This window comes from Rhodospirillaceae bacterium (genome assembly GCA_018660465.1).
Lineage (GTDB): Bacteria > Pseudomonadota > Alphaproteobacteria > Rhodospirillales > JABJKH01 > JABJKH01.
On sequence record JABJKH010000013.1, the window covers coordinates 1 to 57,671 of the forward strand.

At 51.6% G+C, this 57,671-nt stretch carries 55 protein-coding genes (1 of these 55 running past the window's edge); 35 read left to right on the top strand and 20 right to left on the bottom strand.

What is annotated here, in order from left to right; genetic code table 11:
* Nucleotides 1-145 precede the first annotated feature (145 nt).
* The 5 genes from HOM51_02780 to rfaD form a co-directional block, all read right to left on the bottom strand.
* Entirely contained in the window at nucleotides 146-748 is a 603-nt protein-coding gene (locus HOM51_02780) for a hypothetical protein (protein MBT5033424.1), read from the bottom strand.
* Nucleotides 749-1,200: 452 nt separating this feature from the next.
* Nucleotides 1,201-1,968, bottom strand: a complete 768-nt coding sequence (gene pgeF, locus HOM51_02785; GenBank protein ID MBT5033425.1) for a peptidoglycan editing factor PgeF — start codon at nucleotides 1,966-1,968, stop codon at nucleotides 1,201-1,203.
* The gene (locus tag HOM51_02790) at nucleotides 1,962-2,987 is read right to left on the bottom strand and encodes a class I SAM-dependent methyltransferase (GenBank protein MBT5033426.1); all 1,026 of its coding nucleotides are present in this window, start codon (nucleotides 2,985-2,987) and stop codon (nucleotides 1,962-1,964) included. Before HOM51_02790 ends, pgeF begins: the two co-directional genes overlap by 7 nt.
* Nucleotides 2,988-2,993: 6 nt before the next feature.
* Nucleotides 2,994-3,788: a prolipoprotein diacylglyceryl transferase gene (locus HOM51_02795; protein MBT5033427.1), complete on the bottom strand. Its 795-nt coding sequence runs from the start codon at nucleotides 3,786-3,788 to the stop codon at nucleotides 2,994-2,996.
* 6 nt (nucleotides 3,789-3,794) lie between these two features.
* Nucleotides 3,795-4,781, bottom strand: a complete 987-nt coding sequence (gene rfaD / locus HOM51_02800) for an ADP-glyceromanno-heptose 6-epimerase (protein MBT5033428.1) — start codon at nucleotides 4,779-4,781, stop codon at nucleotides 3,795-3,797.
* Between the two features lie 129 nt (nucleotides 4,782-4,910).
* Here rfaD and HOM51_02805 point away from each other — a divergent pair, with 129 nt between their 5' ends.
* From HOM51_02805 to HOM51_02845, 9 genes are all read left to right on the top strand, one after another.
* Nucleotides 4,911-5,186 carry an accessory factor UbiK family protein gene (locus HOM51_02805; GenBank protein ID MBT5033429.1) on the top strand — a complete coding sequence of 92 codons (276 nt, stop codon included), beginning with the start codon at nucleotides 4,911-4,913 and terminating at the stop codon, nucleotides 5,184-5,186.
* Nucleotides 5,187-5,246: 60 nt separating this feature from the next.
* A complete protein-coding gene (locus HOM51_02810) occupies nucleotides 5,247-5,903 on the top strand; it encodes a paraquat-inducible protein A (GenBank protein MBT5033430.1) in 657 nt (218 codons plus the stop codon).
* Complete coding sequence (locus HOM51_02815; protein MBT5033431.1) at nucleotides 5,900-6,538, top strand: paraquat-inducible membrane protein A; 639 nt, start codon at nucleotides 5,900-5,902, stop codon at nucleotides 6,536-6,538. Before HOM51_02810 ends, HOM51_02815 begins: the two co-directional genes overlap by 4 nt.
* Nucleotides 6,531-8,243 carry an MCE family protein gene (locus HOM51_02820; protein MBT5033432.1) on the top strand — a complete coding sequence of 571 codons (1,713 nt, stop codon included), beginning with the start codon at nucleotides 6,531-6,533 and terminating at the stop codon, nucleotides 8,241-8,243. The genes HOM51_02815 and HOM51_02820 overlap by 8 nt, the downstream gene beginning before the upstream one ends.
* Complete coding sequence (locus HOM51_02825; protein MBT5033433.1) at nucleotides 8,240-8,857, top strand: membrane integrity-associated transporter subunit PqiC; 618 nt, start codon at nucleotides 8,240-8,242, stop codon at nucleotides 8,855-8,857. The genes HOM51_02820 and HOM51_02825 overlap by 4 nt, the downstream gene beginning before the upstream one ends.
* Before the next feature lie 35 nt (nucleotides 8,858-8,892).
* Nucleotides 8,893-9,330 carry a glyoxalase gene (locus HOM51_02830; protein MBT5033434.1) on the top strand — a complete coding sequence of 146 codons (438 nt, stop codon included), beginning with the start codon at nucleotides 8,893-8,895 and terminating at the stop codon, nucleotides 9,328-9,330.
* Between the two features lie 252 nt (nucleotides 9,331-9,582).
* A complete protein-coding gene (locus tag HOM51_02835) occupies nucleotides 9,583-11,319 on the top strand; it encodes an ATP-binding cassette domain-containing protein (GenBank protein MBT5033435.1) in 1,737 nt (578 codons plus the stop codon).
* 61 nt (nucleotides 11,320-11,380) lie between these two features.
* Complete coding sequence (locus HOM51_02840; GenBank protein ID MBT5033436.1) at nucleotides 11,381-11,581, top strand: hypothetical protein; 201 nt, start codon at nucleotides 11,381-11,383, stop codon at nucleotides 11,579-11,581.
* 48 nt (nucleotides 11,582-11,629) lie between these two features.
* Complete coding sequence (locus tag HOM51_02845) at nucleotides 11,630-12,661, top strand: hypothetical protein (GenBank protein ID MBT5033437.1); 1,032 nt, start codon at nucleotides 11,630-11,632, stop codon at nucleotides 12,659-12,661.
* Nucleotides 12,662-12,853: 192 nt separating this feature from the next.
* Here HOM51_02845 and HOM51_02850 read toward each other — a convergent pair whose 3' ends face one another.
* Both HOM51_02850 and HOM51_02855 read right to left on the bottom strand, forming a co-directional pair.
* The gene (locus HOM51_02850; protein ID MBT5033438.1) at nucleotides 12,854-13,342 is read right to left on the bottom strand and encodes a GFA family protein; all 489 of its coding nucleotides are present in this window, start codon (nucleotides 13,340-13,342) and stop codon (nucleotides 12,854-12,856) included.
* Nucleotides 13,343-13,425: 83 nt separating this feature from the next.
* Nucleotides 13,426-14,640, bottom strand: a complete 1,215-nt coding sequence (locus HOM51_02855; protein ID MBT5033439.1) for a hypothetical protein — start codon at nucleotides 14,638-14,640, stop codon at nucleotides 13,426-13,428.
* A 271-nt stretch (nucleotides 14,641-14,911) separates the two neighbouring features.
* Between HOM51_02855 and HOM51_02860 the strand changes: the two genes are divergently transcribed.
* The 5 genes from HOM51_02860 (at nucleotide 14,912) to HOM51_02880 (ending at nucleotide 19,478) form a co-directional block, all read left to right on the top strand.
* Nucleotides 14,912-15,415, top strand: coding sequence for a hypothetical protein (locus HOM51_02860; GenBank protein MBT5033440.1), 504 nt, complete (start codon nucleotides 14,912-14,914; stop codon nucleotides 15,413-15,415).
* Between the two features lie 6 nt (nucleotides 15,416-15,421).
* Complete coding sequence (locus tag HOM51_02865) at nucleotides 15,422-16,237, top strand: pyrroline-5-carboxylate reductase (GenBank protein MBT5033441.1); 816 nt, start codon at nucleotides 15,422-15,424, stop codon at nucleotides 16,235-16,237.
* 101 nt (nucleotides 16,238-16,338) lie between these two features.
* Entirely contained in the window at nucleotides 16,339-16,926 is a 588-nt protein-coding gene (locus tag HOM51_02870) for a TetR/AcrR family transcriptional regulator (protein MBT5033442.1), read from the top strand.
* 97 nt (nucleotides 16,927-17,023) lie between these two features.
* Complete coding sequence (locus HOM51_02875; protein MBT5033443.1) at nucleotides 17,024-18,268, top strand: hypothetical protein; 1,245 nt, start codon at nucleotides 17,024-17,026, stop codon at nucleotides 18,266-18,268.
* A gap of 1 nt (nucleotide 18,269) precedes the next feature.
* Entirely contained in the window at nucleotides 18,270-19,478 is a 1,209-nt protein-coding gene (locus HOM51_02880; protein MBT5033444.1) for a glycosyltransferase family 4 protein, read from the top strand.
* Here the strand turns inward: HOM51_02880 and HOM51_02885 are convergent.
* Nucleotides 19,475-20,668 carry a cyclic nucleotide-binding domain-containing protein gene (locus HOM51_02885; protein ID MBT5033445.1) on the bottom strand — a complete coding sequence of 398 codons (1,194 nt, stop codon included), beginning with the start codon at nucleotides 20,666-20,668 and terminating at the stop codon, nucleotides 19,475-19,477. The two genes, HOM51_02880 and HOM51_02885, sit on opposite strands and share 4 nt — an antisense overlap.
* 140 nt (nucleotides 20,669-20,808) lie before the next feature.
* On the opposite strand from HOM51_02885, the gene HOM51_02890 reads away from it, so the two are divergent.
* From HOM51_02890 to HOM51_02925, 8 genes are all read left to right on the top strand, one after another.
* Nucleotides 20,809-21,978, top strand: a complete 1,170-nt coding sequence (locus HOM51_02890) for a glycosyl transferase (GenBank protein ID MBT5033446.1) — start codon at nucleotides 20,809-20,811, stop codon at nucleotides 21,976-21,978.
* A 159-nt stretch (nucleotides 21,979-22,137) separates the two neighbouring features.
* A complete protein-coding gene (locus HOM51_02895) occupies nucleotides 22,138-25,752 on the top strand; it encodes a cyclic nucleotide-binding domain-containing protein (GenBank protein ID MBT5033447.1) in 3,615 nt (1,204 codons plus the stop codon).
* A gap of 62 nt (nucleotides 25,753-25,814) precedes the next feature.
* A complete protein-coding gene (locus HOM51_02900; protein ID MBT5033448.1) occupies nucleotides 25,815-26,336 on the top strand; it encodes a hypothetical protein in 522 nt (173 codons plus the stop codon).
* Nucleotides 26,333-28,276 (top strand): ABC transporter ATP-binding protein, encoded by a 1,944-nt coding sequence (locus HOM51_02905; GenBank protein ID MBT5033449.1) that lies wholly within the window; start codon nucleotides 26,333-26,335, stop codon nucleotides 28,274-28,276. Before HOM51_02900 ends, HOM51_02905 begins: the two co-directional genes overlap by 4 nt.
* Nucleotides 28,273-30,198, top strand: coding sequence for an ABC transporter substrate-binding protein (locus tag HOM51_02910; GenBank protein MBT5033450.1), 1,926 nt, complete (start codon nucleotides 28,273-28,275; stop codon nucleotides 30,196-30,198). Before HOM51_02905 ends, HOM51_02910 begins: the two co-directional genes overlap by 4 nt.
* A 7-nt stretch (nucleotides 30,199-30,205) precedes the next feature.
* Nucleotides 30,206-31,198, top strand: coding sequence for an ABC transporter permease (locus tag HOM51_02915; protein ID MBT5033451.1), 993 nt, complete (start codon nucleotides 30,206-30,208; stop codon nucleotides 31,196-31,198).
* A gap of 2 nt (nucleotides 31,199-31,200) precedes the next feature.
* A complete protein-coding gene (locus HOM51_02920) occupies nucleotides 31,201-32,355 on the top strand; it encodes an ABC transporter permease (protein ID MBT5033452.1) in 1,155 nt (384 codons plus the stop codon).
* 8 nt (nucleotides 32,356-32,363) lie between these two features.
* Nucleotides 32,364-32,882 carry a paraquat-inducible protein A gene (locus HOM51_02925; protein ID MBT5033453.1) on the top strand — a complete coding sequence of 173 codons (519 nt, stop codon included), beginning with the start codon at nucleotides 32,364-32,366 and terminating at the stop codon, nucleotides 32,880-32,882.
* Nucleotides 32,883-32,884: 2 nt separating this feature from the next.
* Here HOM51_02925 and HOM51_02930 read toward each other — a convergent pair whose 3' ends face one another.
* The 3 genes from HOM51_02930 to HOM51_02940 are packed head-to-tail and all read right to left on the bottom strand — an operon-like array spanning nucleotide 32,885 to nucleotide 37,755.
* Nucleotides 32,885-33,496, bottom strand: coding sequence for a pyridoxamine 5'-phosphate oxidase family protein (locus tag HOM51_02930; GenBank protein MBT5033454.1), 612 nt, complete (start codon nucleotides 33,494-33,496; stop codon nucleotides 32,885-32,887).
* Nucleotides 33,497-33,521: 25 nt separating this feature from the next.
* Nucleotides 33,522-34,661 carry a radical SAM protein gene (locus HOM51_02935; GenBank protein MBT5033455.1) on the bottom strand — a complete coding sequence of 380 codons (1,140 nt, stop codon included), beginning with the start codon at nucleotides 34,659-34,661 and terminating at the stop codon, nucleotides 33,522-33,524.
* Nucleotide 34,662: 1 nt separating this feature from the next.
* Nucleotides 34,663-37,755 carry a cyclic nucleotide-binding domain-containing protein gene (locus HOM51_02940; GenBank protein ID MBT5033456.1) on the bottom strand — a complete coding sequence of 1,031 codons (3,093 nt, stop codon included), beginning with the start codon at nucleotides 37,753-37,755 and terminating at the stop codon, nucleotides 34,663-34,665.
* A gap of 182 nt (nucleotides 37,756-37,937) precedes the next feature.
* On the opposite strand from HOM51_02940, the gene HOM51_02945 reads away from it, so the two are divergent.
* Both HOM51_02945 and HOM51_02950 read left to right on the top strand, forming a co-directional pair.
* Nucleotides 37,938-38,729, top strand: coding sequence for a hypothetical protein (locus HOM51_02945; GenBank protein MBT5033457.1), 792 nt, complete (start codon nucleotides 37,938-37,940; stop codon nucleotides 38,727-38,729).
* 86 nt (nucleotides 38,730-38,815) lie between these two features.
* Nucleotides 38,816-39,790: an aldo/keto reductase gene (locus tag HOM51_02950; GenBank protein MBT5033458.1), complete on the top strand. Its 975-nt coding sequence runs from the start codon at nucleotides 38,816-38,818 to the stop codon at nucleotides 39,788-39,790.
* A 50-nt stretch (nucleotides 39,791-39,840) separates the two neighbouring features.
* Here the strand turns inward: HOM51_02950 and HOM51_02955 are convergent, their stop codons facing one another.
* A complete protein-coding gene (locus tag HOM51_02955; GenBank protein MBT5033459.1) occupies nucleotides 39,841-40,521 on the bottom strand; it encodes a redoxin domain-containing protein in 681 nt (226 codons plus the stop codon).
* Between the two features lie 209 nt (nucleotides 40,522-40,730).
* On the opposite strand from HOM51_02955, the gene HOM51_02960 reads away from it, so the two are divergent.
* A complete protein-coding gene (locus HOM51_02960) occupies nucleotides 40,731-41,030 on the top strand; it encodes an antibiotic biosynthesis monooxygenase (protein MBT5033460.1) in 300 nt (99 codons plus the stop codon).
* Between the two features lie 11 nt (nucleotides 41,031-41,041).
* On the top strand, nucleotides 41,042-41,344 hold the full coding sequence (locus HOM51_02965) for an antibiotic biosynthesis monooxygenase (protein MBT5033461.1): 303 nt from the start codon (nucleotides 41,042-41,044) through the stop codon (nucleotides 41,342-41,344).
* Nucleotides 41,345-41,594: 250 nt separating this feature from the next.
* On the opposite strand, the gene HOM51_02970 is transcribed toward HOM51_02965, so the two are convergent.
* Genes HOM51_02970 through HOM51_02980 form a run of 3 tightly spaced genes read right to left on the bottom strand, consistent with a single transcriptional unit; the run spans nucleotide 41,595 to nucleotide 44,828 of the window.
* Nucleotides 41,595-42,203 (bottom strand): carboxymuconolactone decarboxylase family protein, encoded by a 609-nt coding sequence (locus tag HOM51_02970; protein MBT5033462.1) that lies wholly within the window; start codon nucleotides 42,201-42,203, stop codon nucleotides 41,595-41,597.
* Between the two features lie 8 nt (nucleotides 42,204-42,211).
* A complete protein-coding gene (locus tag HOM51_02975; GenBank protein ID MBT5033463.1) occupies nucleotides 42,212-44,359 on the bottom strand; it encodes a xanthine dehydrogenase family protein molybdopterin-binding subunit in 2,148 nt (715 codons plus the stop codon).
* Nucleotides 44,352-44,828 (bottom strand): (2Fe-2S)-binding protein, encoded by a 477-nt coding sequence (locus HOM51_02980; protein ID MBT5033464.1) that lies wholly within the window; start codon nucleotides 44,826-44,828, stop codon nucleotides 44,352-44,354. The genes HOM51_02975 and HOM51_02980 overlap by 8 nt, the downstream gene beginning before the upstream one ends.
* Before the next feature lie 97 nt (nucleotides 44,829-44,925).
* On the opposite strand from HOM51_02980, the gene HOM51_02985 reads away from it, so the two are divergent.
* Nucleotides 44,926-45,273 carry a RidA family protein gene (locus tag HOM51_02985; protein ID MBT5033465.1) on the top strand — a complete coding sequence of 116 codons (348 nt, stop codon included), beginning with the start codon at nucleotides 44,926-44,928 and terminating at the stop codon, nucleotides 45,271-45,273.
* A 114-nt stretch (nucleotides 45,274-45,387) separates the two neighbouring features.
* Here HOM51_02985 and HOM51_02990 read toward each other — a convergent pair whose 3' ends face one another.
* From HOM51_02990 to HOM51_03005, 4 genes are read right to left on the bottom strand one after another with little or no spacing between them, the layout of a single operon-like run.
* Nucleotides 45,388-46,284, bottom strand: a complete 897-nt coding sequence (locus HOM51_02990; GenBank protein ID MBT5033466.1) for an NAD(P)-dependent oxidoreductase — start codon at nucleotides 46,282-46,284, stop codon at nucleotides 45,388-45,390.
* A gap of 50 nt (nucleotides 46,285-46,334) precedes the next feature.
* On the bottom strand, nucleotides 46,335-47,255 hold the full coding sequence (locus HOM51_02995; GenBank protein MBT5033467.1) for a TRAP transporter substrate-binding protein: 921 nt from the start codon (nucleotides 47,253-47,255) through the stop codon (nucleotides 46,335-46,337).
* Nucleotides 47,256-47,260: 5 nt separating this feature from the next.
* On the bottom strand, nucleotides 47,261-47,896 hold the full coding sequence (locus HOM51_03000) for a glutathione S-transferase (GenBank protein MBT5033468.1): 636 nt from the start codon (nucleotides 47,894-47,896) through the stop codon (nucleotides 47,261-47,263).
* Nucleotides 47,897-47,935: 39 nt separating this feature from the next.
* Nucleotides 47,936-48,595 (bottom strand): GntR family transcriptional regulator, encoded by a 660-nt coding sequence (locus HOM51_03005; protein ID MBT5033469.1) that lies wholly within the window; start codon nucleotides 48,593-48,595, stop codon nucleotides 47,936-47,938.
* 207 nt (nucleotides 48,596-48,802) lie between these two features.
* On the opposite strand from HOM51_03005, the gene HOM51_03010 reads away from it, so the two are divergent.
* The 6 genes from HOM51_03010 to HOM51_03035 all read left to right on the top strand — a co-directional run bounded on the left by HOM51_03010 (nucleotide 48,803) and on the right by HOM51_03035 (nucleotide 54,140).
* Nucleotides 48,803-49,891 (top strand): hypothetical protein, encoded by a 1,089-nt coding sequence (locus HOM51_03010; protein MBT5033470.1) that lies wholly within the window; start codon nucleotides 48,803-48,805, stop codon nucleotides 49,889-49,891.
* Between the two features lie 164 nt (nucleotides 49,892-50,055).
* Nucleotides 50,056-50,568, top strand: coding sequence for a TRAP transporter small permease (locus HOM51_03015; protein ID MBT5033471.1), 513 nt, complete (start codon nucleotides 50,056-50,058; stop codon nucleotides 50,566-50,568).
* A 31-nt stretch (nucleotides 50,569-50,599) separates the two neighbouring features.
* Nucleotides 50,600-51,952, top strand: coding sequence for a TRAP transporter large permease (locus HOM51_03020; GenBank protein ID MBT5033472.1), 1,353 nt, complete (start codon nucleotides 50,600-50,602; stop codon nucleotides 51,950-51,952).
* A 4-nt stretch (nucleotides 51,953-51,956) separates the two neighbouring features.
* Nucleotides 51,957-52,934, top strand: a complete 978-nt coding sequence (locus HOM51_03025; GenBank protein ID MBT5033473.1) for an aldo/keto reductase — start codon at nucleotides 51,957-51,959, stop codon at nucleotides 52,932-52,934.
* A gap of 325 nt (nucleotides 52,935-53,259) precedes the next feature.
* On the top strand, nucleotides 53,260-53,433 hold the full coding sequence (locus HOM51_03030; protein MBT5033474.1) for a Flp family type IVb pilin: 174 nt from the start codon (nucleotides 53,260-53,262) through the stop codon (nucleotides 53,431-53,433).
* A 188-nt stretch (nucleotides 53,434-53,621) separates the two neighbouring features.
* Nucleotides 53,622-54,140 (top strand): hypothetical protein, encoded by a 519-nt coding sequence (locus HOM51_03035; protein MBT5033475.1) that lies wholly within the window; start codon nucleotides 53,622-53,624, stop codon nucleotides 54,138-54,140.
* Nucleotides 54,141-54,177: 37 nt separating this feature from the next.
* On the opposite strand, the gene HOM51_03040 is transcribed toward HOM51_03035, so the two are convergent.
* Nucleotides 54,178-54,381, bottom strand: a complete 204-nt coding sequence (locus HOM51_03040) for a hypothetical protein (protein MBT5033476.1) — start codon at nucleotides 54,379-54,381, stop codon at nucleotides 54,178-54,180.
* Nucleotides 54,382-54,475: 94 nt separating this feature from the next.
* Here HOM51_03040 and HOM51_03045 point away from each other — a divergent pair, with 94 nt between their 5' ends.
* Both HOM51_03045 and HOM51_03050 read left to right on the top strand, forming a co-directional pair.
* Nucleotides 54,476-56,674, top strand: coding sequence for a fused MFS/spermidine synthase (locus HOM51_03045; protein ID MBT5033477.1), 2,199 nt, complete (start codon nucleotides 54,476-54,478; stop codon nucleotides 56,672-56,674).
* A 61-nt stretch (nucleotides 56,675-56,735) separates the two neighbouring features.
* Nucleotides 56,736-57,671 carry the 5' portion of a glycosyltransferase family 2 protein gene (locus HOM51_03050; GenBank protein MBT5033478.1) on the top strand. Its footprint extends 327 nt past the window's final position, so 936 of the gene's 1,263 nt are visible here — the first part of the coding sequence; the start codon lies at nucleotides 56,736-56,738; its stop codon lies off the right edge, out of view.

Below are 57,671 nucleotides of genomic sequence, written 5' to 3' on the forward strand. Positions count from 1 at the left end.
TGGGACGATTACTATTACAAGTTAAAATCTTCATTTTTGAAGGTCTCTTTATCGTCCCAAATTTAATGACAACACCGCGACGCGGCGGAACTTACCAATAGGGGCTCGGACTGTAAACGTGATTCTCTAATATTACGATTTGGTGTTATTGCGGCGGCAAAGCTCTGCCTGGAATTTGCGGTAAATCGGCCGGTGGCGGTGGTGGCGTATAAATCTCCTGTGACGTCACCCGCCCACCTCTAGAACCATCCAGAACTTGCTCAATGCCATCGACAGCGGCGGCGGCAACAAGATTAGCAACATGACCCCAAGCCGCGTTCAAACTTCGACTCGGTACAAAATTTTCCTGGGTTGCACGGCCCAATAGTGCGCCAGACGCGGTTGAGACAGTCCAAATGATTTTCACCGGTTCCTTGCCCTGCACCGGCAAGCCGACATCAACATGACCCTGCAACGCATAGGCCGCCTGACGTGGGTCCTTGGTAATAAAGATGTCGACCGCCCGCAACGCGGCTTCAATGGCGTTGGTGAGTGCGACGTTGCCGTCACCCGGCGCGCCAATGACGGGTTTGACCACCATTGCCGTGGTGATAGGTGCCCTTGCCGGCGTTGGTTTCTTCTTAGGCGCATTCGGCAGCATCGCTAAGATCGGTCCGAGCGCGCCGTTGCCGACAGAGCGAATGATGCGAGGATCGCCAAATTCCCACTGAGTCCGGGTCGCCTTGACGCCTTGAGTGTGGCTGCCCAACGTTATCCTGTAATTCCCACTTTATGTAGATATAGTCCTCATCACTCTTGCCCAACAAATTGAGTTCGGTGCGGCCCTTAAGGATGTAACGGCTCGGTCGGGTTGGGTCGATGGTTGCCGGGACACGAGATTTTTCCAATCGGTCCGAAACTTCTTCCGCCAGAAGCCTGGCCATCGGCACCGCCGGCCCTTCCAAAAGCTCAACCCGCACGCCTAAGTTCTGGTTTACTTCGGCCTTGGATTTAGGCCAGATTTCGAAGCCTGCGATTGACGTCGGCTCACCCGCTTCGCACGCCGACAGAACGAAGACCACAATCAGGAATTTCCAGCACCCCTTCATAAGCCAGCACTTCTTCACAAAATCGCGCAAGACGCCATAAGCCCTAAGACCAGCGCCACCGCCATAAACATCATGTAGGGCATATTTCCCCCTTTCTACCAAGGAGCATTAATCATCCGGTCAATAAGATCGCCGACAACCCACGACCATAATCTGATTCTCCTCGGTGGGTGGCACGACGGTAACTGAAAAATCGGTCTTCGTCTGTATAGGTATCAACATCCACCACGTCCACCTGTTCCAGACTCAAGGCGAGCAATTGACGTTCGACGTATCCTGCCAGATCAAACATGAAATGCTCGGCTTGAGTTGACGCCACGAAGAACTCGGCGGATTTACTATCTTCGTCAACAAAACCACGATGGAATTCAGGCCCAACTTCATAAGACCGTTGCTGAATGCAGGGACCGATAGCGGCCTGAATTCGATTTACGTCGGCACCCAGATCGACCATGGCACCGACTGTTGCGCCTAAGACGCCTTCCTTGGCCCCACGCCACCCCGCGTGGGCGGCACCAATTACACGAGCATTAGCATCGGCGAACAGGACCGGCGCGCAATCAGCTGTTAATATGCCGAGGGCAATTCCTTCATGGCGACTGACCATACCATCGGCTTTTGGTGCCTGATCCGCTTCCCATGGTTCTTTAACTTCAACGACATTCGGCGAATGGATTTGATGGACCGTGTTTAGAACAACACCCTCCATGCCCAGTTTTTCCACCGCGCGCGTTCGATTTTGACGCACCGCGTCGGTTTCGTCATCGGAACCGTAACCACAGTTGAGGCCGCGGTAGATGCCTTGGCTGCAACCGCCTTTACGGGTGAAGAAGCCGTGGCGAATGCCTGTTACGTCGTTCAGGGTTTCAGTTGTCAGCATGTCGTTTCATTATTAATAATCAGTACCTTGAACAGGGTGCCCATTTCGTCCTCGCCAATCAAGCGGTTGAGGGCAGAATTGATTTCTGCCGCCTGTTCCGATGTTGCTTCAGCACTCAGTATCTCGGCCCGCTTATCAATTCCCAGAGTAAGCAAAAAATTTCGTTGCGTCAGAAAGATATCAACATTTGCGCCGGCTTCGGTTATTGCTTGGGACAGGCGTTCAAAATTTACGTGTGCGGTTAGGTCCACCTCGCCAGGATCATCTAAGACGGAATGGTATTGGTGGTTTTTAACAGCCTGCAATGTGTCGGCAGGTTCCGCCTTGGCATACCCATAATCTATCATCACAGCGCCACCGCCGTGATTGGCGATTCGTTTGCCAAGAGCTTCGGCAATCTCAATTCCGGCAGGGCAGTCTTCCAAGATCGCGCCGACTTCTGCATTAGGAAAGTCGCCGCTTTCGGTTTTATCCGAAACGATAAAGCAAAAGTTGTCGCCATCTAGACCAACCAATCGTTCACACCACCCTTCAGAAGTCCGTTCTAATTGCCGGATCGGCAGGGCATCGAAGAATTCATTGGCGACGAATAACATCGGCCCCTCTGGCACATCGTCAAGGCGGTCACACCACACGGGCTCAACATGCAAGGTCTCTTTTTGCATGCTTCGAAGCACTGGACTGGTTTCGATCAAATGAAGACGGAGGGCTTGGATGAAGGCTGGGTCCTGCCCGGCCGCTCGCAAAAAATCCGCCATCAGTGTGCCGCGACCAGGGCCAGCCTCAACCACATAAATTGGATCAAGCGCGCCCATTTGTCGCCACTGCACCAGACACCAAAGCCCCAACAACTCGCCAAACATCTGGCTGATCTCTGGTGCGGTGATGAAATCCCCGGCAACGCCTAACGGGTCCCGCGTCGCATAATAGTGCGCGTTGCAAATTTCGATATACTGGGCAACGGAGATCGGGCCGTGTTTGGAAATCAACCGGCGCAGATCATCGGCGACCTCCGGCATCGTAGTCTAGGACCCTGGCTTGGCGCGAACGATCAGCCAAATGCCGAACAGAATCAAAGGTGCCGATAACCACTGCCCCATGGTCGTCCCACCTACGAGAAATCCGATATGGTAGTCAGGCTGGCGGAACAGTTCAGCCACACTTCGGGCTAAGCCATAACCGATAAAGAACACCCCCGTGAGTAAACCCGTCCGGCGGCGAATCGCCTCGTTCTGTCGCAAAAAATACAAAATCAAAAATAGGAAAAGACCTTCCAGCAGAGCCTCATAAAGCTGGCTCGGGTGGCGCGGTTGTGGGCCGCCATGAGGGAACACCATCGCCCACGGGACATCACTCACCCGACCAATCAATTCGCCATTTACAAAGTTGGCGACCCGCCCGAGGAAAAGTCCGATGGGTGCAGCGCAGGCGATCATGTCGGCGAACCCCCAGACCGGAATGCCGCGTTTGCGCGAAAACAACCACGTCGTAAAAATTACGCCCAGGAACCCGCCGTGAAACGACATTCCGCCTTGCCAGACCTGAAAGATCGCCAACGGATGATCGATAAAGTACCCAAACTTATAAAATAAAACGTAGCCTAGCCTACCGCCCAAAATTACGCCAAGAATCGCCCAGATCAAAAAATCATCAACGTCTATGGCGCGAACAATTTCCGGTGGCCGCCGGGTCATGGACTTCATGTACCAAATCGCACCGAGCAGCCCAAAAATATAAGCCAGCGCATACCAACGAACAGCAAGCGGTCCGACGGAAAAAATGATCGGGTCGATCATGGGGTACGGTAAAGCGAACAACATACGCGCTTAACGGTAGCTATCTTCGGCGATGAGGTAGTCCTTCACATACGCAGAAATGCCGTCTTCAAGCGACGTAAAAGGATGGACATACCCGGCATCGCGCAGCCGCGTCATATTGGCTTGGGTAAAGTATTGGTATTTGTCGCGGATGTTTTCAGGTGTCGGCACGTAGTCAATCTTTGGGTCCTGACCAACCGAGGCATAGACAGCATTGGCGAGATCAAGGAACGACCGTGCTTGGCCCGTGCCGCAGTTAAACAGACCATTGACGTTTTTATTTTCGAGCAACCACAGAACGATATTCACGCAATCATCCACCCAGACAAAGTCACGTAGCTGGCCACCATCTTCGTAGTCAGCGTGATGTGACTCGAACAAATTCATGGTGCCGCCATCGCGTGCAATCGGAAATACCTGATGGGCAACACTACGTTGGCCTTCTTTGTGATATTCGTTGGGGCCGTAGACGTTAAAGAACTTTAGGCCCGCCCAGTGGGGTGGACGGGGATCGTTATGCTGGATGGACCGCGCTATGCGTCGGTCGAACAGATGCTTGCTCCAGCCGTAGGCGTTCAGCGGCTTTAGTCCTGCCAAGCCCTCGACCGAGCCATCATCATCAAAGCCTTCGGCACCATCGCCGTAGGTTGCGGCGGAAGACGCATAAATAAAGCTCGCGTGATTTTCCGTACACCACTGCCAAAGTGCCATCGACATGTGGAAATTATTCTGGATGATTAAATCGGCATCGGTCTCTGTCGTCGCGGAAATGGCTCCCATGTGGATGATAGCGTCAATATTGGTCTCATGCGCTGCCAAGAAATCGAACAACCCCTCGGGCGGAACGATGTCATACAGTTCGCGCTTGGCAACGTTGCGCCATTTATCATCACTGCCCAACACGTCGCAGATGACGAGGTTTTCATACCCCTTTTCTTCCATGACAGCCGCGATATTGGAGCCAATAAATCCGGCCCCCCCGGTGATCACATACATGACCAAATCCAATCCAATTAAAGTCCGAAACTTATAGGGTGTGCCACGGCTACCCGCAAGCGGTTGCACCCAAAGCTGCTCCTGTTCATAATATACCCCTTAAATCTTAACGAATTAGAGAACGGCACAATGCAAAGCAATAATCGGGTCCTCGACGATCTCGCAAAAGTCGCCAATGGCGCGGTATCCACCCTCGTCGGTATGAAAGGCGAAGCCGAAGCCCTGGTCCGCCAACAGCTTGAACGGCTGCTGTCCGAAATGGATGTTGCCCAGCGCGACGAATTCGAAGCCGTCAAAGCGATGGCGCAAAAAGCCCGGACGGAACAAGAAAAGCTGGAAAAGCGCGTCGCGGAGTTAGAAGCACAGCTGGCTAAGGCGAGCCCGAAGAAGAAGACAAAGAAGTAACTGAACCAGGGCGCTCCGTCCTTGTCTGAATTGTCAGGGTCTGAATTGTCGGGGGAGTAATTGGCGAAGCGTTCTCCAATCAAGAAACTGGATGTGACCGGCGGCGATGGCGATCTAACGACCTTAATCGCATGTCACGAATGTGACCTTCTGCACCGGGTGAAGCCTGTTGACGATGAGCATACGGCGAAGTGTGTTCGCTGTGGTGCGACATTGTATCAGGAACGAAAAAACAGTGTGGACCGGACTCTAGCATTGGCATTCACAGGTCTTATTTTATTTATCATTTCAAATGTTTTTCCGTTTATGTCTTTCGAACTTGAAGGACGGTCACAAGATAACACCCTGATTTCTGGCGTTATTGAGATGTACCGCGCGGACCTTTGGGGGCTTGCGATGGTTGTCTTGCTGATGAGCATCGTCTTCCCTTTGGTTAATCTTATGGGAATTCTCTATGTCCTCATTCCTCTCAAAATGAACAAGCGACCCTGGATGTTGGCGAAGTCCTTTCGGGTGTTGGACCTACTTCATCCCTGGGGGATGACAGAAGTTTATATGCTGGGGGTCTTTGTCGCGTACGTAAAACTTTCCGATCTGGCGACCATTACACCGGGAATTGCATTGTACTCCTTCGCCGTGTTGCTGATTGTTTCTGCAGCCGCCACCGCATCTTTCGACCCCAGGATCGTATGGGAAAAAGTGGAGCAGCCCCAATGAGTGCAGGCACTCTCACTGCTGCCAAAGCGGGGCTCGTGAGCTGTCATGCGTGCGACCTTCTTGTTAATCGAAAATCGCTAGCACGTGATCCCCACCCTGCCTGCCCCCGATGTGGCACATCCATGCATCAACGTAAACCTGACAGCCTCAACCGCACATGGGCTTTACTTATTGCCGCAGCAGTTCTGTATATTCCGGCGAACGTGTATCCGATAATGACGGTGATATCTTTCGGCAAGGGCGCGCCGGATACAATCTACAGCGGTGTTGTTCACCTCATCGAAGCGGATCAGTTGCCGATCGCGGCCTTGGTCTTTTTTGCCAGCATTGCTGTCCCCGTCTTAAAGCTGGTCGGGCTTTCATACCTTTTGTTATCGATCCAATTCAAATCAATATGGCGTCCCCGCGACAGAACGGTGCTTTATCGGGTGATCGAAGCCGTGGGCAGGTGGTCGATGATTGATATCTTTATGATTTCAATCCTTGTAGCCTTGGTTAAGCTTGGAACCATTGCGACCATTGAGCCGGGTGCGGGTGCAACATCATTTGCTGCCGTTGTCATTCTAACTATGTTTTCATCGATGAGTTTTGACCCTCGTCTCATGTGGGATGCAGTGGAGGATACAGATGGCTAAAAAATCCCAAACGCCCCCAGAAGATGACATCCCTGAGGTTACTGTTACCACCAGGTCTAGAATCTCAACGGTATGGATTATTCCGATTGTTGCTGTTTTGATCGGGGCGTGGCTCACCTATACAACGGTCAGCGAACAGGGACCGACAATTTCGATTACCTTTGAGACAGCCGAAGGGCTTGAGGCTGGCAAGACCAAGCTCAAATACAAGGACGTTGAGGTGGGTGTTGTAGAGACAGTTGGGCTGACGGATGACCTTTCAGGCGTCGTTGTCACGGCATCGCTCATACATGGTGCCGAAGAATACCTGACGGACACTACCCGATTTTGGGTCGTGCGCCCTCGGTTTGGGGCATCTGGTGTGTCAGGTTTAGGAACGCTTGTTTCGGGCGCCTTCATCGAAATCGACCCTGGAAAGGGAGGTGCCGAGAGGGAGACGTTTAAGGGCCTGGAAACACCCCCCGTGATCAAGGCCGATGCGCCAGGTCGCCAGTACGTGTTAAAGACCGCCAAGATGGGGTCATATTCCAATGGCTCCCCCGTAAATTATAGGGGCATAAAGGTTGGCGAGGTTCTCGGCCATGAGTTGGCAAAAGACAACCGCACTATTCTGATCCATATATTTATCCATGCGCCGCACGATAAACTCGTGCGCCTGAGCAGCCGTTTCTGGAACGTAAGCGGTGTGAATGTGTCAATTGATGCCGACGGGATGAAGATTGGCACCGAGTCCCTACAAGCGCTTGTTGTTGGCGGCATCGCATTTGAAACACCAACAAATTTAGACGCCGGCGACCCGGCGGAAAAAGGACACACGTTTCCTCTTCATGGCAGCCGAGAAGAAATTAAGGAAGCGAGTTATGTGGAAAAAAGACCGATCATAATGTACTTTGATGGCTCGGTTCGCGGGCTTGCGCTGGGTGCCCCTGTCGAATTCCGGGGTATAAAAGTTGGCGAAGTCACCGACGTCAAACTCGAATTCAATGCGAAAAAAAATATTTTTCAAATACCAGTCATTGCCGAGATCGAACCAGAACGCTTCACCATTCTTGGCGAACGGAACAGGAGCGCCTATGAAAATCAATTGGAGACCTTTGTCCAAAAAGGCATGCGGGCGCAGCTCAAGACCGGGAGTTTCCTGACAGGCCAACTGTTCGTGGATTTAGATTTTCACCCGAAGGCGGCGGCGCGGTTGATTGGGGGGGATAACTTGTTCCCCGAAATCCCCACGATCCCGACAACATTGGACGAATTTACCAATTCGATTACGGAGCTTATTACCAAGTTGCAAAAGCTTCCCTTGGTGGAGTTGACGAAGAGCCTGACAGCCACAGCGAAAGGCGCGGAACAGCTTGTTACCGCCCCTGAACTTCTTCAGGCCGTCCGAAGCTTTGATACGATTTTGCGTGAAACCAGCGCTTTGGTTAAAAACACCAACGGTCTGGTTAAGAATGTAGATGGCGTTGTCAGCAATGTGAACCAAGACGTAAGAGGCGAAGTTAAAAAGACGCTCAATCAAGTACATGAAATTCTTACATCTATCGACGATGCGGTTTCAGACAAATCTGCTCTTCGATATGACCTCGCGACAACATTGCAAGAACTGGCGGCGGCAGCGCGATCAATTCGATTGCTCACATCTTATCTCGAGCGCAATCCGAACGCTTTGATCTACGGCAAAGGCGGACAGGGAGAACGACGATGACTTCACTAAGATCATTTAAGCTAGGGGTCGTTTTCGCGATTGTTGCCTTTTCCGTATCAGCGTGCGGCGGCAGCGTGACACCCCCGCCAAACTTTTTTGTATTATCGACGCCTGACGGATTAGTGGCTGAAAAACCAACGAAAAAAAGAAGCACCGACATCTCCTTAGGTGTCGGCCCAATTGTTTTGCCACCCCATCTAGACCGACCCCAAATTGTCACAAAATCGACACGCCACAAAATCGACCTTGATGAATTTAATCAGTGGGCAGAACCGCTGAAAGATAACTTCACGCGGGTTCTGGCCGAAAATTTGTCGATCCTTTTGGGAACCGATCGGGTTGCCATTTATCCTTGGCGAAGCTCCATCCCCATCGGCTATCAAGTTTCAGCAGAGGTTGTTCGGTTCGACGGACAGCTTGGCGGTAACAGCACATTAATTGTTCGTTGGAATGTTTTTGGCAAAGGCGGCCGAGAAATTCTTTTCACCCGAAGATCGGTCTACACGGTGCGCTCGAATGGTAGATCGTTTGAGGCCATGGTGTCGGCGATGAGTGACACAATCGCCAAGTTCAGTCGAGAAATAGCGACGGCAACAGGCGCGTTGGCACCGTAGAACGCCCGTTCATCAATGACGGGGTGGAGAAAACAATGAAAGTAATTGATCTGAACCATCGGGGAATTCGAACCACCAAATTGGAAGCCACACGGCATTTCTATGAGGATTTGCTTGGGCTGGAACAAGGACACCGTCCCAGCGCATTGCCATCAAAAGGATATTGGCTCTATGCGGGAGAGAAGCCAATTATCCATCTGGTCGAAGATTCGGATGGATCAATCGATGGAACCAACACCCCCAGGGAAGATTTAACCGATGCCGGAGGCCAAACCCATATGGCCTTAACTGTTGAGAAGGCCCGCGATGCCGTTGACCGTTTGATCGAAGCCGGCGTTCCTTACTGGGATCGATTGTTTAAAAATCCGGTCATGTATCAAATTTTTGTTGAAGACCCCAACGGATTTTTGGTCGAATTGATCGACCGCAATCCGGGTGAGATCAACGGACCAATCTGCAAGATCGTTGAGTAAAATTTTCTCGTAAATAATATTCGACCAAGAACACACCGCGTTCCGCCTTTAAAACCACCGAACCCTGACAGCCCCCCATTGCATACTGCCCCTTAGCAGTCATCGTCGGACGGTATTGACGGAGTCCGGGTGTAGCTATGAGCATTCATTTATTTTTGGTGATTCAATGCGTTCGTCCCGTTCTTCTTTCTTTGTTAATTTCTGCTAAAGTTGGCCGCACAATACATCGGGGCAACATTAGGCTACTTTACTATGACAACACTGAAACGCCTTTGGCCATTTGTGTCGCCTTATACGGGCCGCATTGTGGTTGCCCTGGTTTCACTGCTGGTTGCGTCCGCTTCGCTGCTTGCCATTCCGAAGGCCGTTAGTTTTTTGATTGATCAGGCGTTTTCCCGGGGTGACGCAGCAGTGCTACATGGTGCTTTTCAGGTCACCTTGGTCCTCGTCTTGGTCTTCGCGGCTGCCTTGGCCACCCGCATTTACCTGATGAACTGGACCGGAGAGCGGGTGGTCGCCGACATACGAGCCGCTATTTATGGCAATCTGGTCAACCTGTCGCAGGCCTTTTTCGAGACCCGCCCGCTGGGTGATCTTTTTTCCAGGTTCACCACTGATTCCACCATATTGCTGGCGGCTCTGAGTACACTGGTGGTGATCGTGCTGCGCTCGGGCGTCCAGTTGACCGGGGCGATTGCCCTAATGTTCACTACCGACGCCAAATTAGCGGTCTGGGTTGTCTTGGTGGTTCCAGTGGTGGTAGCGATTACCGTTATGCTCGGCAAGCGGGTGCGTAGGCTGTCGCGGGAGGCGCAAGACCACCAAGCCAATATCGGTGGCTTGTTCCAGGAATCGCTCGGCGCTTTGCAGACTGTGCAAGCCTTCACTCGCGAAGACGAAGAAGCGAGCCGTCTGGATGTTCTGATTGAGCAGGGCTTTGGCGCAGTTCGCAAGCAGCTCAAGACCCGCGCCCAATTGACCTTTATCTCGGTCAGTCTGGTGCTGACGGCGGTCATGTTGGTGCTGTACGTTGGCGGCCTGCATGTGCTGAAGGGCGAAACCACCAGTGCTCAGTTGATCGAATTCGTTCTTTACGCGGTGTTCGCGGGAACATCGATGGCGGCATTGTCCGACGTGTACAGCGAGTACGTCAAGACAGTTGGAGCGACGGAAAGGATGTTCGAACTGCTCGATGAGCAGCCCGGCGTCTCCGCCCCAAAAAATCCCGTGCCGCTGCCTGACGGTGGCGGAGAAGTCACATTCGACGGCGTTACCTTCGCCTATCCGTCCAGGCCGGAAAGCACTGTTTTGAACGGCCTCACCCTACGTATCGAGCCCGGCGAAACCATCGCCTTGGTAGGACCTTCGGGGGCGGGCAAGACCACGCTGTTTCAGCTGTTGCTACGATTTTATGACCCGGATGGCGGCACGGTTTCGCTGGATGGAGCCGATGTGCGCAGCTTAGACCCCAGGGACCTGCGAGGCGCGGCAGCGTGGGTGTCCCAAGAGCAGGTGCTTTTCTCGGCCTCAATTGCCGACAACATCCGCTATGGGCACCCGGCAGCCTCCGATGATGAGGTTATCACCGCCGCCACGGCGGCTCAAATCAGTGACTTCATTGAGAGTCTTCCCGAAAAATACGAAACGCCTCTGGGCGAAAAGGGTATGCAAATGTCAGGCGGCCAACGTCAACGCCTGGCGATCGCGCGAGCGATTCTAAGAGACCCAAGAGTGCTTTTGCTCGACGAAGCAACGTCGTTTCTTGATGCTGAAAACGAAGCCGCCATCGCCCAGGCTCTCGGCCCCCTGATGGAAAATCGGACAACGCTGATTATCGCTCACAGACTATCTACCGTCCTTTCAGCCGGGCGCATCGCGGTTGTCGAGAACGGGCGCATCGTTGCAGAAGGCAGGCATGAAATGCTGCTCAAGGACTGTCCCCTTTATGCCCGCCTCGCCGCTGGGCGGTTCGAAAAGGATAATAGTTGACTCAGGCCACCAGTTTGTTCCAGAATCCTGTTGTCCAAAACTACCTTCGGGGAGTCTAGAGATGATCACCATAGCAGATTTAGCAAGACCGAAACGCGCCGTGACCAGGACGCAAGTGGCGTCTCATGCCGGGGCCTATGACCATGCAGACCTGAAACGTTGGGCTGGTAATGATACCGAGCTTATCAGGCTTAGCATGAAGAGTTCGACCGCTTTCGATGGGGAAGCAAAAAGTCGCGAGGGCGATCCCAGCCCGATGTAAAAGACACACTCTCCCCGGCGTCTATTCCGCCATGGCGGCTAAGGCGCGGTGAAGGGCAGTTTTTACGTTTCGCAACATGCGGTGGTGCCGACGCGCGCCGGATTTATGATGCTGTTTGTTCTAACCACGTCGTTCGACACGACCGTTGATCTCATTATACGGGACATGGGGACCGATGGCGTCTTTCGCTATAACTTCGACCTGTGGCGGGACTACAAACTAAGCCTAACCCCAGGCGGCTTTCGCATCGAAGACCCCACTGGCCGCGTGATTGAGTCCCGGACTACGACCAAGTTCCTTTTGGGAAAGCCCTGGCGCTCCAAGGATATGTTTCCCGGCGAAGACGTCGGAGACGAAGATCGCTACTACGAGGAAGAAATGTGGTATGCGCTTCGGGAAATCGCAAACCTACTATGGGCGGACGGAAAAATTGTTCTCGTCGAACCACTTGTCGATGCGCGGGTTGGAAAGTTTGTGCAGTTGGACGCGGCCAGGGACATTTTTGATGTCCCTACCTTTCAATTCTCCGTCGGGGCACCGTTCGAAAAAGCCAAAGGGCGGGATTATGTCGCCAAAAGCCTGACATTTGAGACAATCGGTCCGGAGAGCGAGGGCGCCACCCTGTTTACAACTAAGGTGGACACAGACCAGCTATCGCCCGGAGTGCCGTGGTTCGTTCAGGAATGCATCACGGCGGAGACCGATGTTACGGTACAAGTGGTTCGTGACGAGGCGTTTGCGTTCGAACTGGACCGAAGGCCCTTCATGGACAAAACCGTCGATTGGCGTGAGTTGGCGGCTGACGAGACCAGCGGAGAATGGCAGCCCCATATTCTGCCCGAAGACACAGAGAAAAAAATCTTTGCTTTCATGGACAGGCTAGGACTGCACTTTGGCCGGCTGGATTTTCTTCTTGGCAAAGGGGTTTACTACTTTCTTGAGGTCAACCCCAGCGGTCAGTGGGGGTGGCTGGACGTTGAGGGGAAACACGGTTTGTTAAATAAAGTAATCAAGGAAATCTCACCTGCCACACCGTGTACACCCATCCCCGCTTCTCCGGGACCTCGAGCAAAATTTTAAGAACTTCAATCAGCTTTTACAGACTGCGCGTTTGCTTGATTACCATGGGGTCAAAATAATTTCTGCTCAGAGTCAACATCGGAAATTTTACGCTGCCTCAAATATGCTCCGCTCTGCCCCCTGAAATTGGATGTTTCAAAGATTAATATCCGCTATCGACAGAAAAGCGATCAATTTTAGGATGCAGTAGCCCTATTGAGTTAAACCCAATCGTTTATGCCAATCCGCTATGCTTTCATTTGGATACTCTTCAAAGGTCTGATCATTTTCAGCCAGCATCATCGGAACCCATGATGCCTTAGAACCCAACATCATATACCTATGTTCAGGTGGTTCTGGCAGTTCAGTATCAATAGCACCAGCTTGTGGATGCAGTAGATCGGGCCATGTTGAGTTCCAAGACCAAAGGTGAGAACCACAAATCTTACAAAAATGACGTTGGGAGAGGCTTTCCGTTACTTCGTTGGTGGTAGGATCCGTTTTCTTTGCACGATAAATAGACACGTGCTCTTTGCCTTGAACTTCCAATGTATCGGCATCGCCGGACAGATTTATAGCGTACCCACCACTCCCGGCAGTTTTGCGACAGATGGAGCAGTAGCAGATGTTGAAGGGATATGGATGTCTAGAGTTCACAGAAAATTTTACGGACTGACAATGACAAGAACCTTCAAGTTTCATTTTATGTTCCTCAAATTACTGCCGGAGTAAGGAAGAACCCTGATTAGGGTACCCCTAAATTTCTAGCTACTTAGAAACCGCCGCTAGTTCCCACCAATGAGCAACGGGTTCAGCTTCCTTTTATATCCGGCTAAGGTTTCGGCAATCCGGAACCCAAGTTGAAATTGGAACGAGATGTGCTTTTGTATGAGCGCATCGCGGACGTATTTCTCGATGGGCATGCCTGAAACAACGCCCATGCCGCCAAATAGTTCCATGCCTTGTTCTGTCAGCCGCTGCACGGCCTTGCCGGTGAATGTTGTCGCCATTATCTCGTAAGGCTGAGATTCGGCACTTCCGTCTTCGAAGGCTTCGGGATGATCCTTTGCCCACGCCGCCGTCCAGATCAGCCGACGTGCAGCTTCTAAGTTCGTCGCCATATCAGAAAGATACAGGCCGACGGCTTGGTGTTGGATGATCGGTTTGCCGCCAGAGACCCGTTCTTTTGTGTATTTAATTGTTTCCTCTAGGGCCGCGCGGCCAAGCCCCAAGGTAATTGCTGCAATCGTGATGAGGGTGCCCATGTCGGTGCGTCCTGGCGGCGGCGGCCCTAGAATGCGGCCCTTTGGCACCTTCACATCGCTAAAGAAAATTTCCGCATTGTCGCCGATGCGCCGACCAATCTTCGAAATGGGATGGCGCACCAACCCCGGCGAATCGCCCTCGACTAGGAACGCACGGGTCCCCTCATCGGTGTCCGCCATGACGACGAGCAACTTGGAGAGATAGCCCATGGTCTGGAAGTTCTTAGCTCCATTGATGACCCAAGAACCATCCGGCTGTTCGACCGCCTTTGTCCGAAAGCGGACATCTGGTGGCGTCTCTGTATGGTAATCAAAGCCCAAGTCCGTGTCAGGTTCGTGAATGGCGACGGTGGTAAAATAGGTATCGTCCTCAAGAAATCTTGGCACAAAATAGTCCCGTTGTTCTTGCGTCATGCGGTATTCAAACCAGTCCCGCGCGCGCCGGGCGGTCAGCATATAGTAATACGCCGTGCCGGTGTCGGCGGCAGCCAATTCCTCGGCCACAAGGCAGGACGTCAGGTGGTCTGAGACTCCCGTGCCACCATTTTCTTCCGACAGTACAAAGGTCCGAAAGCCAAGCTGGGAGCCCTTTTTCAGGACATCCCACGGGATACGGTCTTCCCAGTTCGGTCGGCTTTCAAATTCCAGTGCGATGGGCTTAATCTCATTTTCAGCGAAATCCCGCGCCAATTGCTGAAACGCCCGCTGCTCATCGTTAAGTCGGATATCGAACATAATCGCCTCACTTTTTGAATTAAGGGCCGAACGCACCCTGTGCCGCGTAAGACCCTTATCCTAGGCTGCCGCCTCTTTATCCACAACTTCATTACAAATCCCATGAAATCGGTTCTTGCGCCTGACTCCGGGTTTTATTAGTCTATACTTGGTATCCGTTGAGGGGGAAATCACCAGATATTGCGCGGCACACATTATGTGGTACGTGTAAAGCTTGGTAGGTCGAGCCTTCAGGGCCCAAATAGGGCGCCAATTAAAGGGAATTAGGCACATGGCAAACGTCGCTGTCTCACACGAATCCTTCGCCACCAATCCAATCGATGTGGTCGAACGCATGGTCGACGAGAACGAATGGTTTTCAGAACGCCGCAGCGATGGGGAGATGTCTGTTCAAGCCCCCGGGCAATGGTGCGATTACAGCCTTTATTTCGCCTGGAACCAAACCGCGAGCGCGATGCATTTCACCTGCGCGTTTGAGGCCCGGGTTCCACCCGAAAAGCGCGCCACAATTTATGAGCTTCTGGCGCGCATTAACGAACGCATCTGGCTCGGCCACTTTGCGCTGTGTGATGATGAGGGCATGCCGATGTACAGGCACACCATGTTGTTGCGCGGGGTGGGCGGCTCAACCAGCGAACAAGTGCAAGACCTCTTGGAAGTCGCGTTGGAAGAATGCGAGCGCTTCTATCCCGCATTTCAACATGTGATCTGGGCTGGAAAGAACGCTGAAGACGCAATCGCTGCAGCCATACTGGACCCGGTCGGCGAGGCCTGATCAATTATGTCGGCGTCGTTGTTGTTGGCCGGATGCGGCAAGATGGGCGGTGCCCTGCTGGCGGGCTGGCTCGAAGGTGAGTATGCCGCCAGCAACGTAACTGTCGTCGAACCCTTTGCTGAAACCGCCAGTGCTCTACGTAAACAACACGGTGTTTTTACTGTCGCCAAGCCTGATGCCCTGCCATCCAGCGCATCACCCGATGTCATCGTCTTCGCCGTCAAGCCACAGATGATGGACGATGTCGCGCCTGGGTATGCGCGATTTGCCGAAAGCGATTGCGTTTATTTGTCCATCGCGGCAGGCAAGACCATCGATTATTTCGAATCGAAGCTTGGGACGAATGCCGCCATCGTTCGCAGCATGCCCAATACGCCGGCTGCGGTTGGTCGTGGCATGACGGTCGCATGTGGCAATGCAAATGTTTCGGACGCTCAAAGCACCCTGTGCCGAAAACTTCTGTCTGCCGTTGGCGAGGTGGCTTGGGTTGAGGATGAAGGTCTATTGGACCCTGTTACGGCGGTCTCTGGCAGCGGGCCTGCCTACATCTTTTTGCTCGCCGAATGCATGACGGAAGCCGGGATTGAAGCCGGCCTGCCGAAAGAGCTTGCTGAACAACTCGCTCGAACAACTGTCGCGGGGGCTGGCGAACTCCTCCGCCAATCACCTGAAGCCGCCGGAATTCTGCGTCAAAATGTCACCAGTCCCGGCGGCACGACGGCGGCTGCCTTGGATGTCTTGATGGCTGAAGATGGCATGCAGCAACTTTTTATCCGGGCTATTGACGCCGCAACCAAACGGTCTCGCGAATTAGCCGGTTAATAAAACTGTTTGTCAGCGCTTCCTTTTAGCGCCATCCAGGACTATCTTTAAGCACACGCATCTCACCTCGTGTGGTCTTGTCAGTTGATCTGGGGGATAGCATGGCTAAAAAGAAATCCAATCGCGAGAAAATTATTACGGCAGCATTGTCGCTGGCTGAAAGTGACGGCTGGGCTAAGCTGTCTATGGCTGACATCGCGACCAAAGCTCGATTAAAGCCGACTGAGGTCCTTACCGAATTTCACTCAAAGACGGGACTGTTGTGGGGGATACTAGAAAGTATTGATCAGGCCGTCCTGGCAGAAAAACGAAATGCTGACGAGCCTGCGCGTGACCGTTTGTTTGATGTTTTGATGAGCCGTTTCGATGCCCTGAATGCCCACAAGGATGCGATCAAGGCAATCGCACGTGAGTTACCGCGTGATCCATTGACGGGCCTGTTGTCAGCACCGCGGTTCATGATGTCGATGGCATGGATGCTCGAAGCCGCAGGGATCTCGTCAGGGGGACTAAAAGGCCTGCTTCGAACCAAAGGTCTGGCGCTGGTTTATTTGAACGCCGCCCGGGTCTGGCTGCGGGATGATAGCCCCGATATGTCGAAAACGATGGCAGCCCTGGATAAGGGTCTGCGCCGCGCCGAACGGGTTGCCGGAATGTGCAAATCTTCTCGTACGACGACCGCCGACTAAATAAAATTTGCACCACCATTAAAACTCCGGTTAAGGTACGGCAAAACCACAGGGATTCGCCAGGGGGCGTCTGGTTTATTCGGGGGAACGTCAGGATATGCCACGTAGAAAAGGCCGCGCACGGCTGCTAATCTACAGCCACGACTGCTATGGACTTGGCCATTTGCGCCGATGCATGGCGATCGCCCATTCGCTGGTTGACCATCGCGGTGATCTGTCAGTTCTTATTATTTCTGGCTCACCCGTCGCGGGCAGTTTTGAATTTCATGACCGCGTTGATTTTACTCGCATTCCAGGCGTCATCAAAGAACGTAAAGGTGGTCGCCTGCGGTCGCTTAAGCTGGATATGACGACCGAAGAAATTCTCAAGGTTCGATCCAAGCTGATCTACCAAACCGCGGAAATTTTTGAGCCTGATATTTTCCTGGTTGATCACCAACCCCTAGGCCTTCGCAACGAAGCCGAAGACGCGCTGCGCATGCTGAAGGCCAAAGGAACGAGATTGGTTTTAGGTTATCGTGACATTCCCAACGTGGACGGTACGGCTGAAACCTGGGAATTCCGTAATGAGGAAATTCCGGTCAAAGAACTTTACGACAATGTGTGGGTCTTCGGCCTCCCCGATATCTATAATCCGATTGCTGAGAAAGGCATGTCGGTGGACGTCTCTCAAAAAACTCGATTTACAGGTTACCTGCGGCGGTCGTTGTCGCCATCGGAAATCTCCCTCTCGCGGACCAACCCAGTTCCCATGATCAGTAACGATCCGTATCTTCTGGCCATTACCGGCGGTGGTGGTGATGGCGAGGGGTTGGTGGATTGGGTGCTTCGAGCCTATGAATATGATTCAGGAATTCCGTATTCCACCTATATCCTGATGGGGCCATTTATGAACACCAACCTTCAGGAAGAATTTATTGAGCGTATCCAACGTATCAATGCGAACCAAGAAAAGATCCACGCCATTTCCTTCCACCCAAATGTGGAAAGCCTATACATGGGGGCGGCTGGGGTTGTCGCCATGGGGGGCTATAACATTTTCTGTGAAATTCTGTCGTTCGATAAGCCGAGTGTTATCATTCCGAGAACGGTCCCTGGTAAGGAACAGTATACTCGAGCAAAACGGGCAGATGATTTGGGACTCGCACGCATGTTACTTGATGACGGCACCCGCGACCCTAAGTTAATGGCGACCCATCTTCGGGGCTTAGCCGCGCAACCGAGGCCTTCGGACGTGAGGCTGCCGGGCTTGTTGGACGGTCTGTCTAATATCAACGCAATGGTCGATACATGGCTCAGCACCCCGGGCTCACCCAAGGCGAAGCTCGCTGTCGTCAAATAATATGCCCCCGCCGGTAGTCTTCGTCCTCAAGGGGTATCCACGCTATACAGAAACCTTCGTTGCTCAGGAAATTCTGGCGCTGGAACGACGCGGCCTGGATATCCGAATTTACTCGCAACGATCAACCGGTCTTGGTCGCCATCCAGTCCACGATGAAATCAAGGCGCCGATAACCTATTTGCCGGAATATATGCATCAAGCCCCAGCGCGAGTCTGGCGCGCTTGGCGATCCGTGCGAACCAAGCCTGGCTATAAATTTGCCCGCCGAGCCCTCCTTAAAGACCTCTTGAAGGACCCCACCCCTGGGCGGTTTAGGAAGTTCGGCCATGCCTTGGTTCTAGCCAGCGAACTTCCCAGCGACGTCAAACATCTGCACGCGCATTTCCTGCATGCACCGGCAACGATTGTTCGGTACGCCGCCATGATGACTGGCCTGCCCTGGAGTTGCTCAGCCCACGCCATCGACATATGGACCTCACCTGAATGGGACAAACGCAACAAATTGGCTGATATGGAGTGGCTCGTAACCTGCACTAAAACAAATGCGGAGCACCTATCAGCACTGGCACCAAAACCCGAAAATGTTGAATTGGTTTATCATGGACTGGACTTTTCTCGGTTCCCTCAACAGGGAAACACCCGCAATAATTCGCCATCTGTGCAGCTTTTTTCCGTTGGTCGAGCCGTTGAAAAAAAGGGTTATGATTGTCTACTCCAGGCGCTTGCGCTCTTACCCAAAGATTTGGATTGGCGACTGGTGCATATCGGGACGGGGCCATTGTTGGAACCTCTCAAGCGCCAAGCTGAAAAGGCCGGCATTGGAGATCGAATTACCTGGTTAGGCGAACAGCCCCAAACAACGGTTCTAGATCACTACCGAACCTGTGACGCATTTGTTCTGGCCTGCCGTGTTGCCGCCAATGGCGACCGGGACGGCCTTCCCAACGTCCTGATGGAAGCACAAAGTCAGGCGGTTCCATGCCTGACAACAACGGCGTCGGATGCATCGGAACTGATCATTGATGGTGAGACCGGACTGTTGGTTCCCCCTGACGATGCAAGTATCTTTGCCGCAAAACTAGAAACATTGATAAGAGACCCGGCACTCCGTGAACGCTTGGGAAAAGCCGGTATGGATCGTGTCCGAAGCGCTTTTTCCCTAGAAGTCGGCATTGACCGATTGGCAATTAAATTTGGAATTAACGCCTAGGAGTGCGCATGCTCCAATTGTTCCAAGCGTTCCTTCATTGCCTTGGAGAGGACGTCTTTCAAATCGGGATCGGCTGACAATAGATGCTCGAAATCCTCCACCAGCAAATACAGCAAGTCACATTCCGTCAGCGATACCACTGTCGCAGTTCGGGTTGAGGCGGTTAGAATCGCAATCTCGCCAAAGAAATCCCCCTTCCCCAATCGGACTGCTCCTCCGGGGGCCTGAACCGCAACTTCGCCATTGGCAATGAAGTACATCGAATCAGCGGGATCGCGTTTTTGCACGATGGTGAAATTGGGCGGTACCGATTTATGGTGCAGAAGATTTGCAACCTCCGAAACATGCAGGGCATCGAGCTTTGAAAATATTGGATTTGCCGCCACCAGTTGCCAGGTGATGATAAATTCCCGCTTCCTGATTTCACGCGCAAAACCGTTGGCTAAAATACCGGCCGGGATAGCGAACACACAGACCCCCAAGAGCATTGTCATCGAGCCAATAACTTTTCCGTAGGGCGTAATCGGGGCTATATCGCCATAGCCAACTGTCGTCAGTGTCGCCAATGCCCACCACATTGCTTTGGGGATATTGCCAAAGGCATCCGGTTGCGCAATGTGCTCTGCCATATAAACCAAACAGGCAAAGACCACGACGAGAACCATAATCAGCATAAAGAGGGCGCCAAGTGCAGACCCTTCTGTCCGAACCACAGCGCCAAAGCTCTCCAACGCAGGATTATAGCGGGTCAATTTCAACAGCCGGAGGATACGGAAAACCCGCATAAAGCGGAGATCAATCGAAAAGAAAATCCCTAAGAAGAAAGGAGCGATCGCCAATAAATCGATAAGCGCCAAGGGCGACATTGCATACTTGATGCGCCCCTTTATGGGATGGGTATAGGCCTCATTATCGTGCTCGGTACAAACCCATAAACGAAAAACATATTCGACTGTAAATATCACAACGGAAATCAGCTCAAAGGTATAAAAAAACTCGCTGAGCTCCTGATTAATCGCCTCTACAGTCTCAAGGACAACGCAGGCGACATTCGTTAAGATCAAAAACACCATAAAACGATTAAACCACCGTCCCCGGCGACGGTCACCGGGGGCACTCGATTCAATAATTTTATAAATCTCTATCTTGAGCGCCTTGATCACCAGCGCCGCGACCCCAAACCTTGCCATCGAACGTGATCCTGTTACCTTGCTTGTTCAACAGGAATCATTCTGACACCCGTCGCTTGCTTCTTATCGGTACTCGCAACCATGACGCTAACACATAAATTCATGTTTTGGGTAATAGGCTTTTCCCGAGCAGGCCAAAAATGACAATCCGGGTACTATTTTATGTCCAGCATCTGATGGGGGTCGGACATCAAATGCGCGCTGCCGCTGTAACCCGAGAGTTGGTAAAGGCCGGTTTTGATATCACCTATGTTTCCGGTGGAATGCCCGTTCCGGGACTCGATCTTGGCGGCGCTTCATTTGAGCAGCTTCCGCCCTGCAAATCCGCCGATTCCAGCTTTCAAACCCTGGTTGATGAAACTGGCCAACCTGTTGATGAGTTGTGGCGGGAGTCGCGCAAAGAACGGCTGCTAAATTTATTCACACGTGTCTGCCCTGATGTTTTGATAACGGAAACATTTCCCTTCGGTCGGCGGTTGATGCGGTTTGAACTGGACCCTCTACTTGAACGCGCAGCCCAAACGACGCCTAAGCCCCTTATTGCGGCTTCGATTCGTGACATCCTGGAACCAAAGTCCAGACCCGAGCGGTATGACGAGATTACCGATAAAATTGAGCGCTGGTATGACGCGATCTTGGTGCACGGTGATCCGACCCTAGTTCCACTGGAAGCCACAGTTCCAGTCACCGAAAAATTCAAATCCAAAATTTATTACACGGGCTACGTGGGAGAACGAGAAATCTTACCCAAGAGCGAGATCGGCCAGGGCGAAGTTATTGTTACAGCTGGCAGCGGTCGGGTCGGCCTAACGTTGCTGGAGATTGCGATGAAAGCTCGTTCGCTGACCAAACTTGCCGACGCACCATGGCGAATTTTAGTTGGCACCGGCATGCCAGAAGATCAATTTCACAATCTAATAGCCCACGCCGAAAAAGGCATCACTGTGGAACGTCACCGTACGGATTATCTATCCCTGCTTCGCAACTGTGCGGTTTCAATCTCCAGGGCCGGCTACAACACGGTGATGGATATACTCATTGAAAGACCCCCAGCAGTGCTGGTTCCCTTTGCAACACCGCAGGAAACAGAACAATTAGTTCGCGCACGTTTGCTTGCAAAGCTTGGTTTGGTTCAGCTTGTTGAAGAAAGTGACGTGACACCTACGACGCTCGCAGTAGCCATAAACAGTGCCTATAAGGCTCCCGCTATGGAAGTTAAAGACTTGGGTGTCACTGGCGCAGCAAAGACTGCCAGCCTTCTGACTGACATTTACAGAATCAGGGACATGGCATCTAATCCAGGAAATTAATAACTTTTTCTCGAACTTTTTTCACTAACACCATGGTACATATAAAAAAATTGCGCTAACCTCTCACTCAACAGGGGAGTTAGGCACGGCAGAACGCCGTCTTTGCACCCAAAATATTAGATACATTTCAGTGGCGCTCGGCCAGACAGGGGGAAGCCGATGGAAAGCGGTATCTTTGGTTATATTCAGAAATTCAGCAAGCCACAGCAGGTTCTGATTCTGCTGTTAACGGCGTGCTCGTTTCCATTTTTGTATCTCTCATATCAGGTTCCAAAAGAAATTATTGATAAAGCCATCGGCGGCAAGGACCCAGGAAAAGTCCAATTCCCTAAAGACATTTTTGGCTTTGAATTTAGTCAGCTAGAATATTTATACACGCTGTGTGCTCTCTTTTTAGCCTTGGTGTTCATCAACGGCGGATTTAAATACTTCATCAATGTCTATCGCGGCATGATCGGTGAACGCTTGTTGCGCCGGTTGCGCTATACCTTGCTGGAACGGGTGACCCGTTTCCCCCTGCTGCATTTTCAAAACGTTTCCCAAGGCGAAGTGGTTTCCATGGTCACTAAGGAGACCGAGCCGCTTGGTGGTTTTATGGGTGACGCCATTTCCATGCCTGCGTTCCAAGGCGGCACAGCGATCACAATTTTATTCTTCATGTTCCTGCAAGATTGGGTATTAGGATTGGCGGCGATCGCCCTATATCCCCTTCAGATGTACGTCATCCCCAAGCTTCAGCGTCAAGTAACCGCGATGAACAAGCAGCGCGTGCTTCGTGTTCGCAAGCTTTCGGACCGGGTTGGTGAATTGGTTTCCGGCGTCCATGAAGTTCATGCTCACGATACCAGTCAATTCGAACTGGCGGATTTTGCAGGTCGCTTGGGTGCGATATTTAATATCCGTTTACAGATCTATCGTAAAAAGTTTTTCATTAAATTTCTAAATAACTTTCTGGATAAGCTAACGCCCTTTTTCTTCTACTCTGTCGGCGGTTACCTAGTGATCAAAGGAGATCTTAGCTTTGGTAGTTTGGTTGCGATTCTGGCTGCCTATAAAGATTTATCGGCACCATGGAAGGAACTTCTGGGTTATTACCAACGCATGGAAGATGCTCGAGTTCGCTACACCGCATTAACCGAACAGTTCCGTCCAGCAGGTATGGTCGAAGCTGAATTATTGGCACCGCTTAAAGAACACCCGGAAACAATTAACGGCACCTTCAGTGCGGCCAATGTCTCGTTAGAGGAAGATGAAGGCTCGAAAGTAGTGGACTCTGCATCGTTCAACATGGATGTGAACGAACACGTCGCCATAATGGGCGGTGGCGGAAGCGGCTTATCTGAGTTGACTCAAATTTTAGCGCGTCAAATTTCCCCGACCAGTGGCAAGGTCTCTATTGATGGACAGAACATAGAGGCCATGCATGAATCTATTTCCGGTCGACACATGGCCTATATCGGCCCGGAAACCTATACCCACGCTGGCACCATAAGAGATAATCTTCTTTATGTATTAAAACACTACCCCCAGCGGGATGAGCCCGACCCCACGTCAGCCGAAACCACCGCTTGGCTGAAAGAAGCAAATAGTTCTGGCAACAGCATGTTGAACATCAACGCTGACTGGATCGACTACACACAGATCGGCATTGAGAACCCGGACGAACTGACACAACGGATGCTTGATGTCCTTCCAGAAGTTGATATGGAAGAAGACGTATTCCAGCTTGGCCTACGGCGAATTATTAATCCTGATGAAAACCCTGAACTCGCGGAAGAAGTTCTTAAGGTACGGAGTGCGGTTAGAGAAAAATTACAAGACCCGGGCCTCGCAGAATTTGTCGAAGTATTCGATGAGAGAAAATTTAACAACAACGCATCCGTTGCCGAAAACATTCTGTTTGGAACGCCGGTCGGCGAGACTTTTGCCATTGAGACTCTGGGTAAGAATGCCTTCGTGCGGGAGATTCTAGAAGATGTGGGACTTGGAGGTAAATTCCTGGAAATGGGCCGTGCCATGGCCGCACTCATGGTGGAATTGTTCCGTGATTTGCCGCCGGGGCACGAATTTTTTGAACGCTTCGGCTTTATTGACGCAGATGACTTGCCGGAATTCCAACAAATACTAAATCACGTCAGCAATTTAGGCTTGGAATTCATAGAAACGGAAGAACGCAACAGGCTCGAAGATCTTCCTTTTAAGCTTATCGTTGCCAGGCATCATCTGGACCTTATTGACGACGCCATGAAGGAAAAAATCCTGGAGGCACGACGCCTCTTTGCAGAAACCATAAGCGAAGAAGATGAAGGCTCCATCGCTTTCTTTCATGACGGTGACTACAACGCAGCCAGCTCAATTCAGGATAATATTTTATTCGGAAAGGTCGCTTACAACAAAGCGGGTAGTGCCAGTCAAATTAGTTCTCTGCTGACGGATGTGGTTAATTCCATGGGCATTAGGCCGCTGGTTCTTGTCGCCGGACTCGACTTCCATGTCGGTAGTGAGGGCAAGCGATTGTCCGTGGTCCAGCGCCAAAAATTATCCATTGCCCGAAATCTTCTCAAACAACCACAATTGATGATCGTCAATCAGGCGACAGCCCCCTTCGATGCACCGACCCAATCTTCGATTTTTGAAACCATCCTCAAACAATTTGAAGGCCGGGGATTGGTTTGGGTTGAAAGCGATATGGAACATGCCAACCGCTTTGACCGAGTGCTGAAGATGGATCATGGCCGGGTTGAAGACACGGCCCCGCAAGCACCAACACCTGGAGAGCCTGCTCCCGTCGAAGGCGCTGGCCAAACGGAGGCCTCGAAATCTACCGAACAAAACCAAGGCCTGGGTGTGGAGACCGATCTGCTGGCAGCCATTCCGTTCTTTGCTGGCATGGACCGTTCCAAACTGAAGCTTTTGGCCTTTACCAGTGAGCGCCAAGAATTCAGCGCCGGGCAAATTTTGTTCTGGCAGGGCAGCCCAGGTAGCGATGCGTGTGTTATCGTCAAGGGTACTGTCGATGTAAATGTGGATACGGAAGCCGGACAAAAAACCGTTGCAAACCCGGGCAGAGGTGACTTGATTGGCGAACTCGCACTGTTGAGCGACGCCCCACGGACCGCGACCGTTCAGGCTAAAACAGATGTCACCGTGCTCAGCATTTCGAAAGACGTCTTCTTGCAGTTAATCCGAGAAAACAGTGGCGTCAGTGCCAATCTGGCCAGAATATTGGCCGGGCGTCTGGTTGGAACGATGCGCACACTGAGTGGCAGCATGTCGCTCTACGACCCGGAAACTGACCTGCCAAAACGCGATTTGTTCGTGGATCGGGTTAAGCATATGGCCCTACAAGAACAACGGGTCGGGCGGTCGTCTGCGCTTATTTTGATTAACTTGGATGAATTGGCGGTCGGGATCAGAGACAATGATACGACCGTTCACTCCCATTTAGCAGCAGAAATTTCCAGCCGATTAATTGAGTGCGTACGGAATTCCGATACTGTATCGCGCCTGACGGAGGGGTATTCTTTTGGGGTTATCGCCGATGGCACCCAGTCAGCTTCCAATGTTTCAATTGTTATAGATCGATTGAAAAAATCATTGGGCCAAAGCTACCTCATTGAAGGCCATGACCTCTCTTTAAAGGGAGGATTGAATTACGACGTGTACCCACTAGAGGAGAAACATCTTGGTGAGGTACAAAACTTGAAAAAACAAGCGCCCACACCAAATAAAAAACCACGAAAATCACTAAATTGGTCACTTACCTTCAAATAAACGGATGATAATTTTAATTATTCACGCTAACGTGTGCTAAAGCGCTTAGAAAGAATTTAATTGTGACGACCTACAACTATTCAGCCCGCCGTATTTTCGCGGATTACGTTAGAACAGGCCTGGGCATGATCCTGACGGCGGTGCCCTTGTCTTTGCCAGATTTGCACGCGTTTTTTCAGATTTTATTTGGTACAGCCTTCATTCTTTTCAGTATTTATGGCATCGCTACCGTAAAACGCCATGTAACGAAAATTCATGTCACAGACCAGGCAGTATCGCTTCAGGGCCTGGGGTCAGCGACCGTAAATTGGTTTGAAATTAGCGGCCTAAAATTATCCTACTTTTCAACCAGCCGTGACGGGAGCGATGGTTGGATGCAGCTTAGCCTTACTGGTGATCGCCAAAACATCAAAATTGATTCGCGACTGAACGGATTTCAGACAATTGCCCGGCTTGCGCTCAACAGTGCCGAAGCCAATCATCTGACCCTAGACCCGGCAACAATCGACAATCTTGTCGCGTTGGGTGTTCCCTCCAAAGTTATGAGCCTCTCTAATGTTACCGGCGAAGGAGCCCTCGCATGACGGACCTCTTACGGGTTAACAATCTTTGCATCGATTTCCAAACTGATGCCGGTCCGATACATGCCTTAAAAGGAATATCATTCCGCATCCGCCAAGGGTCTACCGTCGCACTTGTGGGTGAATCAGGATCGGGAAAATCCGTTACTGGACAGGCGATCATGGGCATTTTGCCGAAAAGCGCCTTGATCAAATCGGGTGAAATTCTATTCACGGACCCGGCACTAAGAGGATTGCCCGGCATCCCGCCGGAAGCCGTTATTTCCGACGCGGGTGATGACTTCACCGTCGACCTCGCCAGGATGAACCCTGACAATCCTGGATACCGGGCCATCCGTGGCGACCGCATTTCAGTTATTTTTCAAGAACCCATGACTTCCATGTCGCCGCTCCATACGATCGGCAATCAAATCAGCGAGGCCCTATTGCTGCACCGCAATGTCAGTGATGCAGAAGGCCGGGAACTCACCACCGATGTTTTACGATTGGTTGGCTTTCCGGACCCAGCGCGCGCGTTTGACACCTACCCACATGAGCTTTCAGGGGGCCTGCGGCAACGTGCAATGATTTCCATGGCCTTGGTTTGCCGTCCCGCATTGCTGATCGCGGACGAGCCCAGCACGGCCTTGGATGTCACTATCCAAGCGCAAATTTTGAAGCTGATCCAAGACCTGCAAAAAGAATTAGGCATGGCTGTATTGATGATTACTCACGACTTGGGTGTAGTTGCCAATGTCGCCGAAGAAGTCGTCGTGGTCTATCATGGCGAGGTCATGGAGAGTGGCTCACTGAACGACATCTTCAACAATCCCGGCCATCCGTATTTGCAGGCCCTGTTGGACGCCGTGCCGCATTTCGACATGAAGCCAGGCGAACGGCTGAAACCGCTGCGTGAGATTGAACACCATACCGGCCACCTGTTGGAGGCCAAGGAGGATTCAGACGATAGCTCGGTTGACGATGGCAAGCCGCTGCTTGAGGTCAAACACCTGATCAAGCGGTTTTCCGGACGCCGTCAAAGTGGCATGTTCGGCTTGGGCGATCCGGCCTCAGTTCTAGCCGTTAACGACATTAGTTTCGATTTGATGCGCGGCGAATGCCTAGGGCTGGTTGGTGAAAGTGGCTGCGGCAAGACCACTGTCAGCAAAATGATTATGCGCGCAGTGGAGGCCAGTGGTGGTGAGATCCTTTACAACAACAATGGCACGACGACGGATCTCCTGAAACTGAGTGCGCCGGAAATGATCCCGATCCGGAGGAAGATACAATATATGTTCCAGGACCCATTCGGGTCGTTGAATCCGCGCATGACAGTCTTGGATATCCTGACCGAACCATTGGTTATTCACGAAATTGGTGACCCGGACTACCGGCGCGAACTCGCCACTGAGTTAATCCATCTGGTCGGCTTGGATGCGCGTCATCTCAACCGCTATCCGCACAGTTTCTCTGGTGGGCAACGCCAACGCATCGGTATTGCGCGGTCGCTGGCGCTAAGGCCCGATTTGCTGATTTGTGATGAGCCGGTTTCAGCGCTGGATGTTTCCATCCAAGCGCAAATTCTAAACTTGCTGAAAGACCTTCAGCAGGAATTGGGGCTGACGTATTTGTTTATCTCCCACAACCTCGCCGTAGTTGATTATATCGCCGAACGCATTGCCGTAATGTGCGCCGGACAGATCGTTGAAATTGCCCCACGCGAAACGCTATTCAATAATCCGACCCATCCTTATACCAAGGCATTGGTTTCAGCTGTGCCCTACCCGGACCCAGAACAGCGCCTGGATTTTTCGGCATTATTGGAAGGAAAAGCATCCGAGCCCGGCGCTTGGCCTGAGCCATTCAATGCGGGCGAGGGCCAGATTTTACCTTTCGTGACGCTGGGCGATGGCCACATGGTGCGGGCCCAAAGCGGTGCGGGCCTAGGAGAAGCAAGCGAATGAACACGATCCTCAAACAGTTGGCTTTATCGGCTGTAATCATCGCAGCCGCCTCAGTGCCCGTCGCAGCCAACACTTATATTGAAACGCCGACACTGGCTCATAAGGTAGCGGCGGGCGACTTGCCGCCGGTTGCAAAACGCTTACCAGAAACTCCCTCTGTTGTTCGGTTGGAAAAATCCGGCGAAAGTTACGGCAAACACGGCGGGCGAATGCGCATACTGATGTCGCGGGCGAAAGACATCCGGATGATGGTGGTCTACGGCTATGCCCGCCTTGTTGGTTATAATAAGAATTTCATCATCGAGCCTGACATCTTGGAAAAAGTCGATGTTGAGGAAGGCCGAATTTTTACCCTGCATATTCGCAAAGGCCATAAATGGTCGGACGGCCACCCCTTCACATCGGAAGATTTCAGGTTTTTCTGGGAAGACGTGGCGAAGCACAGAAAGCTCTCCAAGTCGGGACCCAACAGAATCTTCAAGATTGGTGGAAAGCTACCTAAGTTTGAAGTTCTGGATGCTGAGACCGTGCGCTACACTTGGCAGGCTCCCAATCCCTTCTTCCTACCAGCACTGGCCAAGGCGCGACCGGTCTTTATTTACCGTCCGGCCCACTACCTGAAACAGTTCCATATTAGATATGTTAGGAAGAAAAAGCTGAAAAGGATGGCCAAGAAGGCCAAGAAGCGGAACTGGCGTTCTTTGTTTAAAAGCAAGGCCCGGCTTTACCGCAATACCAATCCAGAATTGCCCTCGTTACAGCCCTGGTTCATCACCAACAAAATGCCTGCTGAGCGGTTTATTTTTGTCCGAAACCCGTACTTCCACCGGGTTGATAAAATGGGGCGCCAACTTCCCTATATCGATCAAGTTATCGTCGGCATTGCGAATAAGAAACTCATCCCGGCCAAGTCAGGGGCTGGCGAAACCGACCTGCAGGCGCGCAGTCTGTTTTTTAACAACTACACCTTTTTGAAACAGGGCGAGAAGCGGAATAACTTTAAGGTTCAGTTGTGGTCATCGGCCAAGGGATCGCAAATGGCACTGTTCCCGAACTTGAATGCCGCAGACCCAGCATGGCGGGATTTGCTTCGTAAAGCCGATTTCCGACGCGCGCTTTCGCTTGGCATCGACCGGCACGAAATCAATCAAGTGATCTATTTTGGTCTCGCCCGTGAAAGTAACAACACCATCCTGCCTGAAAGCAAATTATATAAAGAGTCTTACAGCAAAAAATACGCGACGTTTGATCTGAAGAAGGCCAATAAGTTGCTGGATGGTTTGGGATTGACCAAGCGAAACAGCAATAATATCCGCTTGATGAAAGACGGGCGCCCGCTGGATATTATTGTAGAGACCGCGGGTGAAGAGACCGAACAGACCGACGTGCTGGAACTGATCCAAGACAGTTGGCGCAAAATCGGTGTTAAGCTTTACACCAAGCCCTTACAGCGCGAAGTCTTCCGCCGCCGGGTTATCGCTGGATCATCGATTATGTCGGTGTGGTTCGGTCTTGAGAACGGCGTCCCGACTTCAAGCTCGAGCCCAGAAGAACTGGCCCCAACTCGGCAGCTTCAATTGCAATGGCCCAAGTGGGGGCAGCATTTTAACACCAGTGGAAAAGCTGGCGAGTTACCTCAAATTAAAGAGGTCAAAGAACTCTCAGCGCTTAACAAAGAATGGCGCTTAAGTGCCAGTCCTCAGCGCCGCGAAGAAATTTGGCATCGCATGTTGGCCCTGCACGCTGACAACGTGTTTTCAATTGGCTTGATTGCATCTGTCCCACAACCTGTCGTGGTCAACGGCAATCTCCGAAATGTATCGCCTAAGGGTATTTACAATTGGGACCCCGGTGCTCACTTCGGCGTTCATCGCCCGGATACGTTCTGGTTCGACACCTCTAAATCCAAGAAGCGGAAGTAGATAGCCCATGCTTACCTATGTTGTCCGGCGCGTGCTCATAATGTTCATGACCCTTCTTGCGGTCAGTGCCCTGGTGTTTGTTATCATCCAGTTGCCGCCCGGCGATTATCTGACCACGTATATCGCAGAACTGGAGAGCCAGGGCGAATTGGTCGACCCCCAGAAAATTGAATTCTTGCGCCAGGAATACGGCTTGGACAAGCCGATGATTGAGCAGTACTGGGTTTGGGTCTCCGGCATGGTGCAGGGTGATCTTGGCTATTCATTTGAGTATGAACTGCCGGTGAACGAGGTGGTGGGTGACCGTCTTCTTTTGTCTTTTGTACTGAACTTTTCCACTATCATTTTCATCTGGATGATTTCGTTTCCCATCGGCATTTATTCTGCCACCCATCAGTACAGTTGGGGGGATCATAGCCTCACATTCTTAGGCTTTTTGGGGCTGGCGACGCCTAACTTCCTGCTCGCGTTGATCCTGCTGTATTTCGCCAACGTGACGTTCGGCACGTCGATTGGTGGCCTGATGGCTGAGGAATATCTGAATAAGCCGTGGAGTTGGGCTAAATTCATGTCGGTGCTTGAACACATGTGGGTACCGGTCGTCGTCATTGGCACGTCAGGAACTGCAGGCATGATCCGGCGGCTTCGCGCCAACCTGTTGGATGAACTTCAAAAGCAATACGTGATTACCGGTCGGGCCAAGGGTCTGCCGCCGGTGAAACTGCTTCTAAAGTATCCACTGCGGATGTCGCTAAACCCGTTTGTCGCTGAAATTGGCAACATCCTGCCGCAAGTTGTCTCGGGCTCGGTGATTGTCTCGACGGTGATGTCGCTGCCAACCACAGGGCCGATGTTACTGCACGCGCTGCAAAGTCAGGATATGTATCTTGCCGGGTCGTTCCTTATATTCTTAGCGGCGTTGACCATTGTTGGGATGTTCATTTCGGACTTGTTGTTAATGGTCCTAGATCCCCGGATTCGAATGGGGGAAAAGGTTTAGCCATGAGCAGCAATTTACAACATTACGTCTCGGACGCGCCGTTTGACCCCTATTCAGTTGAACAGATCACGCCAGAGCAAGAACGTTATTACATGGCGCCCCAGTGGCTGCTGATCTGGTGGAAGTTCAAGAAGCATAAGCTTGCCATGTTCTCGGCGTTTATTTTGCTGACCGGATATTTGTCGATCCTGATAACTGAATTCCTGGCCCCCTATGCCTTGGATTCTCGGAATACGGATTTCATCTACGCGCCGCCGCAAGGCATTCATATGTTCCATGAGGGTGAATTCGTCGGCCCCTTCGTCTATGGGCTCAAGTACACGCTGAACATGGAAACTCTGAAGCGGGAATATTCCGACGACACGACCAAGGTTCAACCCATCCGGTTTTTTTGTTCCGGCGATGACTATAATTTCTGGGGACTGATCCCTGGGAGTTTTCACCTGATGTGTCCGGCTAAGGGCGGCACGATGTTTCTGATAGGCACGGACCGATTGGGTCGAGATATGGGGTCTCGCCTGCTCTATGGATCGCGCATATCGCTCACCGTCGGGCTGGTCGGAATCACCATCAGCTTTATCTTAGGCATCACCATCGGTGGATTGGCCGGATACTTTGGCGGCTGGGTGGACAGTTGTATCCAGCGGGTAATTGAGGTTGTGAGATCGCTGCCGGAGCTGCCCCTCTGGATGTCGTTGTCTGCCGTGCTGCCGATTACCTGGAGCCCGATCCTGGTATACTTTGGGATCACCATCATCTTAGGTCTTTTGGATTGGCCAGGTCTTGCGCGCGCGGTGAGATCAAAATTGCTGGCTTTGCGCGAAGAAGATTATTGTTCAGCCGCGCAATTAATGGGTGCCAAGCCAAGCCGAATTATTGGACGCCACTTGTTGCCTAACTTTATGTCTCACTTAATTGCATCGGCGACCTTGTCAATTCCCGCCATGATCCTCGGCGAAACGGCGCTAAGCTTCTTAGGACTTGGCCTGCGCCCGCCGATTACAAGCTGGGGCGTGCTGTTGGCTGAAGCCCAGAACATCGAAGCAGTGGCGTTGTATCCATGGTTGATGATGCCCATGCTGCCGGTGGTGCTGGTGGTGTTGGCGTTCAACTTCATGGGCGACGGGCTGCGAGATGCGGCTGACCCATATCACTAGGGTTCATTTTGGAGCGCGCTAAAATTTCATTAGCCGATAAGGCAACGGGCCCGGATCGTTTTCTAAGCCTTGGGCTTTTTCTTGCGTTATTGCTTTTGGCAGCGGGCTTGTTCCTGCCGATTGTCGAAACTCAAAGACTGATCTTTTTCACCAATGAATTTTCCATTGTCGATGCGATCCACTCGCTTGTTCTTGAAGGCGAATACGCCATTGCCGCCGTTATCGTTGGATTTTCCATTATATTTCCCCTCGCGAAAATAATGGTCTCCTTCGTCCTTTGGTCTCGGCACGATTATGAAGACCATCGGGTCATCGCCGGGTTAAAATGGATCGAGATTCTCAGTAAGTGGTCGTTTGCAGATGTGCTGGTTGTCGCGGTCGCGGTCGTTGTGGCGAAAAGTACGGGCATGGCCAGCGCTCAAATCCTGCTCGGACTTTACGTTTATGCGGCCTCTGCGGTTGTTTCCTCATTATGCGTGGTGCGACTGAAATTGGCCGCAAATGCTACTGTAAAAAACGATAATTAAGCTTAGTACAATTGCGTATAATGCCGAGCGACCATTTCTTCCTGGGTCTCTGCGGGTCCAGGTGAGCCGATTTGTTCTTTCAACATCTGGCCCATGGACGGCATGATGGTGCGGTCGATCTTGTTGCTGTCTTCCCACAACTCTGAGCGCATAATAGCCTTGGCACAGTGCAGGTAGACCTCTCTCAATTTGACCACGACCACTGCACGCGGAAGCTTCCCGTTCACTTCAAACCTTGCCATTAGATCTTCATCGTCGCGAATTTCCGCATCGCCCTGGAGCCGCAAAACTTCGTTCATGCCAGGGATAAGGAAAATTAAACCGACCGCTGGATTGCTCAGTATATTGGTAAACGTATCAATTCGGTTGTTTCCCGGGCGATCAGGAATAGCGACGGTCTTGTCGTCGAGAATTTTTACGAACCCTGGTTTCTCACCGCGGGGCGATATATCTGCGACGCCGTCGGTACCCATGGAGCTTATGACCAAAAAGGGTGACAGCTCGATAAATTGGCGACTGTATTTTTCTAATCCATAGAGTACCTTTTCAGCCGCCCTGCCCACTGCAGGCTTATAGATTTTTCTCAATTGTTCGATCGTTTCAATCTTCGCCATTTGGTCATCCTTGAGTATAAATGAGTTAGTCTCGTTGTTTCCCTAACGGGTCGAAATCCACGCCACAGGTCCGGGCGCAGGTCGCGAGCTTACCGTCTGCGACAGATGATTTATCCCAACTTTCCGGGATGTCTTTTTGGAAGAGAGTTCCTTCAATTACACCTTTAATACCAAGTGCCCGCGCATCCAAGGCCGCCCTACCGCCTGCATCCTCAATCATGTTCAAAAACTGGTCTCGTTGGGCGCTTCGCTTATTCGTGAAGATTGATCCAAGCCAGCAACACGGCAGCGCTAAGCCTTCAGCTGAAATATAAACCTTACCTTTCTCAGCCACCTTGCAGTGAATTTGAACCGTGTCGAGATAGGCCGCGTAGGTGCCGTATTCGTTTTTGATGGCGTCCAAATCTTCGAACGCCGGATTGAGATATTCCGGGTTGGCGGGTTCTTCCAGCCAATAGTTAAATTCACCGGCCTTATCCAGCACCTCGACCCGGTTTACCGTTTGCAGATCCTTATCGCTTTTAAAGCGTCCGGTTTTGCGGACGAAGAATTCCTTAAAGCCCATTTTCTGGGACAGCGCGCGCGCCTCTTCCACTTGATGTTCATTGTGGCGGAACACCAAATAATCCCATTCTGCGCGACCGCCCGCGTCAATAAATGCCTGCGCATTCGCCATCACCAAATCCCAGTTCGTGCGACGGCGATAAAGGTGGCTTGTATCTTCCAAGCCATCGATGCCGAAGCGCATATAATGGGGGCCTGTCTTCATCACCTTGGCCATATCCGCCCACCATTCAGGTCTGCGCGCTGAGCCATTGGTGTGCATGCAGAGTCGTAGGTCTGGATTGCAGTCCCGCAAATAAGCAAAAATTTCCAGGCAATCCTTGGCCACCATTGGGTCGCCATAGTTTCCGCATGCGTAGATGAGATCTAACTGCTGAACAAATTCAGGCGGGAAAATTAACTTCGCATCACTGAGAGAGAGCTCTACCAGCGGCAAATCGGGATTGGTTGCCCCGCCTGAGAAATTTCTCGAACACATCGGGCACGCAGCATTACAGCGATGGGTAAGCTCCAAATGCACCGAACGAATATCGGCATAGTGATAGATCGGCCCACCAATAATCTCTTCAGTATCAATTTTACGATGGGTCAGGCTGCTCACTTTATGCCGCTTCCTCAATTTTGTGCATCATTTGCGCCATACGGTCGCTCATCGCGCGGGACAATTCAAGAGCCAGATGTGGATCGTGTTCAACCAAGTTCAAAAAGACGTCCTTTTTGATCCTGAGGACGGTCAATTCGCCGACTGCTCTAAACGACGCAGACCGCGGATTATCTGTCAGTAGTGACATTTCGCCGATGATCTCATTTTCCTTTGGTCGGTTGATTACGGTTTCATTCTCACCCTTGCCGACAACGACTTCCGATTGCCCCTCTAACACGACATAAGCAGCAAACGCCTGTGCTCCTTGGTGAAAAACTTCCTCACCCGGTACGAATGTGACGCGTTGTGCCGAAAACGCCAGCAACTTCAATTGGGTCCTGTCCATCGCACTGAACAACGGCACCTCGGCCAAAGCCTCCGTCTCTGCGTCCAGAATTGTTGGTCCCTCTTCTGGGGTCGCTGCTTCTTCGCTTTCGTCCAGGGCGACCGCTTGTTGTTCGCCAGACACTTGTTCGATTAAGCGTTCAACGATCCGACCTTGGCGTAGAACCAGCACCTGATCAAATTCCGCAATATTTGGGGTCTCACTCGCCATCCAAATAAGCGTCGTTTCAGGCAATAAATCAAATACAGCCCGGCGAATCTCATCGGCGGATTCTCTTGCATGGGCATTAAGTGCATCGTTGACGATCAGAATTTCCGGCTTCTTTACGATACTTCTGGCCAAGGCGATTAACTGACGCATTGCCAGCGGCAATCGCTTGCCGCCGATGCCCACACTCATGGTCGTCGCCGCCATGATGACCTGTTCCCGTAGCCCCTGTTCATCCAGAACGCCGCAAACCAACTTACAAATACGCTCTTCTGCTCGTGGTCGCGCCAGATTAATTCTACCCATCAAAAGATTGCATTGCAGAGACAGTTGCGGGTTAAACGTTTCCCGATCAAAAAAGGCAATAGCGGAGTCAAATTTTTGAGGCAGATTTTCTCTAAATTTCTCGCGCACCTTCACCAGCTTTTGTTGAATCTCTTCGGTAATAAAACCAAGACGATGGCGTTCAACAATCAATTGAAATGTCAGGGATATGAGTTCCTTCTGATCGTCTGCAGGCAGTTCCGACAGGGCACACCGCTCTGCTCTCTCAAGCAACGGTTTTAGATTTTCTAAATCGTCCAAACCGACAAAACTATACTGCTCGAAAATGGGATGCCCCAGTTCCATATCGCTAAAGAGATCAACCAAGGTCCGGGCGACTTGAAGACCAATTTCCTGGAACCGCTCAGTTAGTCCGCTCTCTTCCAGAACGCGGCTTACATAATCGTTCTCACCCAAAGAATTTAGCGCAAAGGCCTGATCGGTGGGCTCACCAAATATGACGTTGGAGCCGACTGAGGCATTAACATTATAACTGTCGTAATCGAAGAAGTGGACAAGGTCTTTTACATCGGGGGATTCTTCTAATCTCTCCTCAATCACGTGCCGGGCATTCAAGATGCTCTCCGCCAATCCCGGGAATTCTGCTGGATCAATTTGCATATTCAAGGCGCGGGTAAAAAGCAAATCTTCGATTCCTAAACGACGGATAATTTTCATCCACCACTGGGTCAATTCTTCCGAAGACTCCATGCCGAGAATTTTTGGATTTATCCAGTCTGCGCTTGGATCGTCGGCGCTGTTGCCAGAGGCCACCGCTTCCGTTCGATCCATGAGATCGTCACCGTCACCGCTTGGCTGACCAATTGCCGCATGCTTCAGACCATACAAAATATTGTGGGCGATGGAGCCGTTGAAAATATATGATTCAGGGCCGACATATCCAATCCTGGAGCCAATGACCGCTTCGTGTAAGCCTGCCAAATTCAGGCCGCCAATCATAATGCGTCCCCCTGTCGGTTGGGCGAGGCGTACCAACGCTTGCGCCAAGCGATCTCGGCCTGCGCCGGTGCCAACAATCGCTAAATTTTTGCCCGCGTCTGCGCTAAACGAAACACCGTCCAGGACCCGAAAGCCATCTTCTTCCTGCAGGACAACGTTTTCCAATTCAAGGGTCGCGCCAAGCTTTGGAAGTTCTTCGGGTCGAGGCCGCTGAAGCGACTCGTCCAGCATCCCAGCAGGATCAAATTGCTCAAGTAGCTGTTGGTATTTGATCTTGGAATTGGCCATGTCCTGATAGTATTTCAGCAATTCCTTCCACGGTGCCATGAGATCCTTATAGGCCGCCAGTGCCGCGACCAAGGCACCAATGGTGATGTCACCCTTAATCGCCAGGATACCGCCGATCGAATAGAACATCAGCGGCGTCATTTGATTGATGAAGTTATTGAGAAACTTCATAAAGAATTTCTTTTTGTATATTTGGAAGCGGATTTTAAAGATCCGCCCGAGCCGCCAGGAAACCCCTGAGAGCTTAAACGCGGACGTATCGTTGGCGTGAATATCTTGAATGCCGGAGACCGATTCGCTGATGGATTCCGACAGACGGCGGACTTCTTGAACGCGGGCTTTGTTCAGCATGTTGATCTGAAATTGTAACTTCGGAATCAACCACGCCTGTACAGGGATCAAGGCAACTGAGGCCAATCCCAACGTTGGGTCTTGCACGAATAGAAACACCAAGATGGTGAGCATCGTGCCGCCCTGAAACGCGGGCTTAGCGATGGAATCGCCGAAATAGGAGCCGAGTGATTCACCTTCGGCTGTTACCATCGACACCAATTCGCCTTGCGATGTGGTCTGAAAGCGCGGGATCGGAAATCTCAAAATCCGCTCATAAAGCTGATAGCGCAATCGCCGGAGTAAGCGTTCGGCCAAGGCCCCCTTGAAAACGTTGACCTTCATCTTGAACATACCGTTGATGACGACAAGGGTCAGAAGCGCCGTGCACAGCCCCAACAAGAAGGGGATCTGCTCAAACGTGTGTCCAAAATAAGTGACCGGAAAGCCTTTGCCGTCGATGGCATCGTTAATGATAATTTTTGGCAGTTCCAACGCGGCATAAAGGAATGGAAACGAAAGGACCGTCACCACCAATATAACCACCTGCTGAAGCTTACTGTAACGCCAAATAAAGCCGAAGATGCTCTGTTCCATAGCCGAAAATCCTTAAAACCCACCCGTGGACTGCCCTTCGATAAGGATACAGTGTCCCGCCCCCTCAAATATAGTCCCAATTCCCGATTGCAATTCCCCGCCCGTTCACGAAGTTGCGACGACATTGCCAACAAGGTGATGGCTGGGTATATCCACTCATCTAATTTTTTAGGAGAGACTTCATGGATACAGGTATTTGGGCGACGTGGTACGACTTAGCGGAAGACGACAAAGAAGGCTATTTGAACTGGCTGCATACGGACTACCTTCCCGAGGTTCTCGCGCGCCCAGGCTATCTGTGGGCGGCGACTTACGAAATTACGGGCGGTGGGTCCCACATGAAGCAAATTGGTGAGCACCTCGCCCGTGCAGAAGACGAATCCGTTGGCACAGGTACAAATTATGTCACCTTGATTGGCGGTGCGCATCCGTACGTCTTTTTCAGCCCTAATGTCATCGATATTGATAACCCGCTGGCGACACCCCATGCTGAATTGGCCGATGACGCGGTCCAATCCATGTTTGGCAAGCGCATCGGTGCCCGAACCTGTATATTTTCGGAAGAAGCACGGGTTAACGGCCCTGAAATTGGTGGCCGGGCCAGCGGCACAACGCCAGGGCCCGCCATTCAAATGGGCAGTTTTAGGGCCATGACGACAGAAGACGAATATGATCTTGCTGCCTGGTATGCACAGTACCGATTACCCCACATGACCCGCATGCCGGGCTGTATCCGCACCCGGAAGTTGTTGTCTGTGGCGGGCTGGGCGAAGCACTCTGTCCTTTACGAATTTCTTTCCTTAGATGCCCGGAAAGAAGGGTTTGAAGCGACCCACGAGCGATTGGGCCTCGACGACAAAGAATGGACAAACAGAATCATCAATTACACTCGCCATGCGCCTGGCTCTCCCAGCGTTGGTCGACGCATTTGGCCGGAAGTCGAGGACTGGGAAACCGAATACCTCAGCCGGTAAATTTCGCTTTTGCCGGTGGGCCTCACAAGGGTAAACTCCGGATAACAATTAAAACTATAAATTCAATACGACAGGGAGAAGAAACCGTGAAAAAACGTAAACTCGGACATAGTGATGTAGAAGTCGGTGAACTTGGACTCGGCTGCATGGGCATGTCGACAGCCTATGGCACGCCGGATGATCCAGAATCTATCGCAACGGTTCGCGAGGCATTGGACAACGGCTGCGATTTGATTGATAGCTCTGATGCCTATGGTTCTGGCCATAACGAAGAGCTTTTGGCCAAGGCCTTTAAAGACGGCTATCGCGAAAAAGCCTTCTTAATTACTAAGTTCGGAAATATGGGGCCGAAGGGCGTACTCGGCACACCCGAACACGTGGCCGAGGCTTGCGAAAAAAGTTTGGCGCGTCTGCAAACAGATGTAATTGATCTTTATTTCATTCACCGCATTGATCCCAACGTTCCCATTGAAGACACAGTGGGCGCTATGGTGAAATTGAAAGAGCAGGGGAAAATTCGCTATCTTGGCCTATCGGAAGCCGCCATGGACACCCTCAGACGCGCGCACGCCGTTCATCCGATTTCAGCATTGCAGACAGAATATTCACTCTGGACCCGGGAAGCGGAAACCGAATACCTGCCAACCACGCGGGAACTGGGCATTAGCTACGTTGCCTATGCGCCGCTTGGTCGGGGGTATTTATCCTCTCAATTCGTCACGCCTGAGGATTTACCAGAAGGCGACCGCCGTCATGATCACCCGCGTTTCCATCCAGAGAACATGTCCGCCAATAAAAAGCTATTGGATGCGATAAATGATATCGCCTCGGCCAAAAGCTGCACGCCTGCTCAGATTGCCATTGCGTGGGTCTTGCATCAGGGCGAAGACATTTTGCCGATCCCTGGTACCAAAAAGCGGAAATGGTTGCGCGACAACCTCGCCGCCGCCGACATCAGCCTCAGCAGCGATGAATGCGCTGCCCTGGAAGGTGTCTTCGTTCCTGGCGTCACGGCGGGTCAGCGTTATCCAGACAAGCAGTTTGCCCATCTGATTAAGTAACGTCGGCATATACGTAATTGGGAGCCCACTCAGGGAAACCTGGGTGGGCTTTATTTTTTGAACAGTTCCGCGATGTCGAGCTTCAAGTGGCCCCAGACGATTAATGGCAGTGCCTTGCACTGATCGAACAACGCGTCCCAGCCGCCCTTAAGAATGACCGGGATCATAATCCACGGCCAAGCGGTGATGATCTTTTTACGCTCATTGGTGTGCAACTTGTCACGTTCTTTCAAGACACCTTCGATCAAATGGGCATAGGACCAGTCGCAGCGATAGATCACCTTGCCGTCCGGGTTGACCACATAGACCATGTTTGGGAATGAGCCGTAGGCCTTGTGCATCTCTCCATCCAGGTTGTCGACAGCCATATTCCGGACTTCGCCGGTTTCATTCTTCATCCGATCCGCCAGGGCAATTTTATCGTCTAAAGTTTCGTGGGGTCCAACACGAGAACCCGGATGGGCTTCGCGGACGTAGACCACCAGAAATTCAACATCCGGAAATTTCTGAATTACTTTTTTGATCGGGTTCACATTTTTGACGTACATCGGGCAGGTTAGGCTCGCGGTCTCAATCACCACCCACTTGCCCTTATAATCAGAGAGCTTGATTTCCTTACCATCCAGCGACGTCAAAGAGAAATCGAGCATATCATCACCCGCCTTAGGGCCAGGAAACGCCATGTAGTCGTAATTCGACGTTCTGAAATTCCGGTAGTTATAATCGACCACAGTCACGCACCTCTTAGCATTGGAATCAGTATGCGAAAAAATACCTGTCGGACCAAAGCATCGCAAGCTCTCAAGCCCTGAGAACACGAGGAATTGAAGCGAGAAACAATGCTTTCAAATCCGGCATCAGATATTTGTGCTTTGACCTGGGGGCGACTTGTTTTTACAAAAGGCCAACAGCAATCAACTGCCCATGGGGAGAAGACATAATGGCAAATTTTGTAAACGTCGTCCTGTTCAAGGTCAAACCCGGCTATCTGGATGAGATCAAGCCCGTCATGCTGGCCAACGCGGCAGCATCTGTAAAAGAAGAAACCTGCTATCAGTTCGACGTCGTCCAACGCCAAGACGACGACCACGCGTTTATTTTCTATGAAGTCTATAAGGACAGAGCTTCCTTGGACACGCACCGCGAAACTGACCACTTCAAAGCCTTCATCGCCAAGGTCACGGAACTGGGCGACAATACCGAACGTGAACCGATCTTCTGCGACCAGATAAGTGAATAGGAATTTCTCAAATGGCAAAATTTGTAGTTGTTGTTCTGTTTAAGGCGAAGCCCGGGCATCTGGAAGAGATCAGATCCCTCATGATGGCCAATGCAGAAATCTCCGTGGCGGAAGAAGAAAACTGCTATCAATTCGACGTCGTGCGACGCCAAGACGACGAAAACGCCTTCATCTTCTATGAGACTTATAAAGACTTGGCCTCTTTCGAATATCACCTCACAACTGAGCACTCAATCGCCTTCAACGCGAAGCTAAAAGAGATGGGCGATAAAACCGAACGTATCCCGATGCGGTGTGAAATGATTAGTGGGTAAGCTAATACCAAGTTTCCCTAATTAAGACCCATAGAGACGGCTTCACATGATTTTCGGCAAGGAGCGCTTGTTGTGGCGATGCTCGGCATCGCGAGACGGGCGCGACGCTGTCCGAAAGTCTTGTGAAGCTGCCGTTTCGGTCGCAAATACAGCCCGTCGGAGGGCGTCGAAAAGTCTTGCCGATGCAGGACATCGCCTTCGGCATTTCTCCTACCCGACAGGCCGTATTTGCGATCTCTATGGATCTTAATTAGGGAGACTTGGTATTACGCCCAAACACCAACGTCCCTTCGGCTAATTCAGGCATCAGGCGAATTTCGTCTGCGCCGTCGGCATTTACGAGCGGGACTTCGAACACATTCAGGGTCATGGAGATCAGGGTGTAGTACCCTAAAATTCCAACGAGATCGACGACTGTGTCTTTGCCCAGCTGAGCAACCGCTCGATCAAACAGGTCATCCGAAATCTTGCGATCCACATGCAAGGCAACGGCAACTTCGAAGACGATAGCTTGGTCGGGGTCGTCGAACTCAGGAATAATGCCAAGGCGCATGGCTTCAACGATTTCTGGCGCCACGCCTGCTTCTAACGCGATCTTGCTGTGGGCGAACCATTCGTAGGCGGAGCCCCAAAGCCGTGCTGTCGCAATAATTGCCAATTCAGACAGTTTTGGCGGCAACAACGAATCATAGCGGCAATAGGCACCTAAATTCTGCGCCCGGTCTGCGAGGCCGGGGCGTGTCAGCCACACCCCCAGCGGTCCGCGCACGCCGCCCCTGGGGCCGGACGCGATTTCGTCATACACCCGTTTTTGCTCATCAGACATTTTTTCGTAATCAAGTTCTGGCGCTCGGCTCATTTTTCTTCCTATTCCAAAGCTGCTTTTTTAATGGCATCAGCAGTCAGCGGTAGACGCCGAAGCCGGAGACCGGTGGCGTTATAAACCGCGTTGGCGATCGCCGCGATTGTCGGGCCGGAGGTTGCTTCCCCTGCCCCCAAGAACGGATCGCCCGGACGTTCCACAAGAACGGTCTCGATTTCGGGGACATTGCCGAACCGAAGGATCGGATAGTCGTCCCAATCACGGCTGGTTACACCCCCCGCGTCGTAGGTGACTTCTTCATAAAGAGTCCAGCTGGCGGCCTGGATCAAGCCACCTTCAAGCTGCATGGCCAGTCCATTGGGGTCAATACAATGGCCCGCATCTGCCGCAATCACGGCACGGTGGAGCTTAATCTCAGCGTCCTCTGTCACTTCGACCTCAATCGCAACGGCGGCGTAGGATTTGACGTTCTTATATTGCGCAAACGCAATGCCGCTGCCAAAGCCGGGTTTCTCCGCACTCGGCCAGCCAAATTTTTCTGCTGCTGCTTTAATGACAGCCTTGGCCCTGTCGTTCGTAAGGTTCCGGAGACGGAATTCAACCGCGTCCACACCCGCTTCTTCCGCCATTTCATCGACAAAGCATTCAAGCGCAAACACGTTGCCTGACGCCCCCAAACCCCGAAGTGCGGAACAACGCAGCGGCAACCCTTCCACCATATGCTTAACGATCCGCCGGTTGGGGAAGGTATACAGGGGGTCTTGGTTTCGATACTTACCGTTGTGCGGACCGAAGCTCAATTGAGACGGCACAGCCGGAACGGGCGGGTCCATATATTGCGCGCCAATTAGCTTTCCAGGTCCAACCCCAGGTGAGCCGCCTCGGGGCCGCATGTTATGGGTGTCGCTGTAGGTATCGTGCGACCATTCGACAATATTCCCATCGCCGTCCAAGCTGCCGCGAAGGTCCATAACCATGGCGGAGTTATAAGGCTCCCACGCGTGTTCATCTTCGCGGCTCCATTTTAGAAGGATCGGCTTCCCTGGAATTTTCGTCGCGATCAAAGCCGCATCAAAGCCAACATCGTCTGCGCCATTGTGACCGTAACATCCGGCTCCTGGCACATGCTCAATCACAACATCATCCACGTCCATGCCAAGTGCTTCAGCGGTGGCATCTCTTAGGGTGTAAACACCTTGGCTATGGGACCACATCTTCAACTTGCCGCTGTCCAGAACCGCCATCGCCGCCGAGGGTCCGATGCTGCCGTGCATGAAATAAGGTTTTTCGAAACGCGCACTCAGGGTCGCCGTTGCTTCAGCTGGGGGATCGCCAAGGTCAGGGATAGGGTCGTCACCTGGAACGCCATCGATCAGCAAATGACTTACCTTGGGGTTCGATGTCAGCGACTCATAAAGGTCTTTCACCGGCAAGCCGCTCCCTAAGTCCCATTCGATGGCGGCATTTATACGTTCCGCCGCTTTGACCGCTTGGAATTCATCAGCATGGGCAACAGCGACAAAGCTGCCTTCGACGACGACTTCAACACCCGTCTCCTTAAGGCGCTCGACACGGCCCTCGTCTATGGACCTGAGCGTCGCATGATAATGCGGTGGACGCACAACCCGAGCATGCAACATTCCCTCTATGTTCATATCATGAACATACTTGAACTTGCCGCTAACAATGTCTTCGAGTCCGCGAGGGACAACGTCGGTGCCGACGATTTTGTAGTCGCCGGGGTCCTTGATTTTAACCTCCACATCCACCGGTATGTTGAAGGACTTCCCGCCCATCAAATCGCCATAGGTGGTGGTGCTATTTGTATCTCGCGACGTGATTAAACCATCTTCGACGTCTAAGGAGCTTGCATCGACTTCAAACTCATCCGCCGCCAGCCCTAACATGTGGTGGCGCGCGGTAGCTGTCGCCTCCCGAATTGCAGTTGCGGACTGCTCCATCGAACCACTGCCAGCGGTCACGCCTTCATCTGGCGAGCCTGTTGTCTGCGTCCGCACGATTTGGACCCGGTCATACTCAACATCTAATTCCTCAGCCGCGACCATGGCCAAGGCTGTCGATACCCGCTGACCAATGTCAACCTTGCCGGTCTGTACCGTGATCGATCCATCTTTCTCAACTGAAACCCAATCATCAACGTTGGGGCTCTTCTCAAGCGAAGGACTAGCCATTGTTCAACCCTCCATCCGCCGCGATGCGCTTGACCGCCTTCAAGACATTGGCGTGCGACCCACAGCGGCAGAGATGCTTTTCAAGGGCTTCGGTAATCGCCGCATCATCCGGGGCTGAATTCTTTTTAAATAATCCCGTTGTTGCGACAACAATGCCCGGAATGCAATAGCCACATTGGGCTGCGCCATCGGTCACAAAAGCATCTTGAACGGTGCTGAGTTTGCCATCTTCCATCAGGCCTTCGACAGTGGTGATGTCGTGGCCTTCGAATTCAGAGACTGCGCGGACGCAGCTGAGTTCAGGCTCACCATCGACCAGCACGGCACAAGCGCCACAGGTTTCGAGGCCGCAGCCAAGTTTCGATCCGGTGAGGCCGAGATTGTTCCGAAGGATAAATATAAGAGGCGTCGCGGGATCGCTCTCAACTGTATGAGATACCCCATTTACGCGCAGTGTGATTGTCGTCATGATTTCCCTGCATAAATTGTTTGCGCGGAAGTATTGACGCCTAGCTCTCAGACGTCAATTCCGCCAATCAAAAAATTCGTATCTTTGGGAGGACAAAATGACCATTCAACGCATTAACAGCAGAGGCCATCTCAGCAAGGCTGTCGTTCATAACGGCATCGCCTATTTGGCGGGAATGACCGCAGACGACGACACGCAGGACATCAAAGGCCAGATGGCCCAGGTGCTTAGCGCCATCGATGAAACCTTAGCCGCAGCAGGTACAGACAAATCCAAGCTGCTGTCATCAATGGTCTATCTTTCCGACATGTCGGTTAAGGCAGAAATGAATGCGTGCTGGATGGATTGGATCGATTTGGACAACCCGCCTGCTAGGGCGACCGTGGGAACAGTCCTCGGCACACCCGGCAAGCTGGTCGAGATTATGGTCCAGGCGGCGGTTTAAAGGCGTCCTTCGAGACGGCTGCTTCGCAGCCTCCTCAGGATGAAGAGTTTTAATATTCCTTCATGGTGAGGAGCGCTCGCAAGAGCGCGTCTCGAACCACAGGGCTATAAGGGACTAGTCCTCAACAATATCGCGGTCAATCCCGACAGCGACTTCGATGCCCTTGCAGACTGCAGACGTATCCAAGTGGCCATAGCCTAACGCGATTGTCGAGTTCAACTTCTGACGGGCAGAAACATACAGATCAATCGGCGCGTGAACTTGGGCGGCAAATTCGGTGATGATGCTGGCGTCTTTTTCAAAGATCGCGAACATCGTGCCGCCGCCTTCACGGTAGTCGGAATCGGCCATGAACTTACCGCGAATTTCCATCATCTTGGAGGTTCCGGCACTGGCGCTGAGGACTTCTTGGATCATGTGTGGGTCAAGCCCTGCCTTCTGCCCCAACACAATGGCTTCCGCTGCCGCCGTGGTATGGACATGTACTAAATAGTTGGCGAGGATTTTCATCCGCGATCCGTTGCCGACTTCGCCGACATAGAAATTACTGGCAGTGAACCCTTCGAAAATCTCGAGACATTTTTCAAAAGCATCTTTTTCACCGCTGATGTGGATGGATGCCATGCCCTTGGCCAACATCGCGGGAGTTGCGCTAATCGGGCTGTCGAGCATCACCCGTCCGTCATCTTTTAGCATCCCGGCTGCTTCGATCTTTTGATCGACTTGCAGGGTCGAGCATTCGATCAAAACTTGGCCCGGCTTAGACACAGCCTTCAGATCAGAAATCACCGATTGCAGCGCACCATAGCTCGGCAACGATGAAATCAGCACATCGGCTTTTTCTGCGACTTCAGCGACAGAAGAACTTGCATCGAGACCTAAATCATTCAGCGCATCAATGTTCGCCTGAATGAGATCGTACCCGGCAACCGCGAACTGCTTCTTCAGCAAATTGCCGGCAATGTTTCCGCCCATGGGGCCAAGGCCGATAAGGCCTACTTTTAAACTCATGATGTTTCTCCCAATTCAAGTGTGGTGGAACTGAATTTCACCACACTAGGTTATTCAACCATTTTAAAAATATCGTCGCCCAGCTTTTCACGCTGTTTGGCAAGCAAGGGCCCAACCGCCTTCTTGAATTCGGCGCGTTCTTCATCGCTGAGGTCAACCACGTCGTTTTCGGCGGGGTCGAGGACGGACAGAATTTCCTCGTCTTCCGCTTGGGCAAATCCCCGCTGTGCTTCGGTCGCGATTTTGACCGAGTCCTGAACCGCTTGTTGCACGTCTTCCGGCCAGCTCTCGTAGGTGTCATTGTTAACAAGAACCAAGCTTGCCCCAAAGAAATGTCCCGTCAGTGTGATGTGACGGTGATACTTATGGGTCCCAAAGCGATAGGTGTTGGTCAGTGGGTTTTCCTGCGCGTCCAGCTTGCCGGTTTTAGCAGCCTCGACCAAGTCACTGACATCCACATACATAGGGTCCATGCCCAACAGACGGAAGAATTCCTGGTGCAGTTCACTGTTCATGGACCGGACGCTCATCCCCTCGCAATCGCTGGGTGTGCGCATGGCCCGTTTTGAATTTGTAAAATGCCTAAAGCCATTGTCCCAAAACCCGAGCACCCGCCAGCCCGTCGTCTCCAGATATTTTTTCTTGAGGAGATCACCGAGTTCTCCATCAAGTGCAGCATAAGCCTTTTCCCGGCTATCGACGACGAAGGGCAGATCGAAGATCCCCATTTCTGGAACGTTCTCCGTCAAATAGCTTGAAGCGAAGTAACACATGGTCAGATCGCCCTTATCGACCATCTTCGGCAGATCATCGGCACGGCAGCCGGTTGAACCCGGCATGTTGCCATCCAGATTAAATTCGACCCGGTCATCAAGCCGGGTCTTTAGCTCTTTGCCAAAGACCTCAGCGGCTCGGTTGTGGACAGACGTTGGCGGCTGATAGCCACCCATGTTGATGGTCAGTTCTGCCATGGTCGTTATTCCGGCATTGGAATTTTTTGGTCGGAAGCCGGTATGTTATAGCCCTTTTGCACCGCCGGACGGGCCGTGACGTTCAAATACCAACGCAAGATATTTTCATAATCGGCAACATCGATACCCTGGCGGTCATAGCGCGCAATCCACGGATAGGTCGCCATATCGGCAATGGTATATTCATCACAAGCGACAAAATCGTTATCGGCGAGGCGTCTGTTGAGAACGTCATACAGCCGCTTCCCCTCATTAAGATAACGTTCCTCAGCGTATTCCGATTTGCCTTGGTTGTAAAAATTGAAGTGATGAATTTGGCCCAGCATCGGTCCGATCCCACCCATCTGCCAGTTCAGCCACTCGATGGTCGCCCAACGCTTTGTCGGATCAGTCGGCAAAAACTTGCCAGTCTTTTCTGCAAGGTATTGCAGGATGGCGCCAGATTCCATCATGGAAATGCCGGTTTCCTGATCGACGATGGCGGGGATTTTGGCGTTCGGAGAAATCTTTAAAAAGTCCGGCTCGCGCTGTTCGCCCTTACCGATGTTGACCTCATGGAGGGTGTAGGGAATGCCCAGTTCCTCCAACATAATGGTGACCTTACGTCCGTTCGGTGTGGTCCAGGTATATAAATCGATCATTCTTGGTACTTCCTTGTGAGTGAAAAAAGTTGTGGTTGTCTAAGGCGTGATTGGCAAATCGTCAAATGCCGCCATCAGACGTTTTTGAGAATTCTTAATGTGTTTCGAAACCAGACTGCCGGCGCGGCGCTTATTCCGGGTCTGGACCGCATCAATGATGTCGCCATGTTCACCTGCGAATTTTCCTTTGGTAATATCGAATTCGGCACTGGAAACACTGACAAAAGTTAAGCGGTCGAATTGGTCTATGACTTCCTGGGTCGCCCGCACAAGTCGCGAATTATGCGCAATCGCTGCGATTGAGCGATGAAATTCACTGTTGTATTTCACCCAAGACAATAAAGTCATATTTTCATCGGCCGTGCGGAATCGGTCTAGCGAAGCTAGTTCATCTTCGGTTGCATGTTCAGCTGCATATTCCGTGCTTGCCCGTTCCAGCAGCAGCCGCATTTCATAGAGTTCACGCGCATCGGACACAGAAATAGGCCGCACCCGGTAGCCCTTGCGCGGTAAAACTTCGATCAAATCCTTTTCCTGCAAGCGTAGCAGTGCATCCCGCACAGGGGATTTTGAGACCTGATACCGTTTGGCAAGATCATTTTCGTAAATTCTTGATCCAGGCTGGAGAACGCATGCCAGGATTTCGTCGCGAATCCTGGCGTAGACGCCATCCCGCATTAGCCGTCTTTCATTTCCCATGTTTTTTCTCAGGGCGCCCTCTGAAATATCACTGAGCTTGTTATAGAGACTCATTGTTGCCGCAACAACCGGCTTTTGCTTACCTAATAAGGCTAAATCTTTTAGACTCGTCGCGAACGGTCAGGTATGCTAGAACCTGCAAAATCAAATGGCTGAAATATCAATTCCGAGTCTAAAGCCTAAATATTCCAATAGGGAGGAGTTACAATGAACCTATTCAAGAAACTAACGCTGGGTCTATCGGCGACCGGCATGGCGGTGGGTATCGCCATGGCTGCCAGCACACCGGTTGATGCGAAGACCATCACAGTGCGCATCGGCTCCGGCCATCCGCCGACGGTCGTTTATGCCGGTTTGATGAAAAACTTTTTCCAGCCTGAGCTGAAGAAAGCGATTGAATCAAAAACCAAGCATAAAATCAAATTTATCGAAGCTTACAGTGGTTCGCTTGTTAAAGTGTTCGACGTGTTTGAAGGCATTGAAAATGGTATCCTGGATATCGGCGGTTTCTGCTTCTGCTTCGAAGCATCGAAACTGAAAATGCACGCCTTCCAAATCATGCTGCCTTTCGGCACCATGGACCCGGTCAAAAGCGTCGCGATTGCTGCCAGCGTTTATAAGCAATTCCCAAGCCTCGAAAAGCGCTTCCAAAAGTTCAAGCAAACCATGCTCGCGCGTATCGGTGACGGCGGTTATAACCTCGGCACCAACTTCGACTGGAATAAAGTTGCGGATCTTAAAGGGCACAAAATCCTTGGTGCTGGCCTCAACCTGAACTGGATGAAGCAAGCCGGGATCGGCATCATTGCCGTCACAGACGGTCTGCCAGGTTGGTATAAGAAGATTCAAAACGGTGTTGCCGAAGGTGGCATCATGTTCCCAAGCGCATGGGGTCCCGTTTTCAAACTTCACGAAGTTGGTAAATACTACACCACCATCGGCTTCGGTTCGATCACGTGGCATGCGCTTAACGTTAACAACCGGTATTGGGCTTCCCTTCCTGCAGATGCGAAACCTATCTTCAAGGAAGTTGCTGCTCGTTACGAAGCGTTGACCGGCACTGGTAACAAAGCTGGTTACAAGAAAGACATGGCTTGGCTTCGCAAGAACATCACGGTCAAAGATTTGCCCGCAAGTGTTCGGTTGAAGTGGGCACAAAAACTAGCTCATTGGCCCCAAAAGCATGCTGATGCGCTGGAAAAAGAAGGTCTTCCAGCAGTCAAAATCTTGAATGCAACTCTTAAAGCTGCAGAAAAAGAAGGCTACAAGTGGCCCGTACGTTACGTCGTAAAATAAGACGCGACTTAGGCGTTTTATAACGCAAAGAACCCCACCGGCTGGATGCTCACAGATTTGTGTCTAGCCGGTGGTTTCTTTTAAGCTCATTTAGATTTAGAAATTTTGGCATTAGATCAGCGTGATAGGGCCTAACATGGCTCTTATACCAAGGAACATTGATAATGAACTTAGTCGTTTTTAGTGATCGTCTCTCTAAATTTCTTATGGTCATAGCGGCGGCGGCGGCCTTTAGCCTTACCTTTCTTATTCTGGCCAATATTATTGATCGGGAACGTTTTGACGGTGTCGCAGAAATTGTGACCGCCTCAATCGTTATCATTGTTTTCTTGCAGGCAGGTTATGCCATCCGAAGCCGCTCAATGTTGAAGGCTGATTTCTTGGTAACCCGGTTCCCCGCAAACGTTCAAAGGGTCCTTAAGTGCATTGGCTATCTTCTAGGAGCCGCATTTTTCCTGATGATCATTACCGGTGGATGGGAAGAGAGCGTTCGGTCTTGGGTCGAAAACGAATTTGAAGGTGAGGGTGCGCTTCGCGTCCCGGCCTGGCCTGCCAGATGGGCTGTTATGTTTGGTAGCCTCATCGCGTTGATGAATTACTTGGTCATGGCGTATATCGATATTTTTAAGCCGGAACTTTTGGATTCTGAAGCCGATCCAAATGCCCCGTCGCACTAAGACAATCAGAAAATAGATAGGAAATAAAAACGTGTTTGAAGTTAATATCGCCGCTTTTCTGGTTGTTTGTCTGGTCTTCTTGGTCGCAATCGGCGTCCATATCGCCATCGCCCTTGGGATGACCAGTGCGCTTGGGATTTTTCTTGTTCTCGGTGGTGATGCGAATGCCTTCAGGACCGTTCAAGTCATGTTGGCGGCGAAGGCCTATGAAGGCATCAGAGATTATGTCTTTGCGGTTATTCCGTTATTCTTGTTGATGGGCGAATTTATTGGCAAGTCAGGTGCCGTAACCGACGTCTATCGTGGCTTGAACGCGATGCTTAAAAAGATTCCCGGTCGCCTCGCGATTGCGACGGTTCTGGGCAACGCGTTGTTCTCGTTCGTAACCGGTGTCAGCATTGCCTCGGCCGCAACCTTTTCCCGGATCGCCTATCCTGAAATGAAACGGCACGGCTATCATAAGGGCTTTGCGCTTGGAACTGTCGCGGGCTCAAGTTGTCTCGGCATGCTAATTCCGCCGAGTGTTCTGATGATTGTCTGGGGCATTTTAACCGAGGTCTCTATCGGTAGAATTTTTCTCGCCGGTGTTCTCCCAGGCTTAATGCTCACGTCACTGTTTATCATCTACGTCATTGTCATGGCACTTATCAAACCGGAAGCCGTTGGTGCCGGTTCTGAGCCCGTTGTTGAGGAAACAGCCAGTGACGTCGAAGAGGTTTCACTGGCTCAGTTCTCAATCAGCCTGGCTGGTATTTTTGCCGTGGTTGTCGCGGTGCTAGGGGGCATTTGGTTTGGCTACTTTAGTCCGACTGAAGGTGCCGGTGTCGGCGCTTTTCTGGGGCTTATTCTTGGTATCTTAAAAGGCATGCGGTATCGGGAAATTGTCGATTCCATTTTAGCTGTCGGGCGGACTTCGGGACCTATTTTACTTCTGTTGGTGACGGCGGCGCTTTATTCAAACACCCTCGCCATGACCGGCTTGGCCAATGCGATTGAAAGCCTATTCTTGGAATCAGGCATGGCTTCTTGGATGGTCATAGCCGTGATGATTCTCATTTGGTTTTTGCTGGGCATGATTATCGACTCGATCTCAATCATGTTGCTGACGGCGGCTATCTTTGCGCCCATCGCCGTAAAGCTGGGGTATGACCCGGTCGCATTTGCAATTATCGGCATTATCTCAATCGAGGCAGGTCTTCTGACACCACCGTTTGGGTTGTTGGTTTATACGGTAAAAGCCGCGATTAATGATCAAGAGCCAGACTTGAACGTCATGTCGATCTTTAAAAGCTCTACGCCTTACTGGATTCTCATGCTCATCGGCATGGTGTTGATTATCAATTTCCAAGGAATCGCGACCTACCTGCCGAAATTACTGTTTTAGCGTAATGAATTACTCAAACTACGGCCGCACAGAACTTCGGTGTTCCAAACTTATTTTAGGTACGGGTCGTGGTGCCGGTACTTTTGTTGAAGGCGAAGCAGACGCGCAATTGGCGCTGCTCACCCGTACGATGGAGCTTGGGCTCAATTGGCTCGATACGGCGCGTCAGTACGGTGACGGAAAATCCGAAACCAACATCGGCAGATGTCTGGCAAAAATGGATAGCGAACCAATCATTTCGACCAAATTTGGAATAAAAGCGGATGATCTCTCCGATATCCCTGGTGCCATTGAACGCGGCTTATATGAGAGTTTAGAGCGATTGGGGCGAGACCGGATCGACCTCTTTCAAATGCATGATTTTATCAGCGACGAACCCGGTCCGCGAAATATCTCCCCTGATCAAATCCTGAAACCGAACGGGGTGGTTGAAGGGTTGGCACGGCTTAAAGATGCCGGGGTAATTCGGGCAACAGGTTTCACTGCCAAAGGTCAGTCTCCTGCCCTTCTAAAATTAGCAGAAAGCGGGGCCTTCGATTCCGCGCAAGTCTTCTACAACATGCTCAACCCCAGTGCAGGACAAGACATGCCGTCCGCATGGGAGGGGCAGAACTTTGGCGGCTTGATAGCCGCCTTGCGCAAGCACGGCACCGGGGTGATGGCTGTCCGGGTATTTGCCGCTGGTGTGCTGGCAACCGATATTCGGACCGGTCGTGAGAGCGCACAATATGAAAATGCCGATATTTCAACGGAAGAAAGTCGCGCCCGTGCGGTGTTCGATATTCTTGGCGATGACCATGGTACGAGGGCGCAAACAGCCGTTCGCTTCTGCCTCGCAAACCCGGATATCGACGTCGTAAACGTAGGCGTATTTGACACCGCTCAACTGGAAGAAGCGGTTGAGGCTGCCGATAGGGGCCCCCTTCCAGCCGAAGCGATCCAAGCGCTTGCGCCGCTTTACGCAGAAAACTTTAAAATGTAGGGACAGTTCCTTGTCTACCTATCGCCCTGTTTCGCTACAATTAAATTGCTAAAATTAATGGTTTCATAGGTAAAATATTGCTAGTCTCTGCCTCAGTTGACATCTAGTTGAATTTAAATGCAAAAATAGCTAGAATGTCGGCAATGGCGTTAGAGAAATTGCGCCAAGTAAAAGTGGGGGCGACTTCGCGTACGTAATATCTTTAATTGGTTTTACGTGCTGATTGTGTAACAATGTCAACGCGTTGGCTTTTGTGAGCTAACGGTGTGACTGTTTGGGGACGGCCTCGCCCACCCAATTTTGTAAAAGAGTGGAGTGCGAACAAATGACAAAAACAATTACCCGTTTTATCAAACGTCTTTCGAATGACGAGAAGGGTGCAACCGCAATCGAATATGGTTTGATCGCAGCACTTATCGCCGTCGTAATTATTGGCGCGGTTAGCCTCGTCGGTAGCGATCTTGGTAACACGTTCAACAACGTTGCCAACAAGCTCTAAAGACGGGCGCAAACGCAAGTTTGCAGCCTCCTAAAGATTGGGTTTTCAAGCGGGTGGCGGGTGCCACCTTCTTGAGGATTCGCGTTTAATGTCGCTCTTATCCAGTTACCGGGGATTTGAGCGTCTTTTGTTGTCTGCAGTGCTGAGCCTACGCAATCTGTAGGCGATATTTGTAAGGCGGTAAGGGCGTGGACCTATTTTCTTTCCCCCTGCATTGGTTCGTTACAATTTCTTTTGTCGCCGTTATCACCTATGCGGCAGTCTCTGATTTCCTCACCCAAATTATTCCCAATTGGACGGCCATTGCGTTGGCGCTTTTGTTTCTGCCAGCCGGGTATCTTTGGCAGTTGGGTGGGGCCGAAATCGCGCTACGTTATAGCGTTGGACTCGCTCTGTTTGCCGGTGGAGCGCTTTTATTTGCGAGAGGAATTATCGGCGGTGGCGACGTTAAATTGATTGCCGCCTCGGGTCTGTGGTTTGGCTGGGAATCCCTACTGGCTTATTTGTTTGCTGTCACTTTAATGGGTGGGGTTCTCGCGATCATAATTGTTGTCCTAAAAAAATATTTTTCCGCCATCCAATTTTTGGCTGAATTACCGTGGATGAAAGACGCAGAAGGACAGGGGCAATCTCTCCCCTATGGCGTCGCCATCGGGGCCGCATCTATATTTTTATATTTCAAACTCGGGCTCGGCGCGTCACTTTAGCCTGGGCACGACACTTTAATGCCGCCTAAATAACAGCTTACTTTTTCTTGCCGTCAATCTGGGCCTGAAGGTTTTGCTGCTTCATAGCCAACAGTTCCATCATGTATTGAGCTGCGTCGAGTTGTTTGCTTTGGTTTAAAATTACCACGCCTAAAAACAAAACTAGCCCGGCAATCGCGCCTGCAGTAACACGGGTAACGTAAAACCCACCATCATCCGTGTCTTGATTTTCGTCCGCCATAATCTGTTTCCTTCAAACTATTGGTTCGAAAAACGCTGAATTAGAGTACCATTTGCGTCAATTCAGAGCAATATATTGCCGGTATAGAGTCGCCATGCCACTTAACCATCGTATAGCCCTTCCCATTTATGGGATCACGATTTTTACCAGCGCCTTTCTGGTGTTTGCGGTCCAGCCGTTATTTGGGAAATTAGCGCTGCCCCTGCTGGGTGGTTCGCCGAGCGTTTGGAATACGGCAATGCTGTTCTTTCAGACGGTGCTGCTGCTGGGCTATGGCTATGCTCATTTATCTGTGCGTTACCTGAAACCCCAGGTGCAAATTGGATTGCATATCGTGATTATGCTGGCAGCGTTCGCAGCCCTGCCGATTACCCTTTCTGCAACTTGGACAACGCCGGGTACCCACCCGCCTGTCTTCTGGCTGCTCGGATTGCTGGCGGTTTCCGCAGGTTTGCCATTCTTCGCGATTTCATCGAATGCCCCCTTGCTACAACGATGGTTCGCCCACACCAACCATGCAGCAGCAGACGACCCTTATTTTCTGTATGCGGCGGGTAATGCGGGCAGCATCCTGGCATTGCTGGCCTACCCCACCATCATCGAACCCGTGCTAAGCGTCCAAAATCAGAGCGGGGGGTGGACTGGATGTTTCGTTCTTTTGGTCCTAATGATTGCAGTGTGTACCGCAATCGTGTGGCGAGCAGAACCCGCACCCATCGTCACCACCCTTCAAGATCCCCAAATTACGTGGTGCCGTCGAAGTCATTGGATTGCTCTGGCCTTTGTCCCATCTAGTCTCTTGTTGGGAGTGACCACCCATATCTCCACTGACATTGCCGCAACACCGCTGCTCTGGGTCATTCCGCTCACCCTCTACCTTCTGACATTCGTTTTCGTCTTCGCCCGAACCCCAATCCTTAAACACGCCTGGATGGTCACGGCACAACCCTTTCTGATGATTCTGGTTGCAGTGTTGTTGTGGACCAACATGACATTTTCACTTTGGTACCTATTGCTGGTGCTGGTGTCTTTTTTCGTCACGTCCATGGTTTGTCATGGTGAGTTGGTCCTGCGGCGGCCAGACGCCGAAGGATTGACACAGTTCTATTTGTGCCTTTCGTTTGGTGGGATGCTGGGTGGTGTATTTAATGCCCTGATTGCGCCAGTCCTGTTCGACAATGTGATGGAGTATCCGCTGGTCCTGGCGCTCGCCTGCATGCTGCGGCCTATTCTATCGACAGAAGACAAGACGCTCATACTGCCTGATATTCTGTTGCCGCTCGGCATCCTCGCGGTCTACAGCGCGCCCAAGGTGCTTTTCGATCTCCACGCCATCGAATTTGGGTCCGTTGGCATCGCGGTTTATTTGGCTGTCCTAATAACGTTTGTATTTGCCTGCCGCTTACGGCCCATTAGATTCGGACTCAGCATCGGCGTGTTATTGGCCGTGATGGCGATGGTGCCCAAGGCTGGCAACATCCTGGTCACCGAACGCGGTTACTTCGGCGTCAATCGGGTGAGCATCGACAGCACCGAAAAATTCACCCTGCTTTATCACGGTAATACTCTTCACGGTGCCCAATACAGAGACAAAGAAAAACGCCGCGACCCCCTCGCTTACTACCAGAAAGAAGGTCCTCTCGGCCAAGTTTTTCAAGCACTCTCTGGCACAAACCAGATAAAGTCCGTCGGTGTCGTGGGCTTAGGTGCGGGAGCGGCAGCGTGTTACCGCACCCCTGGACAAACCTGGACTTTCTACGAAATCGACCCCATCGTTATTCGTTTGGCGAAAGACACCCGATACTTCCATTACCTATCCGACTGCGCGCCTGACGCGAAAATCGTACAGGGGGACGCGAGAATATCTTTGCGATCGGTCCCCAATCAAAAACTCGACTTGCTGATCTTGGACGCGTTCAGTTCGGATGCCATCCCCGTACACCTGATCACCCGCGAGGCATTTGCTTTGTACCTCAAGAAGCTCAAGCCGCAGGGCCGAATCCTGTTTAATATTTCGAACCGTCATATGAACATCGCACCGGTGCTGGGAAATTTGGCTGAGGCTCTGGGGCTGGCAGGAAAATTTCAACTCTATTACCCGGCGAAAAAAGACATTCGTCGGTTCCGCAATCCATCTCGATGGGTCATTCTGAGCCGCTCGGAGGAACATCTCTCCTTCCTCAACGACCAACCTCAATGGCAAAAATTGCGCGGTCGAGACGATATCGGTATCTGGAGCGACGATTATTCCAGCATTTTAGACGTTTGGCTGAAGTCCCCATCCAAACCGTGAGTTTTGCAAGCTATGCCCTAAGTCGCTAATATCATTTCAGAATTTGGTGTCGCTAAGGAGAATGTGCGTGGCTACGACAGGTGAAAAAAATAACAACCGGATCATACCTGAGCATGACAATGCGCTGGTCCTGTTGCTGCCTGAAAACGACACATCCGACCCCGAGCTTTCTATCGTCATCCCGGCCATGAACGAAGAAACTGTGGTCGGTGAGTTTATGGACTGGTGCCACGAAGGCATCAAAAAAGCCGGCGTCACGGCGGAAATTCTAATCATCAGCAGCTCCACCGACCGCACCGCCGAGATCGCCTTGGCGAAAGGGGCGCGGGTTTTGGAAGCGCCCCGGCGCGGTTTGGGCCGCGCCTATATCGATGCGATTCCGTTGATCCGGGGCAAGTATGCGATCTTGGGAGATGCTGACCTGACCTATGATTTCCGCGAAGTCGCGCCCTTTGTCGAGCGCTTTCGAGAAGGATTCGAATACGTCATGGGGTCGCGCTTCGAAGGCTCCATTGAAGATGGCGCCATGCCGGGGCTGCATCGCTATTTCGGCACCCCCCTAACGACATTTATTCTGAACGTTATTTATGGCACGAAGTTCACCGACATCCATTGTGGCATGCGCGGCATCACGCTTGATGCCTTCAAGCGCCTGAACCTGCAATCCCAGTCTTGGGAGTATGCCTCTGAAATGGTGGTAAAGTCGGTGCGCATGGGACTCAAAACATCCGCAGTCCCCGTGCATTTTTATAAAGACCGCGAAGGCCGGGTCAGCCACCACAAACGGGAAGGTTGGTTTTCCCCTTGGCATGCCGGGTGGATTAATCTCCGCGCCATGTTAATTCACGGTGCCGACTTTTTTGTCCTCAAGCCGGGCATAGCTCTTTTGGTTCTGGGGCTTTTGGTGACTCTTGGATTGGCGGGAGGTCCGATCACCGTTAAAGGAGTGACCCTATCGCTAAACACCATGTTGACCGGATCAGCTGTGGCGATCCTT

What these genes read in the sequence shown, in the direction of transcription:
- pgeF (MBT5033425.1), bottom strand. Translation starts at nt 1,968, where the DNA reads ATGCTGACAACTGAAACCCTGAACGACGTAACAGGCATTCGCCACGGC.
- HOM51_02790 (MBT5033426.1), bottom strand. Translation starts at nt 2,987, where the DNA reads ATGCCGGAGGTCGCCGATGATCTGCGCCGGTTGATTTCCAAACACGGC.
- HOM51_02795 (MBT5033427.1), bottom strand. Translation starts at nt 3,788, where the DNA reads ATGTTGTTCGCTTTACCGTACCCCATGATCGACCCGATCATTTTTTCC.
- rfaD (MBT5033428.1), bottom strand. Translation starts at nt 4,781, where the DNA reads ATGTATGTGATCACCGGGGGGGCCGGATTTATTGGCTCCAATATCGCG.
- HOM51_02805 (MBT5033429.1), top strand. Translation starts at nt 4,911, where the DNA reads ATGCAAAGCAATAATCGGGTCCTCGACGATCTCGCAAAAGTCGCCAAT.
- HOM51_02815 (MBT5033431.1), top strand. Translation starts at nt 5,900, where the DNA reads ATGAGTGCAGGCACTCTCACTGCTGCCAAAGCGGGGCTCGTGAGCTGT.
- HOM51_02820 (MBT5033432.1), top strand. Translation starts at nt 6,531, where the DNA reads ATGGCTAAAAAATCCCAAACGCCCCCAGAAGATGACATCCCTGAGGTT.
- HOM51_02825 (MBT5033433.1), top strand. Translation starts at nt 8,240, where the DNA reads ATGACTTCACTAAGATCATTTAAGCTAGGGGTCGTTTTCGCGATTGTT.
- HOM51_02830 (MBT5033434.1), top strand. Translation starts at nt 8,893, where the DNA reads ATGAAAGTAATTGATCTGAACCATCGGGGAATTCGAACCACCAAATTG.
- HOM51_02835 (MBT5033435.1), top strand. Translation starts at nt 9,583, where the DNA reads ATGACAACACTGAAACGCCTTTGGCCATTTGTGTCGCCTTATACGGGC.
- HOM51_02840 (MBT5033436.1), top strand. Translation starts at nt 11,381, where the DNA reads ATGATCACCATAGCAGATTTAGCAAGACCGAAACGCGCCGTGACCAGG.
- HOM51_02850 (MBT5033438.1), bottom strand. Translation starts at nt 13,342, where the DNA reads ATGAAACTTGAAGGTTCTTGTCATTGTCAGTCCGTAAAATTTTCTGTG.
- HOM51_02855 (MBT5033439.1), bottom strand. Translation starts at nt 14,640, where the DNA reads ATGTTCGATATCCGACTTAACGATGAGCAGCGGGCGTTTCAGCAATTG.
- HOM51_02860 (MBT5033440.1), top strand. Translation starts at nt 14,912, where the DNA reads ATGGCAAACGTCGCTGTCTCACACGAATCCTTCGCCACCAATCCAATC.
- HOM51_02865 (MBT5033441.1), top strand. Translation starts at nt 15,422, where the DNA reads ATGTCGGCGTCGTTGTTGTTGGCCGGATGCGGCAAGATGGGCGGTGCC.
- HOM51_02870 (MBT5033442.1), top strand. Translation starts at nt 16,339, where the DNA reads ATGGCTAAAAAGAAATCCAATCGCGAGAAAATTATTACGGCAGCATTG.
- HOM51_02875 (MBT5033443.1), top strand. Translation starts at nt 17,024, where the DNA reads ATGCCACGTAGAAAAGGCCGCGCACGGCTGCTAATCTACAGCCACGAC.
- HOM51_02880 (MBT5033444.1), top strand. Translation starts at nt 18,270, where the DNA reads ATGCCCCCGCCGGTAGTCTTCGTCCTCAAGGGGTATCCACGCTATACA.
- HOM51_02885 (MBT5033445.1), bottom strand. Translation starts at nt 20,668, where the DNA reads ATGGCAAGGTTTGGGGTCGCGGCGCTGGTGATCAAGGCGCTCAAGATA.
- HOM51_02890 (MBT5033446.1), top strand. Translation starts at nt 20,809, where the DNA reads ATGACAATCCGGGTACTATTTTATGTCCAGCATCTGATGGGGGTCGGA.
- HOM51_02895 (MBT5033447.1), top strand. Translation starts at nt 22,138, where the DNA reads ATGGAAAGCGGTATCTTTGGTTATATTCAGAAATTCAGCAAGCCACAG.
- HOM51_02905 (MBT5033449.1), top strand. Translation starts at nt 26,333, where the DNA reads ATGACGGACCTCTTACGGGTTAACAATCTTTGCATCGATTTCCAAACT.
- HOM51_02910 (MBT5033450.1), top strand. Translation starts at nt 28,273, where the DNA reads ATGAACACGATCCTCAAACAGTTGGCTTTATCGGCTGTAATCATCGCA.
- HOM51_02915 (MBT5033451.1), top strand. Translation starts at nt 30,206, where the DNA reads ATGCTTACCTATGTTGTCCGGCGCGTGCTCATAATGTTCATGACCCTT.
- HOM51_02920 (MBT5033452.1), top strand. Translation starts at nt 31,201, where the DNA reads ATGAGCAGCAATTTACAACATTACGTCTCGGACGCGCCGTTTGACCCC.
- HOM51_02930 (MBT5033454.1), bottom strand. Translation starts at nt 33,496, where the DNA reads ATGGCGAAGATTGAAACGATCGAACAATTGAGAAAAATCTATAAGCCT.
- HOM51_02940 (MBT5033456.1), bottom strand. Translation starts at nt 37,755, where the DNA reads ATGGAACAGAGCATCTTCGGCTTTATTTGGCGTTACAGTAAGCTTCAG.
- HOM51_02945 (MBT5033457.1), top strand. Translation starts at nt 37,938, where the DNA reads ATGGATACAGGTATTTGGGCGACGTGGTACGACTTAGCGGAAGACGAC.
- HOM51_02960 (MBT5033460.1), top strand. Translation starts at nt 40,731, where the DNA reads ATGGCAAATTTTGTAAACGTCGTCCTGTTCAAGGTCAAACCCGGCTAT.
- HOM51_02965 (MBT5033461.1), top strand. Translation starts at nt 41,042, where the DNA reads ATGGCAAAATTTGTAGTTGTTGTTCTGTTTAAGGCGAAGCCCGGGCAT.
- HOM51_02970 (MBT5033462.1), bottom strand. Translation starts at nt 42,203, where the DNA reads ATGAGCCGAGCGCCAGAACTTGATTACGAAAAAATGTCTGATGAGCAA.
- HOM51_02975 (MBT5033463.1), bottom strand. Translation starts at nt 44,359, where the DNA reads ATGGCTAGTCCTTCGCTTGAGAAGAGCCCCAACGTTGATGATTGGGTT.
- HOM51_02980 (MBT5033464.1), bottom strand. Translation starts at nt 44,828, where the DNA reads ATGACGACAATCACACTGCGCGTAAATGGGGTATCTCATACAGTTGAG.
- HOM51_02985 (MBT5033465.1), top strand. Translation starts at nt 44,926, where the DNA reads ATGACCATTCAACGCATTAACAGCAGAGGCCATCTCAGCAAGGCTGTC.
- HOM51_02990 (MBT5033466.1), bottom strand. Translation starts at nt 46,284, where the DNA reads ATGAGTTTAAAAGTAGGCCTTATCGGCCTTGGCCCCATGGGCGGAAAC.
- HOM51_02995 (MBT5033467.1), bottom strand. Translation starts at nt 47,255, where the DNA reads ATGGCAGAACTGACCATCAACATGGGTGGCTATCAGCCGCCAACGTCT.
- HOM51_03000 (MBT5033468.1), bottom strand. Translation starts at nt 47,896, where the DNA reads ATGATCGATTTATATACCTGGACCACACCGAACGGACGTAAGGTCACC.
- HOM51_03005 (MBT5033469.1), bottom strand. Translation starts at nt 48,595, where the DNA reads ATGGGAAATGAAAGACGGCTAATGCGGGATGGCGTCTACGCCAGGATT.
- HOM51_03010 (MBT5033470.1), top strand. Translation starts at nt 48,803, where the DNA reads ATGAACCTATTCAAGAAACTAACGCTGGGTCTATCGGCGACCGGCATG.
- HOM51_03015 (MBT5033471.1), top strand. Translation starts at nt 50,056, where the DNA reads ATGAACTTAGTCGTTTTTAGTGATCGTCTCTCTAAATTTCTTATGGTC.
- HOM51_03025 (MBT5033473.1), top strand. Translation starts at nt 51,957, where the DNA reads ATGAATTACTCAAACTACGGCCGCACAGAACTTCGGTGTTCCAAACTT.
- HOM51_03030 (MBT5033474.1), top strand. Translation starts at nt 53,260, where the DNA reads ATGACAAAAACAATTACCCGTTTTATCAAACGTCTTTCGAATGACGAG.
- HOM51_03040 (MBT5033476.1), bottom strand. Translation starts at nt 54,381, where the DNA reads ATGGCGGACGAAAATCAAGACACGGATGATGGTGGGTTTTACGTTACC.
- HOM51_03045 (MBT5033477.1), top strand. Translation starts at nt 54,476, where the DNA reads ATGCCACTTAACCATCGTATAGCCCTTCCCATTTATGGGATCACGATT.